Genomic DNA, 48,033 nt, shown 5'->3' on the forward strand with positions numbered 1-48,033 from the left:
TGACACGGTGTCGGCCAGCGGATCCACCAGCGGGTAGACCAGCACCTGCGCTCGCACGGCCGGCTCGCCCTCGTCGCGGGCGCGGATGACCGCCGACGCGGCCAGGTTGCCGCCCGCGCTGTCACCCATGACCGCGATCCGCCCGGGATCGCCGCCGTGCGCGGAGATCTCCTTGGCCGTCCACCGCAGCGCGGCGAACACGTCGTCGTGCGCGGCGGGGAACTTCGCCTCGGGGGCGAGCCGGTAGGTGACCGACACGACGATCGCTTCGGCGTCGAGCGCGAGGGCCCGCACGGGTTCGTCGAAAGGCTTCGCGCGCAAAACAGTACGGGAGGGCCATTCCCGAGGACGGCGGCAGTATGTGCGACGTTTCTTGATGAAAGCGCCCAGCCTCTCTTGCGAATCCGCACGCCCATGAACACCAGCTCGAGTGTGCCGATCTCGGTCCGCACGATCTCAACGACTCCCGCTTCGGGCGAGACCACGCATCAGCGCCGAGCAATGTCGGCGACGCGGGGCCGCCAATTTGGCGGCACGGTGCTCCCCCTAGGCTGAACCTTCGCGAACCATACATTCGCGGCACCACGGGTGCTGCGGCACCGCTTCTCACGACATCACGCTCGCGACCCCACACTGCCGGTAGAACTAGACTTCGCACGACGGTGAATAACCGCCCCAGTTCGATTGGGGAAGCCCAAGCTGCCGTTCATTTGGCGGCTACACTTGTACAATGGTTTACGACAGGCACGGTCCACAAATCCTAGTCGCCAATCAGCGCGCGAGGCAGCCCCTTTGTCTCGAGCCAAGCCTTTCTTGAAGTCGCACCCGACTGAAAAGCTCCGATAGCGGGCACAAGCTCCTGAACTTGGCGTTGTCTTCGATTGAGCATTTGCGAGTTCCTCGCTGTGTATCCGACGGGATCGCCGCTAGTCAAGATCTAGGTTGAGGCGATCGTTGGTACGTGCGGGCCCTCTTGCGAATCCCATCTGCATATCTGCCTGCCACGCCGATCGCTTGGCTCCCGATTGTCCATCTGGGCAGAGGGCTTGCCAGAGAGTGGCTTCACGGTCGCGGGACGCGCCGGTGCCGAAGCACCGCTCGCATGGTCGCGACGCAGTGGTCCCGAGCGCGGTCAACGCGCGCGCGGTCGTAGTGCTCCTCGAGATTCATCTCAGCATCTTCGACGCGCACTGGTTTCTGCCAGGCCGTCTTCATCTGTCCCCCGACCTGGATCTTCGCCTCGTGCGCGAGCAGTCTGTACGCAGCTGCGACCTTCGGTGCTTCGATGTCGAGCAACGCTTGGTGAAACGCGAGGCGGGAATAGATTCGGCTGACCTCTTCGGTGAGCTCATGGCGCCCCTCCAGTGTGCCTGGCCGCCGTCGGATGCGGTATGGCATTTCCGCATAGTCCTCGATGACGCTGAGCGCCTCACCGAAGGCGAGGGCGCGGCGCTCCCGGCGCGCAGCGCGCCGGTTCAACCCATAGGTCAATAGCGCGGTGATCGCACCGCCAAGGATCGCGAGCACTGCCGTCGTCTGTGCAGCTGTCCAAGTCATGGCGCGGCTACCGGTCCAGGATCTCGAACCTCTCGGAGGACCTCCACGATCGTCGCGGCCGTGCAGGCCTCCCACTGATCCGGACCTTTGCCAAAGAGCTGGTTGACACCGTTTTGGCATTGCAACTCGGCGAACGACGCCGGATCCTCGCGGTGGCACCAGCGCAGCCACTCAACGGCGCCGCGGTACTCCTCGCCTGGCGACGACATTTGGTAAACCTCGTCAGGGACGTTGTACAAGAGACACTCAAGCAGATAGGATGGTGCGCCGCCTTCGGCGATCATCCGTTCTCTCTCGGCAAGCCGCCGAGCCCGTTTAGCTGCTCGGACGGCTCCCTTGAAGCGACCGCCAGTGCGAAGGTCCTTCTGGTCACCGTTACGCCGGTGTTGCTTCGGGAAATTGACAATTGATTGGCCGTTGTGGTCGCGGAAAAAGACACCCTGCTCGTAAACCTCGACGCCCGGCTCCGGAAAGGCCGAGTACAATCGGTATTCCGTCGCGACAAGAATGTCGACCATTTCACCGAAGAGCGAGTCGGGCGCATGGACATTAACGCACCGACGCCCCATGCGCGCGACGTATGATTCACCCAGCGCGGCGAGGACATCATCCCGGAAATCGTCCCAATCGTAAGGATCGGCGTGGTAGCGTTTCCGGAAATTTCCCAAACCCCGTTGGTCCAAGGCTTCAACGTTCGATTTGAATGGCATCCTCACCATGAGGACAAGATCGATGTCACTGCCGTGGTCGACAGAGGTGTTGTTCACTCGAGAGCCCTGGCCGAAGATTTCATACAGGCGGCCGTCGAGCTGAGGAGACCGGCAAAGCGCCTCGCGCAAGGTACCCTCGGCCCACGCCAGCAGGAACGCGTCGAGCTGGCCGCTCCGGGCAGCCGCATCCTCCTTGCCGGCCAGAGGCGGCCGAGTCAACGCGCTAGGCACTAGCCGTCACACCAGAGCGGGGCAGAACTTCTGCCCCGCCGCACCCGTCCGCGAATGTCATGGTCATGACGCTGATTATGCATCAGCGTGCTAGTCGACCATGACGCCGCGTCCTCAGTGAAGCGACTGCCGACTCAGCCTTACCCGCGCTAGCTCGTATGCTCCCCCGACCGACGCGTGTAGTCGGTTGCACACGACTTGGCGACTCAGCCCGGAAGCCGTCCGGCAGCTGGACACGTGTGGTTAGTGTGCAACTCCCCCCTCGGACACAACCACTGCGCACACGGATGGTCGGGGCTGGGTTTCAGCCACCACCATCCGTGTTGTTTCGTTGTAGGTCAGTTTCAGGCCGAGCTGTCGGTAGACCTCCAGCTTGTCGCCCGGGTCCGCGTCGCGCAGCACCTGGAGCAGCCCACCCATCGCGTCGACCAGCCGACGGATCTCCGCTGCGGTCATTCTCCGGTCCGCCCCCGTCCAGGCGTCCGAGGCGGCCAGCTGCGCCTCCAGCACCGCCTTCTCCCGCTGCACCTGCCTCGTCCACTTCGCCACCAGCGCAGGATCCGTGCCGGCTTCCAGCGCGGCCTGGTGACGCGCGAGCTTCCGGTCGCACTCCCCCAGCGCCCGGCGCGTCTCCGCTCCAGCGGGAGCATGATCCGGCTGCGACTCCTCCATCGCGGTCAGCGACCGTTCGATTTTGCCGGGCGCGAACACCTGGGCCAGCCAGGTGTCGAGCGGCTCCAGCAGCACATCCTCCCGCAGGTGCACCGTCAGCGGGTGGTCGAGCCGGTTGGCCAGGGCGTACTCGTTCGGGTAGCGGCAGCGGTAATGAGCCCGCTCGCGGATCCAGTTGCCCTGCATGCGCCGTCCGCAGCTCTCGTGGAACAGCAGGCCCTTGAGCGCATAGGGGTGCTTCTTCCGCTCTGTCACCCGACCCGTCGACCGAGGCCCGCGCGAAGCCAGACGAGCCCGCACCTGCTCGAAGATCTCCCTGCTGATCAGCGCCGCATGGACCTTCTGGTCGGAGAAGACCCACTGGTCCCGCGGATTCCACGCCAGCCTGGTCCGATGCCCAAGCCCCACATCCTCGACATCGATCAGCGACTCCTGCTTGCGCTGCTTGTTCCACACCTCGTGACCGGTGTAGCGCGGATTCGTCAGGATGGTCCGGACGGCGCTCTTCGACCACGCCACCCCCGACCTGTGCTGATTTCGGCCACGGTCATAAGCGGACGGGCACGGAACCCCACCGGCCGTGAGCCGTTGGGCGATCGCGAAGACACCGATCCCCGACAGGTACTCGTGGAAGATCCGCTGCACGACCGGCGCCGTCTTCGGATCCGGCTCCAGCCGATGCAGCCGCTTGCCATTGCCCGCCTTGGCCTGGTTCGGATGCGGACCGGCATCAGCCAGCTGATAGCCGTAGGGAGGGCGGCCACCCAGGTAACGGCCCTCCACCTGGGCCTGTGCCGCCATCGCCGACCGCACCCGGACCTTGATCCTGGTCCGCTCCCCCGACCTCCGGCACCCACAACCCCACCCCGTAATGCGCGAACACCGGAAACGTCAACCCGTACTGATTGCCATAGAACGCCCGCTGCGGCTCCCCTACGACCACCGCCTCGAAACCGCGATCCCGCCTCTTGAGCACCTCAAGCAATCGAGCAGCCTCCGGCCGCCGCTTCCACGGAATCGATCGGGACTGCCCCACATCGAAGAACTCCACGACGATCTCACCGTGCCGCTCGACCAAGGCCCGCGCCCGAGCCAATTGCCAGTTCCGCCGATCTGCGTGGCCGGGTCCCGAGAATCGCCCACCCGCAGCGCACGGGCCTGCTCCACGAAGCGGTCGACGAACTCGTCGTGCACCGATGCGTCGACAATGACCCGGTTGGTGGCCATGCAGTTCTGACCCTGGTGGTAGTAGCTGCCGAACACCGCGCATTCCACGGCGCGCTCGAGGTCGGCGTCGTCGAGGATCACCAGCGGGCCGTTGCCGCCCAGCTCCAGAGACAGCCGCTTGATCCCGGCCTTCGCGATGATCCCCGCCCCGGCCGGCTACCCGGCCTCTTCGAAGATCTTGGCCAGGAACAGCCCTCCCGTCACCGGGGTGTCTTCGGCCGGCTTGATCACGACGGCGTTGCCCAGTGCCAGCGCGGGCGCCACCACGGGCTGATCACGGTGACTACCCCGGCGGGCCGGCGGTAGACGCGGTTCTCCTTGTCCGGCACGTCGGAATCGGTGGTGACGACCACCTCCTCGGTGTGCCGCACCGCGGCGGCCGTGACCGCCTGGACGATGCCGACCTCGACAGCCGCCCGGGCCGGGGGTCGCGCCGGCCTCCCGGACCAGCCAGTCGGCGATCTCCGCCTGCCGCTCACCGATGATCCGCATCGCCCGCTCGAAAACCGCCGCCCGCTCCCCCGGCGGCGTCGCGGACCACTCGCGCTGCGCCTCCCGCGCCGCGCGGTAGGCGAAGTCGACGTCGCCGTGGTCAGCCAGCTAGATCTCGGTGAGCACGTCGCCGATGTAGGGATCCGAGTCGATGAGCGGACCGCCGCTTCCGGCACGCCACTCCCCGCCGAGGAACATGCGGTCGAATCCCTGGTACACGGCGGGAGGGGTCGTCTCGGACATCGGGGCTTCTCATCGGCGGGCTTGACTCGTTACGAGGACAGGCAACACGAAGCGGCGAGGCGGCCGCATCGCACGAACACCTGAGATTGGCTGAGACGGTCAGTGCCGGGATTCGGCGGTGCGCAGCAGCGCCGTGCTCGCGGCGCTGATGACGCAACCCAGTGCCATGTAGATCGCGATCGCCGTGGAAGTCCCGAAGCCGGACAGCAAGGCCGTGGCGATGAAGGGGGCGAACGCGCCGCCGACCATCGATCCGAGCTGGATTCCCAGCGACAGCGAGGAATAGCGGACGCTCGTCGAGAAGGCCTCCGAGAACAGGGCACCCTGCGGGCCGTACATGAGGCTGTGCAGGATGCCGAGCCCGACGACCAGCGCGAGCGTGATGAGCACGAAGGACCCGGTGTCCACCAGGGGCCAGAACACGAACGACCACAGCCCGAGCAGCAGAGCCCCGGCCGCGAAGACGGCACGCCGGCCGAAGCGGTCCGACAGCAATCCGGCCGCCGGCAGCGCGAAGAGCTCGACAGCCGAGGCGATCAGCACCGCGGTGAGCACGGTGCTCGACGGTAGCCCCAGGATCGCCTTGTTGGTGGCGTAGGCGACCACGAAGGTGATGAACACGTAGTAGGTGAGGTTGATGGCGAGGTAGCACCCGGCCGCCACCAGAATCTGCCGGGGGTGACGGCGGATGGCCTCCAGCACCGGCGAACGCCCGGCGGGACGGTCCTCACTGGAAGAGAACTCGGCAGTCTCCCCGACGCGGAGCTGGATCACCACGGCGAAGGCGACGAGCACGACGCTCGCCAGGAACGGCAGCCGCCATCCCCAGGTCAGGAAGGCATCGCCGGCGAAGAGCGCGGTGACCAGGAGGAACGCGCCGTTGGCGAGCAGCACCCCACCCGGAGCGCCGGCCGAGGCGAAGCTGCCGTAGAAGCCGCGCCGGCGTTGCGGCACGTTCTCCGTGGCGAGCAGGATGACTCCGCCTTGCTGCCCGCCAACCGTGATGCCCTGGATGAAACGCAGCAGTACCAGCAGGACCGGAGCGATGAACCCGACAGAACCGTAGGTCGGCAGCACGCCGATCGCCGTTGTCGTCACTCCCATGGTCACCAGGGCCGTGACGAGGGCCTTCTTGCGGCCCACCTTGTCGCCGATGTGGCCGAAGAGAGCACCACCGAACGGGCGTGCGACGAAGGCGACTCCGAAAGTCGCGAAGGACAGCAGGGTGCTCGTCAGCGGGTCCTGAACGGGAAAGAACAGCTTGGGAAAGACCAGCGCCGCCGCCATGCCGTAGATGAAGAAGTCGTACCACTCGATGCTCGCGCCGATCCACGACGCGAAGGCGACGGTGGCGACGCGCCTGCGGTCCGGCCGTGGCCGGTTCTCCGTTCCGGGCGCGGTTCGGGGCTTGGCGGATGACAACTCTGACATCGCTGGAGACCTCCGGATTCAGGTGATCGGTGAGCGGGGCGGCAGGACCGCGGCGCAGTCAACGGTCGCCGGGCGGGTTCGCGCCAACTATGCACGCCTACCCGTTGTTTACGCAATAGGCGATGATTATACTTAATTACGTAACTCGGTAGCGCTGCGATACTGCGACCATCAACACGAGGAGGTCTTCGACGGTGGCCAGCGAAAGCTCGACCAGCAGCCGATCGGACAACGGGCGGAAGCGCCACCGCATGGTCGACCGCGTCGCCGCGATACTCGAACTCGCCGCACGCAACCCCGACGGCCTCACGTTGACGGAGCTGGCACGCAATCTCGAAGCACCCGTGAGCTCCATCCAAGGTCTGGTCAACGGCCTGGTCGCCACCGGGTACCTCGACGAGCGGGAGCGCCGCTACCACCTCGGCACTGCCCCGTACCTGCTGAACCTCATCGCGGGGCGGCACATGGTCACGCGGGTCGGCCACCACCAGCTCGAAGCGGTCCACGCGGAGACCGGCCTGACCACGCTGCTGTCCGTTGTGGTGGGACGGGACGTCTTCTACATCGACAGCTGCGCCTCCGAGCCGCGCTACGACTACCTCGCGAAGAACTACATCCGGCGGGCCCTGATCCGCACGTCCAGTGGCTGGGTCCTCCTCGCCGGGCTCAGCCGCCGGGACCTGTGGGCGTATCTGTCCGCGCTGCCGTCCGAGGACGAGCCCAAAGTCGAACGTTTCCTCGCCCGGCTCGACGAGATCCAGGAGACCGGCGTGTGCGCGGCGCCCGGCATCTCCGACGTGGCTGACGGCGTGGCAGTGGCGGTACGGGAAGGCGGGCGGACCGTTGCGGCGGTGAGCGTCGTCGGCCCTCCCGACGAGATCCGCGACCGGCGAGACGACCTGGTCAAGGTTCTGCTTGATCATCAGGCACGGTGGGACAGCCCGGCCGGCTGACGGCGCCGGACACGTCGAGCGTCGTGGCATCCCAGAAGGCGTGGTCCAGCCTGCGCGGGGCCAGGCAGTCGCCGATGCGGATCAACGGCCGTGGTTCGCCGGCCTGGACCAGTTCCTCGTACACCGTCGTCCGGGCGCGGTTGCCGGTCGCGAGGACCACCGAGCCGACACCCTCGAGCCGCCATCGCCTGTCGCCGTACACGGCGGCGAGGTCGACGAAGCCGTCCCCGATTCTCTCGGCCCAGGCCAGCGTCGTGATCTCCACTCCGGCGTCGGCCAGCCGGGTGTGCAACGGGTGCGCGTTGACCGGACCCGCCCAGGTTCCCGCCGCGAAGCGGCGCGTCACGAGATCGACCTGGTGACCTCGGGCACCCAGGTACTCGGCGGCGGTCGTCGCCTGGCCGTGCGGATCGTCGTCGAGCACGAGGACGCGAGACTCCACCGCGGCCGCACCCGACAAGACCTCGGGCACGGTCCAGACCTGCGGCAGGTCGTGACCGGGCAGCGCACGCCGAGCCGGAAACGCGCTCGTGTAGCCGGTGCGCACCGGCTCCGATCCGACCGCCAGCACGATCACCTCCGCCTCGTGCTCGCGGATCTCCCGCGCGGTGGCCTCGCGTCCGCGGTGCAGCCGGACCCCGAGCGCCGTCGCCCGCTCTTCGAGCCAGACCAGGATCGACCCCAGTTCCCGCCGGGACGGCACCGATGCGGCCAAGGCGAGTTGACCCCCGAACCGCGGCTCCCTCTCCCACAGGCTGACCGCGTGCCCCCGCTCGGCGAGCGTGACCGCCGCCTGGAGTCCCGCCGGACCGCCGCCGACGACGAGAACGTCGCGCCGGTGCCGCACAGCCGGGACCGGCAGGGTCTCCTTGCCGGCGCGCGGGTTGACGGTGCACGACAAGGCTCCCCCGGCAGCGATCCGGCCCAGACACCCCTGGTTGCAGCCGATACACGGCCGCACCTCGGCTTCCCGCCCGGTCCGCAGCTTGCGGGGCAGATCGGGATCGGCGATGAGAGCACGGGTCATGCCGACCAGATCCGCTTGTCCCGACGCCAGGACCCCTTCGGCGGCCGCGAAGGTCTTGATGCGGGTGGCGACCAGAACGGGCATCGAGATCCGTGCGCGCAGAGCGGCCGCGTACTCCGCGAACGGGGCCACCGGATGTCCCATGTCCGCGATCCAGGCCGGGTAGTTCTCGTTGCTGCCCGCGGACACACTGAGGTAGTCCACCGACCCGGTCCCGTCCAGAGCGGTCGCCACTTCCGCGGCCGCCGTGGGATCGAGCCCGCCCGCCACCAGGTCGGTCGCGTTGATCCGCACGCCGACGAGCGGCCCGGGCCCGATCGCGTCCCGCACGGCGTCGAGGACGTCGAGCACGACCCGCAGGCGGTCGCGAACCGGTCCGCCGTAGCGGTCGTCACGGAGGTTGTTCTGCGGCGACAGGAACTGCGACAACGCGTAGCCCTGCGCCGCGAAGATTTCGACGCCGTCCCAGCCGGCGCTGCACAGCGCCGCCGCGGAGTCGGCGTACGAGCGGACCATCTCCGCGATCTCGTACGTTTCGAGCTCCTTCGGCACTTCCCCGACCACCGGGTCCGCAATGGCGCTCGGCGCCAGCAGCGGGCCACGGTGCCAGGCCGAGTTTCCCTGCCTGCCGCTGTCGTGCAGCTGCCCGACCAGGACCGAACCGTGCCGGTGCACCGCAGCCGCGAGCGCGACGTGCCCGTCGTGCGCGTTGGGATGAGTGGCGAGGTTGACCAGTGGCGAAGTCCAGGTCCGCCGCCACACGGCCCAGTTCCCGGCCACGATCATCCCGGCGCCGCCAGCCGCACGCGCCTCGTAGTAGGCGATCTGCTCAGGTGTCGGGACGCCGTCGCGGGCGAGGTGGGTGCCGTGCGGTGTGTTGACGATGCGGTTCGGCAGCTCGTGCTCGCGCAGCCGCAACGGCGAGAACAGCCGGGACGCCGCTACAGGGCCCGGCCGCGCCATGCCATCCCGCCGTCGAGCGTGACGATGCAGCCACTGGTGTAGGACGACCGTGGGGACGCGAGGAACACCACGGTGTCCGCGACCTCCTCGGCCGTCGCGATGCGCCTGGCCGGGTAGCCCGCCACGAACTCCGGCCACCGTTCCGGGTCACCCAGCTCGGTGGCGGCGCGGGCCCGGAGGGCGTCCGCGAGGCGCTGGGTCTCCACGGGGCCCGGGTTCACGCCCAGGACGCGAACGCCGTGGTCCAGGGAGTAGGCACCGACGGTGCGGGTCATCGTCATCAGCGCCGAGTTCGCCATCGACCCGGCGAGGTACCCGGCGTCCGGCCGCTCACCGGAGACACCGACGACGTTGACGATCACCCCCGATCCGCGTTCGGTCATGGCGGCCAGCGCGAGCTGCGTGAGCTCGACGTAGCCCCACACCTTGAGGTCCCACGCCCGCTGCCAGTCCGGCAGGTGCGCGCCGGCGAGCGCTCCCTGGGGGATCGCTCCCGCGTTGTTGACGAGAACGTCCACCTCGCCGGCGACATCACGCAACCGGATGCGGTCCTCCGGGCGCGACAGGTCCAGGACGTGACCGACGATCTCCGCGGCAGGCACCTCCGCCGCGAGCCGGTCGATCGAACCGGCGTCGCGGGCGGCGACGTGCACGCGCTTGACGCCCTCGCGGGCGAAGGCGCGCACGGTCGCCGCGCCGATGCCGCGCGAACCGCCGGTGACGAGAACCGACTGTCCGGCTAGGTATCCGAGATCCATGAAGACGAGCCTCCTTGCACGTGGATGGATCCAGACGGCGGTCCCCGCCGCCCCGGGGAGGCGGGGAGGCGGGGACCGCCGAACTCACAGCGGCGAGTCGACCGCGACCGTCCGCGGCTTCGGCGGCATGAAGATCTCGATGAACTCGAGGTCATCGGAGGTGGCCGTCTCGTTGTGCCGGTAACCGCCGGGGATGAAGCACACGCCGTTCTCGCCGATGCGCCGGGTCTCGCCGTCCTCGAACTGCAGCTCGAGCCAGCCCTTGGTGACGTACAGCCACTGGAAATCGCAGTCGTGGTAGTGCCAGCCGGTCTCCTTGACCATGCCGCTGCGCATCTTGGTGACCTGCGTGCTGACGAGCCCCTGACTCGCCTCGGCGACACCGAGGTCGAAGTACCGGGCGAACGAGCGCCGGCCGGGGATCTCCGCGCCGTCCTCGAGGGCGATCGCGTGCGCGGTCATGCCCTCCGGGATCTGCCGGGTCCGGTTTTCGGTCATGATCTTTCCTCCACTTCTTCGGGGAACAGGTCCAGTGCACTGGACGAAACGCCGTCGAGGCTGTCCTGCAACACCGCCCGGTCCCAGGCGCGGGTGCCCCCGTCCGCGGAACGCCAGCCGAGGATGCGCCTGGTGAGGCCGGGCAACGGGTGTTCTTGTGTGGTACCGATGGCACCGACGACCTGATGGGCGTTGCGGACGACCGGTTCGGCCGCGTGCCCGGCGCAGGAGCGCGCCACGGCCACCGAGGCGAGCAGCTCCTCCAGCGGGGTGGCGGGGGCGGCGGCTACGAGTACGGCCGCGTCCACAGCGGAACGGGCGAGCGCGACCTCGGCGGCCAGCGTGGCCAGCAGCCCCTGTACCGCCTGGAACTTGCCGACCGGTCGCCCGAACTGCTCACGCGTGCGGGCGTGCTCGACGGCGAGGTCCAGGACGGCTTCCATCGCGCCGGTGATCTGCACGGCCCGCACGAGCGCCGCCAAAGCGTGAGCACGGTCGACGGTCTCCGCGCTCACCTCGTGCCATCTCGCCGCGCCCGGTGGCGCTGCGCTGGCCGGAACGTCGGCCAGGCGCCAGCCGCTGGTCGTCCGCCGCAGAACGACCATCCGTTCCACCAGCGGGTGCGAGGCAGTCGGCACCTCCTCGCCGTCTTCCACCGCCCACCCGCGCAACGCCGGAGTCGCGGCCGCAACGCCGGCCTCGTCGAGGAGCCGGCCGGCGACCAGGTCACTCTCCCCGACCGGCAGGTCGCAGCCGCGGCGGGCGAGCGCCCTGACCAGCTCCGCGGCTTCCCGCCAGGTCGCGCCACTGCCGCCCCGCTCCTCCCGTCCGGTCAGCTCCCCCAGACCGAGTTCGGCGAGCCTGCGCCACAGGCCTGCGTCGTCGCCGCAGTCGTGTGCCTGCAGAACGGCTTCGATCAACGAGCGCAGGTCTGCGTCGACCTGGTCCCGGAGCGTGCTCATCGCAACCCCAGACCGCGCGCGATCACGCCCCGCAGGATCTCGTTCGTGCCTCCGCGCAGGGTGAAGCCGGGACGCTGAACCACCGCGGCGGCGATGGCCGCGGCCAGTTCGCCGTCCCGCCGCGCGGCCAGCAGGTCCGCCAGTTCCACCAGATCTCCTTCCAGCGTCGTGCCCAGGACCTTCACCATCGCGGCCGGCACATCCGCGTCCTCTCCTCGTTCCAGGGCCGCGGCCACCGCCAGCGACATGTGGTGCAGCCCGTGCAGGCGGGCGATGATCCGCCCCAGTGCGGGGTCGGCGTCGGCGTCCCCGGCGCGCACCGCGCGCCGGAGCAGACCGGCCAGCGGCACCGTCGACAGGAACCGCTCCGGGCCGCTGCGTTCGAACCCCAGTTCCGAGGTCACCTGGAGCCAGCCGTCACCCTCCTGCCCCAGCAGGTTCTCCTCCGGGACTTCCACGTCGGTGAACACGACCTCGTTGAAGTGGTGCTCGCCGCTCATCGAGACGATCGGCCGCACCACGACCCCAGGCGCACGCAGATCGACGATCAGCTGGGACAGCCCCCGGTGCCGGTCTCCGTGGGATCCGCTGGTCCGCGCGAGGACCACGATCAGATCCGCCTGGTGGGCCCCCGAGGTCCACACCTTGGTGCCGTTGAGCAGCCACCCGCCGTCGATCGGCACCGCCCGGCTCCGCACCCCGGCCAGGTCGGACCCGGTGTCGGGTTCGCTCATGCCGATGACGAAGGAGCATTCGGCCGCGGCGATCGCGGGCAACAGCGACTTCTTCTGATCCTCGCTGCCGAAGCGCAACAGCGACGGCGCCGCTTGCCGGTCGGCGACCCAGTGCGCCGCGACCGGCGCACCTGCCACCAACAACTCCTCGGTGACCACGAAACGCTCCAGGAACCCGCGGCCGCGGCCGCCGTAGGTCCGCGGAATCGTCATCCCGACCCAGCCGCGCTCCGCGAGCGAGCGGCTGAAGTCCCGGGACCACCCGGTCAGCCACGCGTCGACCCTCGGCGTGAAGGCGCCGGAGTCGCGCCGCTCGGCGAGGAAGTTCCGGACCTCGGCACGCAGTCCGGCCAGTGCCGGATCCGGCTCGACGACCGAGGGCATCGACAGGCTCATGCCGCCACCACCGTGACGCCCTGCCGCACCAGATCGTCGATGTCGTCGCGGCTGTACCCGATGGCGGACAGCAGCTCCGCGGTGTCCTCCCCCAGCCGAGGGGCATGCCGGCGGAGAACGGCCGGCGATTCGCTCATGCGCACCGGGTGGGCGGGGCTGAAGTAGGCGCCTTCGGTCGGGTGCTGCTCGGGCGTGAGCAGCGCCTGCTCCCGGACATAGGGATCGTCGTTCACCCGGCTCAGGTCGAGCAGCGCCGCGGCCGGGATGTTGCGTTCCCGGCAGAGGTCGAGCCATTCCTGCGTGGTGCGCTTCGGTGTCACTTCATGGATCTCGGCGTGGAGTTCGCTCATGTTGCCGTGGCGCGAGTTCACGTCGGCGAAGCGCGGGTCGTCACGCAGGTGGCCGAGTTCGGCCACCTCGAAGAAGTCGGCCCAGTTGGCGTCCGAATAGGGCATCAGGCAGACGTACCCGTCGGCGGTGCGGTAGGGAGTCCGCTCCGGGACGAGGACCCGGCCCCACCCGAAGTCGCCCTCGGCGGGGTCGAACGCGTGCCCGCCGAGGTGTTCCACCAGATTGAAGTGGATCATCGTGTCCACCATGGGGACTTCCACGTGCTGCCCGCTCCCGGTGGCCGCGCGGTGGGCCAGGGCGGCGAGGATGCCGATCACCATGTGGAGTCCGCTGACCTTGTCGGCGATCACGTACGGTGCGTACCGCGGCTCTCCGTCGACTCGTTCGGCCAGCGACGCCGCACCGGACGCGGCCTGCACCATGTCGTCGTAGGCCGGGTGGTCCCGCCGCGGACTGTCCTCCGCGTAGGCCTGTGCCGTACACAGGATCACGTCCTGCCGCAAGGCCCGCAGCGCCTCGTAGGTCAGCCCGAGCGGTTTCCGGGACCGGGGCCGCAGGTTGGTCACCACCACGTCGGCCAGCGGCACGAGCTGCTCCAGGATCGCCCGGCCCTCCGGCTTCTTGAGGTCCAAGGCGATGCTTCGTTTGTTGCGTTGCAGCGTCAGCGTCATGGCGCTCATGCCCGGGTTGCGCCGGGCACCGATCCGCCGCGTCATGTCCCCGTCGAGCGACTCCACCTTGATGACGTCGGCACCCAGGTCACCGAGGATGGCGGTCGCGTAGGGCCCCATCACGACGGTGGTCAGGTCCAGGATGGTCACTCCGGCCAGCGCTCCGGCCGGCTCCGCTGTCGTCACGCGTTCCGCTCCCTTCGTGTGTTCTGTCGTCACGCCGTAACCGGGCCGCGCCGCTGCCTCCACCGCGCCACGCGCGCACGGTGCTCCGGGTCCTGGTGCGCGAGCGGCTGCATCGCGGCTGCCAGGTTGAGAACCGATTCGAGGGTTCCGGAGCGGGACTCGGTCAGCAGCCGCTTGGCCATCCGCAGCGCGTGGGGTGGGTTGCGGGCGATCCGGCGCGCCAGCTCCCGGGCCGCGGGGAGCAGCTCGGCGTCGTCCACGACGCGGCTCACCAAACCCCAGTCCAACGCGGTGGCGGCGTCGACCCGGTCACCGGTGAAGGTCATCTCGGCCGCTCGCCCGGCGCCGGCCACCCGGGGAAGGAACCAGGCTCCCCCGTCCCCGGGAATCAGTCCCAGTTGGACGAAGCTCTCCGCGAACGAGGCCGACCTGGCGGCGATCCGGACGTCGCACATCATCGCCAGATCGCAGCCGGCCCCGACGGCGGCGCCGTTCACTGCGGCGATCACTGGCACTTCGCAGCGCACCATGGCACGCGGGATCCGCTGGATCCCCGAGACGTACCCGTGGCGCTGCGCGAGGGGGTCGAGGCCGAACACGCCGGTGCCGTCGGCCATCTCGCGCACGTTCCCGCCTGCGGAGAAGATGTGCCCAGCGCCGGTGAGGATCACCGCGCACGCTTCGGTGTTCTGGTTGACGTCGTCGACCGCGCGCTCCAGCGCGGCGATGAAGTCCGGCCCGGAGACTGCGTTGCCGGCGCCGGGAACGTTGATGGTCCAGATCTGCACCGGCCCGTCGCGGCCGATCACCAACGCTTCGGTCACGGTTACCGCCTCTCAGAAGGGAATGCGGTGGGTGGGGTCGAGGCGGATGTCCACGACGAGCGGGCGCTCCAGCCCGGGCACGCGCTTGGCCAGGACATCGATGTCCTCCGGCGTTTCCACCACGTGGGTGTCCGCGCCTGCTCCCGCGGCGACCGCTGCCACGTCGGGCCAGTCGTTGTAGGAGTGGCGGGGATCGAACCCCTGGGTCTCGAGCTTGTGGTACTCCGCCCCGTAGGCGCCGTCGTCGAAGACCAGCACGAGCAGGGGCAGACGATGCCGCACCGCCGTCGCGAGTTCGGAGGCGTGCATCATGAAGCCGCCGTCACCCACGAGAGCCACCGTCAGCCCGGATACCCCGGACACCGCCGCACCGATCGCTCCGGCGAGCCCCAGACCGATCGAGCCGAACCCGGTCATGGCGGTGAACCGGCCAGGAGCGCAGCGATCCAGGTAGGGCCAGGCACCGGCGACAAATCGTCCGACATCGCTGACGATCGCGCAGTCCGCGGGCAGTGCGCGATTGAGGAGCAGGCTCGCCGTGCGGATGTCGATCGTTCCGTCCGCCGGTCGCCGGTCCTGCGGGGTCCACTCGGCCATAGCGCTCGCGGCGGCGGCGCCGCGGTCTCGCCACGAGCCGCTTCCGGAAACTCCCGCGGCGCGGAGTTCGGCGGTCATCGCGGCCACGACCGCGGCGGCGTCACCGGCGACACCTTCGTCGGGCTGCACGAGCCAGCCGAGTTTGGCCGGATCGAGATCGATCTGAACCAGGCGCTTGCCCTGGACCAGTTCCCCGCCCATGGTCGTGTACTTGTTCATGCTCGCGCCGACCGCGAGCACGCAGTCGCTGTCCATCAACACCTGGCTGGCGCATTCATGGGCCAACGTGCCCAGGATGCCCAAGTGCCGCGGATGCCCCCGGAACAGCCCACGTCCGAGCGCCGTGGTGAACAGCGGCGCCCCCAGCAGGTCGGCCAGTTCCGCGACCGCGGATTCGGCCGAAGCGGCCACGACGCCCCGGCCGGCCACGACGATCGGCCGGGTGGCGGACGCCACGAGACCGAGCGCACCGTCGAGCGCGCTCTCCGGCACCGTCGTGCCGGCGGGCAGCCACACCGGCTCCAGCGGCTGCCCCGCTGACACCGCCTCCGACACAGACACCGGCAGCGGGATGTTGAGCACCACCGGAGCCGCCGAGGTGCTCAGCCGGCGCATCACGCGCCCGAAATCACGGACGACAGTGTCCGGGCGGTGGATCCGCTCGTGGACGACCCCCAGCGCCGAGCAGACAGCGCCGATGTCGAGCCGCTGCAGGTGCGTGGCCTCCGCGGGAGGATCACCGGTGACCAGCAGTACCGGCGACGGGAACCGGGCCGCTTCGACGAGAGCGGTCAGCGTGTTGGTGAACCCGGGCCCGTGGGTGACTGTGGCGACCGCGGGACGGCCGCTCATGCGTGCGTGCACGTCGGCCATCGCGACCGCACCTGCTTCGTGCGCCACCCGGACGAACTGGCCGCCCTGGTTTTCGAAGGCGCTGCTGACGTACATGTTCGCGTCGCCCATGAGACCGAAGACGGTGTCCACTCCAGACGCGCGGAGCAACGAGGACACCTGCTCGTAGACCTTCATCGAGTCCCTTTCGCCGCACTGCTCCCCCACTCTGGCAAATTCCGAGCGAATACGCAATAGCATAGATCGTTACGTATATAGGTATCGACTAGGGCAGGGGTAGGCCCTGGCGTCCAGGCCTACCCCTGCCCAGGCGAATCAGGAATCGTGGATGATCACGCCGCGGATGTTCTTGCCCGCACGCAGGTCCTCATACCCCTGGTTGACCTCCTCCAGGCGGTACCGCTGCGTGACGAGCTCGTCCAGCTTGAGCTTGCCCTCGTCGTAGAGGCGCAGCAGGCGGACGATGTCGTACTGCGGGTTGGACGAGCCGAACAACGACCCCTTGATGGTCTTCTCCATCAGGGTCAGCTCCATGCCCGAGACGTGGACCGTGAGCTTCGCCGGATCGGCGAGGCTGGCCAGGCTGACCGTGCCGCCCTTGCCGATGATGGCAAACGCGTCGGCGATGATCTTCTCGTCCGGGGTGCCGACGAAGATCAGCGCGCCGTCGGCCATCTGGCCCCACGTCATCTCCCGGACCGCGTCGTGCGCCTCCTCCGCGGTGGCGAACGCGTGCGTGGCGCCGAACTTCAGTGCGGTGTCGCGTTTGAACGGCACCGGGTCGATGGCGACGATGTGCCGAGCCCCGGCCATGACCGCGCCCTGCACGGCGTTGATGCCCAGCCCGCCGATGCCGAAGATCACCGCCGTGTCACCGGCACGAAGGCCGTTGTTGTACACCGCGCTCCCCCATCCGGCGGGCACGCCACAGCCGACCAGCACGGCCGTCTCGAGCGGGAGCCAGTCGTCGATCTTCACCACCGAGTGCTGAGAGACCGTCGACCGTTCCGCGAAGCTGCCGAGCAGGCACAGGCTGCCGTAATCCACCCCGTCCTTGTGGAACTTGAACGATCCGTCGGGGAACCGGCCTTCGAGGATCGTGGCGCCGAGGTCGCAGAGGTTGGACCGGCCCGAGGCGCAGTACCGGCAGATCCCGCAGTTGGGGATGTAGCTGCACACCACGTGATCGCCGGGCTTGACCTTGGTGACGCCGGGGCCGACCTCCTCGACGATGCCGGAGCCCTCGTGGCCACCGACGATCGGGTACCGCGGCGGCATGTCGCCGTCGGTGAGGTGCAGATCCGAGTGGCACAACCCGGCAGCCACGTTCTTGATCAGGACCTCGCCCTCGCCGGGGCCGTCCAGGTCGAGTTCCATGATCTCGAACGGACGGTGCACCCCCAGGCTCACCGCTGCTTTCGTCTTCATCTCAAATGTCCTTTCGCGACGTTGCGGAAGTAGTGTGTGCCCGGTCAAAGGGCGATGTTGACGGCCTTGGTCTCGAGGTAGAGCTCGAGGACGCCGGCTCCGAGCTCGCGGCCCCAGCCGGACTGCTTGTAACCGCCGAACGGCAGTGTGGTGTCGAAGCCGTTGTACTGGTTGACCCACACCGACCCCGCGCGGATCTCGCGCGCGGTGCGGTGCGCCTTGGACAAATCGCGCGTCCAGATCCCGGCCGCGAGTCCGTAGACGGTGTCGTTGGCGGCCGCCGTGACGCCGTCGGCCGCGGTGAAGGGCTGAGCCGCGACGACCGGACCGAAGATCTCCTCCTGCACCACGCGGGACTCCGGCCCGACGCCGACCAGGACGGTGGGCGCCACGAAGAACCCGTCCCGGTCGAGCCGGGTGCCGCCGGAGAGGGCACGAGCCCCCTCGGCGAGCCCCTCGTCGACGTAGCCCATCACCTTGTCGCGCTGGTCGGCGGAGATCAGGGGGCCGATCTCAGTGGCCGGATCGAGCCCGGACCCCACGCGCAGACCCGCAGCGATGTCGGCGACCTTCGCGGTGAACTCCTCGAAGATCGTGTCCTCGACGTAGAGGCGTGAGCCCGCGGTGCAGGCTTGGCCGTGGTTGAAGAAGATCGCGTTCGCGGCGCCGGGCACCGCCAGGTCGAGGTCGGCGTCGGCGAAGACCACGTTGGGGCTCTTGCCACCGAGTTCGAGCGAGACACGCTTGAGGTTGCCCGCCGCCGCCCGGACGATCTCCTTGCCCACCTCGGTGGAGCCGGTGAACGCGATCTTGTCGACCCGCTCGTCGCGCACCAGCGCGGCGCCGGCGTCGCCGAACCCGGTCACGATGTTCACCACGCCGTCCGGAAGCCCGGCGTCGGCAAGCAGCTCACCGAGCAGCAGCGCCGACAGCGGGGTCTGCTCGGCGGGCTTGAGCACGACAGTGTTACCCGTGGCCAGCGCCGGCGCGATCTTGAAGACTGCCATCAGGAGGGGAAAGTTCCAGGGCACGATCTGCCCGACCACGCCGACCGGCTCACGCAGCGTGTAGGCGTGGAAAACCCCGCCCGGCGCGAACGGCATCGACACCTGCGGCGTGCTGCCCTCGATCTTGGTCGCCCACCCCGCGTAGTACTCGAGGATCTCGACCGCCCAGGCGATGTCGACGTGCTCGGCGACCGACACCGACTTTCCGTTGTCCAGCGCCTCGATCTGGGCGAACTCGTCGGCCCGCGCGGCCAGTGCCTGAGCAACGCGCCACAGGAGCCGCTGCCGTTCCAGGGGCGTGAAGCGCCGCCAGGGCCCGTCGTCGAACGCGCGCCGGGCCGCGGTCACCGCGCGCGTGACGTCGGCGTCCTCCCCGTGGGCCACCTCCGCGAGCACCCGCCCGGTCGCCGGATCGTGCGTCGTGAACGTCCTGCCCGACACCGCCGCGACCCACTCACCGCCGATCAGCAGCCTCTTCGGTTCCCGTAGAAAGCTGTCCACCCGTGGATGGAGAACCGGCTGGGAGACAACAGTCATCGTTCCACCTCCGCCGTTGGAGCCAGAGCACGGTGTTCCGTGCTCATCCGGACAGGCACGATGCTGTCCGAGGCGGCGCCGGTGGAACCGTTCAAACTTTGCACACCGGCGGGACGCTCACACGCGGATCCGCAGCACCCTGATCCGGTTGTACAGCGTTCCACGGCTGATGCCGAGGTCCTCGGCCGCGCGGGTCTTGTTCCCCTGGTTGCGTTCGAGAGCGGCCAGAATCGCGTCGTGCTCGGACCGTTCCCAGGGAGTAAGGCGAGCCTTGGCGGGGGCGCCGCGGTACTCCCGCGGCAGGTCACCGGCGACGATGTCGCCCGTGCTGCGTTTGGCGGCGACCCGGCGTACGACATGATCGAGCTCCCGCAGGTTGCCGGGCCAGTCCAGCTCCGCGAGGCACGCCAGGGCGGCGGGCGTGAACCGGGCGGACCCGCTCGTCGCCTCGGCGAGCATCGCCCGGGCCAGCGCCGGGATGTCCGCGCGCCGCTCGCGCAGGGGCGGCAGTTCCAGACGTCCGGGGCACCGGAAGGCGAGGTGCCGGTGCCGTGGACCGAGACGATCCACCGGCGGCCCCGTGATCGCCGTCCAGATCCCCTGCGCGACGCACTCCCCGAGCGCCTGCACCACGGTGTCGTCGAGCAGTTCGACACCCTCGACGACGACCAGCGCGCCGGAGGCGGCGGCGCTGCGGACCCGGTGGAGCCAGGTGGACGCGTCGACCGGTTCATGGCCGCCGACGGTCACCACCTCGGCGCCGGTACCGGATGCCAGGCTGTGCGCCGTCCGGGTGCGCCCGGTTCCGGCTTCTCCCGCGATGAAGGTCGCCACGCGCGCCGCGCGGTATCTCGCCAGTTCCCGGTCGAGGACGTCGCGGGCGGTGGCCTGCCTCCGGGGAACCACGGGATGCGACCGGTAGGCGGGGGTGAACCGGATCAGCACGTTTCCGTGCCCGCCCACGGGTTCGAGCGTCAGTCGCAACCGCATCCCGTGCGCCGTCTCGAAGACCACCTCGCGGGACTTCCCGTCCCACCGCGGCCCATGTGCCAGCTCCCGGAGTCGCTCGTGGTCGAGGGCGTCGAAGTGGTCCAGTGCCTGCTGGTTGGCGAGCACCACGCCGTCATCGCCGAGCGCCAGAACCGCCCGTTCGCCACGCCTGGCCACGGCCCGGTTGAACGCGTCGAGGAGACGTCGTTCGGAATCACGGGAGTCGGCCAGCAACGCGCTTTCGATCTGCCGGACGGCCTGCCGAAGAAACGGGCCGAACAGCGGGTTCTCGCCACCTGCCGGCCCGGCGAGGTCGAGGACGCCTTCGAGCCGCCGCGTCGCGGGGTGCACTATCGGGTAGCCATAGCAGCTGTAGCCGCGCAGCGACCGGGCGAAGTGCTCGCCGCCACGCACCGCCACGCCCCGGCGAAGCTCAAACGGTGTGGCGATGGCGTTGGTGCCGGTCGTGTCCTCGGTGAACCGCCTGCCCAGGACGACCCCGGTGTCGTCGAGGATGTCGGCCGTGCGCGAACTGATGCGTCCCCGGTGGACGATCCGGGCGGCGCTGTCGGCCAGGACGGTGAAGTAGGCCGTCTCGCCGAGTTCGGCGGCAACCTGGTCGAGCACGGGCAACGCGGCCCGCAACAGGCGGCTTCGCTGGTCGACGTCCACCGCGTCGAGCCGCTCGAGTGGCAGGTCGGGCCGTACCCCGGACCGCCAGGAGCGGCGCCACGAATCCCGGATCTCGGCTTCCGCCGCGCTCGGCAGCTCGCCGGCCACGGCGGTCGCCTCGAACCCGTCGACGCCCATGTCGACCCCCTTCCGCTGAAGCTGGCACACCTACGATATGAGTGTGGTCGCACCGGCGGTAGCCGATGCCGCCTCCGGGTGGCCTCCTCCGGCGGCCAGCCGGAGGTTCCGGTATCAGCCCGGGTGAACGCGAACGAGAGAGACGCGCATGTGGCCGGTGATCAGGTCGAGGTGGCTCTCCAGCGCGAAGTGTCCACTGTCGAGCAGGTGATCCCGGCGTCCGCAGGTCGCCGCACCAGCAGCGTTGTCCGTCGCGCTGACGTCACCTCCTCGGCCCCAGCAGGGCAGACCTCTCCCAGCTCACCCGAAATGACCAGCACGCACACGAAACTCCCTACAGATCGAGGATCAGGCGGGGCGAGCGGGCGCGGGACACGCAGATCATCATGCATGAGCCCGCCTGGCGTTCCTGATCGGTCAACACCGAGTCGCGGTGGTCGGGGGCGCCGTCGAGGACTGGTGTCTCGCAGACCCCGCAGGTGCCTTCTTCGCAGTTGTAGACGACCGGAATCCCGGCCTCCTCGGCGACCGCGATGATCGAGCGGCCCGGCGGGATCGTGAGCGTCACGCCGGACTGCGCGAATTCCACGTCGAACTCGGTCGTCGGGCCGTCGAGCGCTCCCTCCGCCGGGGAGAACCTCTCCACGTGCAGTGTCCCCTTCGGCCAGGAGGCGCAGTGCGCTTCCACGGCCTTCAGCAGTGGCTCAGGGCCGCAGCAGTAGACAGCCGTGTCCGGGGCGGGCTCGGCGAGCAGGCTCGCCAAATCGAGCAGTCCGTACTCGTCCTGCGGACGCAGGGACACCCGCTCTCCCCCGGTTGCCACGAGTTCTTCGGTGAACGCCATCGATGCGGCGGTGCGCCCGCCGTAGAGCAGCGTCCAGTCCGCACCCGCGCGCCGCGCTGCCTCGATCATCGGGAGCATCGGCGTGATGCCGATGCCGCCGGCCACGAAGACGTAGCGCTTCGCCTCGATCTGCGCGAAGTTGTTGCGCGGCAGGCTCACCAGGATGGTGTCCCCCAACGTCAGTCCGTCGTGGACATACGCTGATCCACCGCGGCTGTCCGGTTCACGAAGGACCGCGACCTGGTAGCGGTCGCGCTCGGTGGGTGAAGAGCACAGTGAGTACTGCCTGATCACCGGCGGTTCGCCCAGGTGCAGGTCGATGTGCGCCCCGGGCTGCCACGCCGGGAGCTCGCCACGGTCCGGCCGACCTAGCGTGAGCAGGACGACTCCGTCGGCCACGGTCTCCTTGCCGAGCACGACCGCTTCGAAGGTCTCGGGAATGGGCATGGCTTTCCTCATCTGGTGCGGCGGCGGTTCTCGCCGGTCTGCCGGTAGAACTCCAGGAGTTCGGGCCGGTCGACGGCGTCCTTCTGGACCGTTCGGGTGAAGCCCCGCAGGATGTTCTTGACCGGGACTTCCAGCTTCTTGCCTGTGCGGGTGTGCGGAATCCCCGGTGCCTCGATCACCTCGTCGGGGACGTGCCGCGGTGACACCCGGTCGCGCACCGCGGCCCGCACCGCGGCAGCGAGTTCCTCGTCGAGGTGCCGTCCGCCGGAGAGAGTGACGAACATCGGCATCCAGTAGCCCCCGTCGGGTTCCTCGATGCCGACCACCAGCGCCTCACCGACCTCGGGAAGGTCCTCGGCCGCCTGGCAGATGTCGGCGCTGCCCATGCGGATGCCGTGCCGGTTGAGCGTGGCGTCCGAGCGGCCGTGCACGATCACCGATCCGCGGCCGGTCACGGTCACCCAGTCGCCATGCCGCCACACCCCGGGGAATTCCTCGAAGTAGGCGCCGCGGTAGCGGCTGCCGTCCGGGTCGTTCCAGAAGCGGAGCGGCATCGACGGCATCGGTGAGGTGACGACCAGCTCCCCCACCGCGTCGGTCAGCGGCTTCCGGTCAGCAGACCAGGCCTGGAGATCGACCCCCAGACAGCGGACGGCGATCTCCCCGGCCCGGATGGGCACCGTGAGCGCGAAGCCGGCGAACCCGCTGACCACGTCCGTCCCGCCGGTGGTGGACCCGACCAGGACCTCCGGGCCGAGTTCCTCGGCCGCCCACTGGTGCAACGGGGCGGTGAGCACGGATCCAGTGCACCCGACCACCCGCAGGGCCGGGAGATCGAAGTCCGCGGCGGGGTGCAGCCCCGCGTCGCGAGAGGCGCTCAGATAGCCGGGGCTCAGCCCGAGGTGCGTGACCCCGCCACGCTCGGCGACCTGCCAGAGCGCGCGCACGGTCGGCGCGCCGTCGAAACAGTGGACGGTCGCTCCCCGGAGCAGCCCGCCCACCCGGAGGTTCCACATCATCCAGTTCAGCGTCGTGTACCAGAAGAACTGGTCCCCTGGCCGGACTTCCAGATGCAGGCTCAGGGTCTTGAGGTGCTCGACGACAACGCCGGCGTGGCTGTGCACGATGCCCTTCGGGGGGCCGGTCGTTCCCGAGGTGAACAGCACCCACAGCGGATGCTCCGCGGGTACCGGCACCGGCTCCACGCGTTGTGCGGGCGGAGAGACGGCCTGCGCCCACGTGAGGGTGGTCCCGTCCGTCGGGTGACCGTCGCCGACGAGCACGGTCGCACGCAGAGTCGGCAATCCCTCCCGCAGCTTCCGCACGTCGGTGGTGCGGTCGATCCACTGCCCCCGATGGTGGTGGCCCGAGGCGGCGATGAGGACAGCCGGGTCCAGCTGGGCGAGGCGGGCTCGGGCGGCGTCCCCGGCCAGGTCTGTGCCGCAGCCGGCCCAGACCGCCCCCACGCTCGCCGTGGCGAGGAAGGCCACGATCGCCTCGGGGCGGTCGGGCAAGTACCCGGCCACCCGGTCGCCCGCCCTGACCCCCAGCCCGGCGAGGGTGGCGGCGAGGCCGCTCACCTGCGCCTCCAGCTCCGCCCAGGTCAGGGTCTGGCTGATCCCGGTTTCGTCGTGACCCACGACCGCCGCGCCGGTGCGCGGGGTCCGGAACACCTGGGCGGCGTAGTTGAGGCGCCCGCCAGGGAACCAGCGAGTTTCCGGCATGGAGGCACCATCGGTGACCGCGTCAGGCGGGGTGTCCCAAGCCACTTCGCAGAACTCGGCCACGGCGCTCCAGAACTCGGCCGTGTCGTCGACCGACCACCGCCACAGCTCCTCGTAGGACGCGCCGGGTGGCGGGCCGCCCCGCCTCCCGGCGAAGCGGGCGAACGCGGTGATCGTCGCCTCGGCGGCCGCCTGGGCTGTCGGTGTCCAGACCTCGGCGCTCACGACGACCCCGCGGTGTTCCACGGGCGCGCACGTCGCCGCTGCCCCACCCGGGCCCTCGGCACGGCCACCGGTTCGGCCCCGGCGACGATCCGGTTCGACACCGAACCGATGCCCTCGGCGACCAGCGTCACGACGTCGCCCGGCCGCAGCGGCGGGGGCTCCTCGCTGTCCGTGTGGGCCCAGTATTCGAGCAGGCAGCCGGCTCCGCAGGTCCCCGAGGCGAGCACGTCACCGGGCACCAGCTCCGCGCCGCGCGAGGCGAACGCGACCATCTCCTCGAACGACCAGGACATGTTGGCCGAGTTGTCCCCGCCCGCGGGCAGCGCGGCGCCGTTGAGCTCCGCGTGCATCTCCAGCGCCAGCCGGCCGTCGCGGCGGTAGGGCGCGAGCTCGTCGGCGGTGACGATCCACGGCCCGAGGGTGTTGGCGAAGTCCTTTCCCTTCACCGGCCCCATGCCGACCGGGACCACCGGCGACATCAGGTCCCGCGCGGACCAGTCGTTGAACAGGGTGTACCCGGCTATGTGCTCGGCCGCCTGCTCCGGGCTCAAGTCCTTGCCGGGCTTACCGATGACGGCGGCCAGCTCCAGCTCGAAGTCCAGCAGCCGGCACCCCGGTGGCACCGCGACCGGGTCGTCGGGTCCCTTCACCGCGTTGGTGTTGGAGAAGTAGAACAGGGGCTGGTCGTACCAGGCGGGGTGGGGCGCCGGCGCGCCGAGCAGCTTCAGGCTGCCTTCCAGGTGCTCCTCGAAGGTGAGGAAGTCCCGCAGCGTCCTGGGCTGCACGGGCGCGAGCAGCCGCACCTCGGACAGTGGGCGGGGCTCGCCCTCCGTGGCGCGCTGGACGAGCTCCGTGCGCTGTGCCGGGGTCGCGGCGAGCAGCTCGCACATGTCGGTGTCCGCGGCGAGCGGCTGCACCTGGTCGCCGTCGACGATGCCCACCCTGGTCGTTCCCTCGATCTGGATTCGCGCGATCTTCATGCCTGCTCTCCGAGTTCGAATGCGGCGATCCGGCTGAACTGCTCCAGCCGGTCCGCGCGCGGCCTGTCCGGATCGAGCTCCTCGTAGACGTTGAGCACATTGGCCGCGATCCGTCCCTGCTCGGACATCGCCGCGAACCGGCCGAGGTCCATCGACGCGACGGCCTGCTCGACGCTGAGCCCTTCCTCGAACCGCTTGGTCGCTTCGACCTCCACGAACGCGAGGTAGTCCCGGACCAGCCGGACGCCGTCCTTGTCGGTGAGCGGGCCGTGCCCGGGCACGATCGCGGTGAGGTCGAGGTCGAGGATCCGGTCGCAGGCGGCGATGCACCGCGAAACCGGTCCCGCCCACACGAGCGGGGCACCACCGACGAAGACGATGTCCCCGGTGTAGACGACCTTCGCGTCCGGCACGTGCACCAGCACATCGCCGGGCGTGTGCGCCGGACCGACCTGAACGAGCCGCACCTGGCGCCCGCCGACGTCGAGGTCGAGCTCGCCGGCGAAGGTGCGGGTGGGCGGGGTCGCGGTGATCCCGGACAGGTCGAAGCGGCCGCCGACTGAGTGGATGAACTGGCCGACGCGGTCCCGGCGGTTGTGCAGGGAGGCCATTTCGGACACCGCGCGCGGAGTCATCAGCTCCGCCGCGGCCTCCGACGCGACGATCTCCACGTCGGGCCCGGCGACCAGCTGGTTGCCGAACCAGTGGTCGCCGTCGGAGTGGGTGTTGACGAGGGTCCGGATCGGATGGCCAACGGTCAGCGGGCGGTAAGCGTCGAGCATCTCCGCGGTGTGCGGGAGGTCGTAGAGCGTGTCCACCAGGAGTGACACCCCCGCGCCGCGCACCAGCCCGGTGTTGCTCTCCCCCCAGCCGCCGTCGGGCAGCAGCCAGGCGTGGCAGCCGCCGCCCAGGTCGTGGGATCCCTTCGAGTAGCCGCTCATCACGCCGCTCCCGGGGCCGGGACCAGCCGCACCGGCAACGAGTCGAACTTGCGCATGGTCTGGCTGGGGGAGCGCACCGGCTCGCCGGTGCGCTCGAACCGAAGCACCCGGCGAGTGAGCTCGGTCAGCATCGACGTGGCCTCGAGCCGCGCCAGCGGCGAACCGAGGCACAGGTGGATCGACGTCCCGAACGACAGGTGCGTGCGGGCGTTCTCCCGGGTCACGTCCAGCCGGTCGGGGTCGGGGAACTGCCGAGGATCGCGGTTCGCCGAGGCAAGTACGGCGCACACCGCGGCACCGGCCGGGATCATGGTTCCGCCGATCTCGGTCTCGGCGCGCGTGCGGCGGTAGAAGACGCGGAAGGGAGCCTCGAAGCGCAGCAGCTCCTCGACCGCGTTCGGGATCAGATCGGGCCGGGCGCGCAGCAGCTCCCACTGGTCGGGGTGCTCGATGAACGCGTCGATCGCGTTGCCCAGCATCGCGCCGGTCGAGTCGATGCCCGCCAGCCAGATGGAGGCGAGGGTCATCAGCCGTTCCGAGCCGTCGGCTTCGAGCCCCCCGTTCGCGCCTCCGGACTCGGTGATCAGCCGGCCGAAGCAGTGCGCCGGCAGGCCGGGAACGCCCACCTCGGTCAGCCAGTTCAGTGCTTCGATCAGCAGCTCGGAGTGGCGCGGGCTCGCCGCCGGTTCCTGCGCGCGGACGACCGCGTCGCTCCAGTCGGCCAGCGTCTGGGCGCTCGGCGGGGTGAGCCCGGTCAGCAGTTCCATGGCCTTGTCGGGCATCGGCTGGGCCACCGCCTGGACGGCGTCGATCTCGCCGAGCGCGACGGCTTTCTCGGCGATCGACTTCGCGGCGGCCTCGATCGCGGGCCGCAGCTGCTCGATCGGGCTCCTGGTGAACGCCGGCTGGACCGCCCGGCGGATGCGGGTGTGCACCGGCGGGTCGTTCTCGATCAGCGGATACCGTTCGAGCCGGTCGCCGACCCCCTCGTAGGTGACGCCGTCGCCGGAGACGAACTCCTTGTGGTTGCGCAGCACACCTGACGCCTCGGTGTAGCCGGGCACCAGCCAGATCTCGCGCTCCGGCTCGAAGAGCACCGGTCCCAGCTCGCGCAGTTTCGCGTAGTGCGCGTACGGATCGAGCAGCGCTTCCGGGTGGTAGAGGTCGAGGTCGCTGGGCCGCATCGAGGACGTTATGTTGGACATGGTCACTCCCTTGTGACGAGTCGTTGCACTCGGGTGCAGTCGTTGTGCGAGGGATGTTTGCACTCGGGTGCAGGCGATGTCAAGCATCAGGAAGGGGCGAGGGCGGCGGTGACCGCAACCGAACAGGGCGCAGCGGGCCGGCGCGCTCCGGCCACCCGTGATCTGCTCTACGAGGCCGCGGCGGCCTTGTTCGTGGAACGTGGCTACGAGGACACCACGATGGCGGACATCGCCCAGCGGGCAGGCACCTCGCGCCGCACGGCGTTCAACCACTTCCCCAGCAAGGGCGACATCCCGATGTTGTGGACGCGGCGGATGGCGGACCGCGCCGTGGAGGTGATCACCGAGGCCACGGAGGAAGCGGTGCCGGAACGGGTCCGCGCCTACTTCCGGCTGATCAGCCGGATGGTGGAGGCGGAGCCCGAGCTGAGCAGGCAGATGATGCTCGGCTGGACCGCGGCGGGCGGCCCCATCCGCTACGAGTCACAGTTGCTGGCCGACCTGACACCTCTGCTCAGAAATGGCCAGGAACGCGGAGAAGTCGATCCGGGGGTGGACGTCGCCGAGGCGGCACGCACCCTCAGCGACGTCTACACGGGAGTGATCTTCCGCTGGGTACGGGACCCGGACACGTCCCGGACGCTGCAGACGGCGGCGGACAGCGCCATCGACCTCGTCCTGTCGGCCATCCGGGCGGGCGGCGGGACGCCGAGCGCGTCGCGGTGAAGGCCGTGGAACAGATCCAGCCCGCCCTGCTCCGCAGTCCGGGCGCATAGCGACAGCGCGAGTGAGGCGGCGATCTTCAGGCTCCGCGTCGCCGCGCTCCAGCTCGTCGACAGCACGGCACGAGCAGGAGACCCGGAGAAGGCGCTCCAGCTGGCGCAGGTTGTGCCCGAGGCACGCGGAGAAGTGCCAGGCCTTCTGGGAAGCCGGGCACCGGCTGCGCCTGGCCGCCACCTCGCTCCAGCTCCACCAGGATCGGGCAGGCGCTGCGCTACCTCGCCGAGGCTCGCGACCTCGCGCCGGACTGGGTGCGGACGCAGCGGTTCGGCGGGGCCGTCATGGCGCGGCTCGTGAAGCGTGCGCCCCGACGCCTCGGCCCGAGCTCACCAGACTCGCAGCGCACTTCGGAGTGGTCGCGGCCGAGCCCCTGACAGGAACGCACCGGCCCGACCGCTGGTGGACTTCGTGTCCGCTGGCAGGTCGGTCTACTCGTCGCGTGTCCCGTCGTAGGCGACACGTAACCGCACCCGGCCGTCGTCGCTGACCGTGAGGTGGATCCCGTCGCGGACCGCTGCCCCCTGGGCCAACACAGTGCCGGACGCGCCCGTCCGCCTACGCCGGCAGGCAGAAGAACAGCGTCGCGACCGTGCTAGTGGTGAGCGCTCGTACCACTACTACCGGCCGGTGGCCCGTCCTCGCCCACGGTGCCTGGTCGCGCGGGTAGGCCACCATGACGTCCGGCTCGATGATCACGCGCCCCGCAGGCGGCTACGCCCGCAGCTCGTCGGCGACGGCCGCGGTCACCACGACTCCCCCGCCTTCGCCGGTGTGCGAAACCGTTGCAGCGCTTCGGTGAGCGCGTCACGGTAGGCGGCGACGTTGCCGGGCTTGATGTCCTCGTGGCCGCGGACGGCGTCCGGCAGGTTCGCGATTTCCACGGCCACGTCGTGGTTTCCGGACACAGCGAGTGTCCCAGCTCGGCCGGCACCTCCCGGTACCCAGCGACCAACGCCCGCTCGGCGCGCCCACCGAGGCGGGCCCGGCTCATGCGCGAGACCGGCATACAGGGTCTCTACCGACGTCGGCGCCGTGGCTGCACCGTCCGCAACCCAGGTGACGCCCCATGCACCCGTCATGCCGGTCGGCGGGGCCGGCGGTCGGCGTTGCGGTGGCCGGTCAGCCGTTCCCAGTTGCCGGATCCTATGGCGGCCTTCTCCTCCTCGGTGAAGGGTGCGTTCTCGAGGAACGACCTGGCGATGCCGCCGCTGGTGTCCAGGTAGGGGAAGCCGCCGGGCCGGGTGCCGAAGGTGTACGGGTAGTCGGTCGAGTAGAGCATGCGGTCGGTTCCGACGACCTCGGCGGTCCAGCGCAGGTAGCGCTCGCTGACCGTACCGCTGCCGGCCACCCAGAAGTTCTGACGGAAGTAGTCGGCCAACGGCCGCTGCAACCTGGCCATCTCCCCCAGGAAGCCGACGTGGTCGAGGTAGAACAGGACGACCTCGCCCCAGTGCCCGGCGATCACTTGCAGCCCGGGGTGACGGTCGAACACCCCGGAGAAAATCATCCGCAGGTACTGCACACCCAGGTCGTAGTACCAGCCGAGCCCGGCGGTCGCCAATGCCGCCCCCACCCCGTTGGGCAGTCCCGAGTAATACGCCTCTTGGACCGCACGCACCGGCGCCTGGGGGTGGAAGTGCAAGGGGACGTGAAGTCGTTCGGCGGCTCCGTAGAGGTCGTCGAACTGCGGCGCGTCGGCCAGTGCGTCGCCGGTGCGGCCATACAGCATCGCACCGCGGAAGCCGAGTCCGGTGACCGCGCGCTCCAACTCTTCGACGGCGGCTTCGGGCGAGGACGTCGGGATGGCGGCGAATGCCTGGAACCGCGAGGGATTGGCGTCGACGATCTCGGCGAGCGCGTCGTTGGCCTCGCGCGCGACGCACACGGCATCGGCCGGCGGGAGGTTCTGCACCCCCGGAGTGGCCAGGGACAGCACCGCGACGTCGATGCCCTGCTCGTCCATGTCGGCCAAGCGTTCATCGCCGACATCGCACAGCCTTCGCGTGACCGGGTGGTCGTCGGGGTAGACGTTCGGCCGGACTCCCGCCGCCGCCCACGCGTCGAGCAGAACGGGCAGGACCACGTGTTCCTCAAGGCCGACGATACGCAGCTTGTCGCTCATGTCAGCAGCTCCTCAACTGGTGTTTCCAACGATACTCGAATCATGGTATCATCGGAAACATCAGTGGAAGCAAGTACTCGATATCATTGACACATGGTTGATGGATCGGAGGACGCACAGGTCGCGGCACGCGAGGTGTCCCGACAGCGGCTTGTCGAGGTGGCGGCGGACCTGCTCGCGCGCGAGGGACGCGAGGCGGTCACCACCAGGGCGGTCGCGGCCGCCGCCGGGGTACAGGCCCCAGCGATCTACCGCCTGTTCGGCGACAAGGACGGGCTGCTCGACGCGGTGGCCGAACACGGCTACGCCACCTTCCTCGCGGCCAAACACGCCGACGCCCGTCCGGAGGATCCCGTCGAGGACCTGCGCACGGGCTGGGACCTCGCCGTCGAGTTCGGGCTCGCCAATCCCGAGCTGTACACGCTGATGTACGGCGAACCCAGGCGCGGCACGGACTCGGCCGCCTTCCGAGCCGGCATGGAGATCCTGCTCGATCGCATCCACCGCCTCGCCAGCAGCGGCCTGCTGCGCGTCGGCGAGGAACTCGCTGCCTCTCTCATCCACGCGACCGCCCGCGGAGCAGTGCTCACCTGGCTATCGCTCCCCGGCGATCAACGCGACCCCGCCCTCCTGACCGCCCTCCGGGAAGCGATGATCACCGCCGTCACCCTCGAGGAACCCGCCGTACGCGACGCAAGCCCCGCCTCTGCCGCCCGGGCGCTGCGTGCCCTTCTGCCCGAACAGACAACGCTCAGCAGTGCGGAGCAACACCTGCTGAGTGAGTGGCTCGACCGCCTGACCGCCGACCACCACAAGGACCGCTGACCCGGCCTCCACGGCCCGCGCGTTTCCGGCGGGGAAGTCCGGCGTAGGACCACAGGGCCAAGAGACACGCTTCACAGCATTCATCGCCCGCCTGCCGCGCCATGTCGCTTGTCGCCGCGCCCAGGTGCCCGATCGGTTAGTGCACCTGAACCGCCAGCTGCGTCAGGTCGAACAGCCGGTCAAGCGGCGCGGGCGGCGCGATGAAAGTCGACTGCCAGATGCGGTAGCGCACCGAGGAGATCGGCCCGGCTGACCCGGGGTGGCCACAAGCTCGCCGATCTCACTCGCGAACAGGACGACGTTCCCGGGCAGGCAAGGGCGGGTGATCCCAGCGACCCGTTCGTGCAGGAGCTCCGGCACCGTCACAACCGCAGCCATTGGCGCTGCTCTACGCGGTCATGGCTGGCGACGTCATCCGCGGTGTCGAGCGCAGTCAGGAAGGACTCCCGCCGGTTCGGGCGGAGCCGCCCCAGGGGCTTGAACGAACACACCGTCAAGGAAGGTGTGAGTCAGCCGCGTACACCAGGCTGGGGACTCGGGTCAGCTCCCTCCTCGGCCACCGGTACTAAACGGGCGGGACGGATGGAGACATCCACCGCTCGTTCTTCATGCAGCGACCGCACATACCTCCCGCGCCGGACCGGCAGACCGACACAACCTGACGGCAGTTCCTGCGCAGGCCTCGACGAGGCTGGCCTTCGACTTCTTCCCCGTCGACCGCGCGCTCACCCTGAAGCGGATCTACGTGTTGTTCGTGTTGGAGGTCGGCAGCCGTTACATCCACATCCTCGGTACAGCCGCCCATCCGGATGGGCGTGTGGACCACACAACAGGTCCGCAACCCGGTGATGGATCTGGGGGGAGCGGGTCGGCGAGTTCCGGTTTCTTGTCCGTGACCGGGCTCGCCAATTCGCGGCCTCGTTCGATGCCGTCCTGGCTGACGTGGAAATCAAGGCGGTCAAGTTCCCCCGCCGTGTCCACGAGCGACTGCTACGCCGACGGTTCGTGCTCACCTTCAAATCCGAACCTCAGCCTCCAGCTGATCAGGCGACATCGGCTCCTTGGAGGCCTGATGATCGAGTACGAGCGAGCCGCGTAAAGCTGCTGGTCAGCGCTGGTAGCTGGCGTATTCCGGCCGTAACCTGTCAGACCTGTTCCAGCTCGGTCTTGACGGAGGTCGCGGCGCGGATGAAGGCGGCGACCTGGCGGGAGGTGGACTCCCGGTGCCAAGCGATCACGAGGGTGGCCTGCTCGGCGTCGAAGACAGGACGACTGACCGTACCGGGTGGCAGACGATCACGGATCGATTCCGGGAGCACCGCGACCATCCGCCCGAGCCGGACAAGCTGCAGCAGTTGGTCGGTGTCGGTGACGAGGTGGCCGGTCACCTCGGGGCGAGACTCCGGCCATCGGGGCTGGGTTCCGCCGCGCAGGTCGGCCATCGACACCTCGGTGCGGGCGGTCAGGGGGTGGCCGTCCGGAAGCACCACGACCTGGCCTTCGACGTGGAGGTCGTCGCTGTCCAGGCCGCTCAGATCGTTCTGCGGCCGGTGCAGCAGTGCGAGGTCGGCGCGGCCGTCGCGGACCATCGCGGCGCGTTCGCCGACACTGAAGGCGAGATCGACCGGAACGGCGTCGGGGGTGGCAGCGTAGCGGTCCAGGATCGGCTGCAACAGGTCGGCGTCGCTGCCGGGTTTGAGCGCCAGGACCAGCCGCGGAGTGGTTGCCGCCGCCCTTCGCGCACGGCGCACCGCGGCGGCCACAGCATCCAGTGCGACGCGTCCCTCGGCCAAGAACACCTCCCCGGCCGCCGTGAGCTGCACCCCGCGACTGGTGCGGTCCAGCAGGGTGAGCCCCATCCGTTGTTCGAGCAGGCGGATCGCCCGGGACAGGGGTGGCTGGGCGATGCCCAGCCGCTGGGCAGCCCGCCCGAAGTGCAGTTCCTCGGCGACCGCGATGAAGTAGCGCAGTTCCCGGGTCTGGACGTCCATACAAGGAGGGTATCGAGCGAGATCAGTCCGGTCCTGGCCTAGGGGAACGACAGGTGATTCGCTGATCGTATGAGTGATGACGCGACGATTGCCCTGGTGACGGGGGCGAACAAGGGGATCGGGCGGGCCGTCGCGGGCCAGCTCGCGAGGCTCGGGATGACGGTGGTAGTTGGTGCCCGAGACCTGGAGAAGGGCGCCGAGGCGGTGGCCGAGATCAGCGCGGCGGGTGGTATCGCGCACCCGATCGGCCTCGACGTGACGGACCAACGCGGGGTGAGCGCGGCGGCCGAGCAGATCGCCGAGCGGTTCGGCCGTCTGGACGTCCTGGTCAACAACGCCGGCATCGCCGGCGACCTCGGGGCGCAGGCGCCGGGCTCCGCGCACCTCGACGGGGTGCGGGCGGTGTTCGAGACGAACCTGTTCGGTGTCGTCACCGTGATCGAGGCGATGCTCCCGCTGCTGCGCCGTTCGTCCGCGGCACGGATCGTGAACGTCTCCAGCGGCACCTCGTCGATGACGTGGACGACCGATGCCACCCACTACCTGAGTCGGATGCCGGGTTCGCTGGGCTATCCGGTGTCGAAGGCGGCACTGAACATGCTCACGGTGCAGTACGCAAAAGCGCTGTCACGCGAAGGGATCCTGGTGAACGCGGTCGCGCCTGGTGCGTGTGACACGGACTTCGCCAAGGGCCTGCCGTTCCAGTTGACTCGGACCGCAGCCGAGGGCGCTGCGATCGTGGTGCGGCTGGCCACGCTCGGGCGAGAGTGTCCCACGGGCGGCTTCTTCGACGACAACGGCAGGGTGCCTTGGTGAGGGGGCCGGAAGGCAGGACGACGGGTGCGCTGAGGGACAGGGCAGCGCTGGTCACCGGTGGCTCACGCGGAATCGGCGCGGCGGTCGTGCGACGGCTCGCATCGACGGGGCAGCGGTGGCCATCGACTACCGGCCCCAGGCCGACGCGGCGAACGGCTCACTGCCGAGATCAACACCGCTGGTGACAACGCGATCACCTGTCGTCTCGACCTTGAAGGTGCGTGGGCTGATGCCCTCGGCCCGACCCCGGCCATGATGTTGGCGACGGTCTTCGCCGTGACCACCTCGCCCTGGTCACGCGGTTCGGCGGTGATGCGCGGCGACCCGTAGGTGCCGTGCGAGTCCCGGTGCGCCTGGGTGATCTTCACCTCCAGGTCGGCGCGGCGTTGCAGCAGCCGCGCCATGCGCAGCACCGAGAAGCGTGTGCGCTTCGGTGAGGTGGCGCCGGCGCTCCCGGCGAACTCGCCGGGACCGGCGTATTGCCCATCAAAGCGAACCGGCGTGACGCTGTGCAGGTGCTCCCCGCAGGCTCGTCCGAAGCTCTGTTCGTATTCCAGGGTGGGAGACCAGGTGCAGGCCGAGCCGGCGGTAGACCTCCGCTTTGTCCGCCGGGTCGGCGTTGATCAGTGTCTGGCGGACGTCGCCCAGACCATCCGCGAGCCGGCGGATTTCGTCCCTGGTCAGCAGCAACCCGAGCGTCATGGTCCGGCCACTGCGGAGGCGCCGGGCGGCGGCATTCGCCCGGTAGCCGACTTTTTCGGCGGAGCGCGGGTCGTTGCGCAGCACCCGCGATTCCCGGCTGGCGTCCACCCTCGCTATCCGCGCGACGTCGGCTGGCGCAGCACCTCCTCGGTCGTGTCGCCTCCCGTCGAGCGGCTACCTCACCGACAGCACCTTCGAGAGCGTATCCGCGGCCGGGACACGTTCAGCCCGCAGCGACAAGAGCGCGGAGCCGAACAGCAGCGCGGCGATGAGGATCGACACCGCGGTGATGGCGGCGGTCGATCCATACGTGCCGGCAGCGGTGTAGAAGAGACCGCCGACGATCGCGACCGACAAGGCGGCGCTGATCTGCAGGGTCGCGTTGACCAGGCCGCTGGCCAGCCCGGCGAACGCGCGAGGGATGTGGGTGACCGTGAGGCGGATCAGCGCGGGCAGAGCGAGCCCTTGGCCGAAGCCGATGAGCGCCAAGGGTGCGGCGGTCCACGCCGTGTGCTCGAATGCGGCGGCGAGCCCGGCGAAGGCGAGGAAGCCTATGGTCTCCAGGCACAGGCCGAGCGCGGCGATCCGGCGCCCCATCACCCGCACGAGGTACGGCACGGTCAGCGGGCCGATGAGGAAACCGATGCCCAGCGGGAGGATGTCCAGGCTCGCCTGCAACGGCGTGCGACCGACCGTCTGCTCGTGTTCGGAAAAGATGAGGAAGAACGCGGCGATCGAGTAGAACAGGGCGACCGCCACGAGCGCGATCCGCACTCCGGGCGCGGTGGCCGCTCCGGGTGGCACCAGGGGCATCACGCGACCACCGCGCCGGTCGCCGCCGAGCGAGGACTCGTAACGCCAAAACCTACGCAGCAGGACGACGGCGGCGACGACCAGGACGAAGCACCACCAAGGCCAGTCCAGCGCGCGCCCCTCGACCAAGGGGATGACGATCCCGGCAAGACCTCCGAAGAGCAGGACGGCGCCGACCCAGTCGAGCCTTTCCACGCCCCGGGTGTGCGGGTCGCGCAGGAACAGGCTGCCCAGCAGAGCCAGCGCCGCGACGGGCAGGTTGATGAGGAAGATCGCTCGCCAGCCCAGCCCCCAGACATCGGCGGTGACGAGGAGGCCGCCAAGGGACTGGCCGATGACCGCGGCGAGGCCAAGGGTCGCACCGTGGAAGCCGAGGGCGATCGTCTGGTCACGGCCGTCGAGGCTCGCGCGAATGAGGGCCAGCGACTGCGGCGCCATCAGCGCGGCCGTCAGACCTTGCAGGATGCGCCCGGCGAGGAGCAGCCAGGGCGCGCCGGCCGAACCGCAGATCAGCGAGGCCAGGGCGAACCCGACGATTCCGATGAGGAAAGCGCGCCGCCGCCCGTACAGATCGCCGAACCGGCCGCCGAGGGTGAGCGTCACGGCATAGGTGGCGGCGTAACCGGCCACGATCTGCTGGCCCAGGATGTCACCGCCACCGAGGTCGTCTTGAATCGACGGGATGGCGAGGTTGACGATGAAGAAGTCCAGTGGCGGCAGCAGCGTGCCGGCCAGCAGTGTGACCACGCCTACCCAAGTCCGGGCCGGCGTTTTCGGTGTTGAACTCATTGCTTGGTCCCGCCTTCGGCAACGTTGGAAGAGACACCGCGGAGCCGGGTTGCTCGGTAGGTCACGAAGACGGTTTCCATGAATTCCCTTTCCGGTTCTTATCCCCGCGGCCAGGCAGGCGGCCCACGAAATCGAGCAGCGAAAGACAGGAGATTGGGGTTGCTCCGGCGGAGCGAGGTGTCCGCGACCTTGGCCGTGCCGGGAACAGGCAGGCCGACGTCGGAGTGGTGCAGCATCCAGGCCAGCGCCACATTGGACGGTGGCGCGTCGTGCACCGCGGCGATGGGGCGCGCCGGCTGCCCGGCGGTGACGGAAGTCCACGGGATGAACCCGATGTCGTGCCGAGTGCAGTAGACCAGGACGTCGGCGGAGCTTCGGTCAGCGGTTGTACCGGTTCAGGACCGTGGCGAGGTCGGTGATCAGCCGCGCCTGCCGGCGGAGGTACTCGGGGCGACCGGCCGGTCTTCGGGCTCGCCCCGGAATCCGAGCCCGGTCAGCCGCATGGCGCCGAAGCCCAGGCGACCGACCTTCTTCCCGGTGATCCCGTAGGTGCCCACGCTGTCCGCGGCACAGGCGGTCATGATCGGGTGTCACCGTTCTCCAGGACCTCGTCCTGGTCGGCGTTGTCGGCGGTGGCTGCCTGCTCGGCCAGACGGCGCAGGAGGACCAGCCCGTCGTGGCTCGCGCTACCGGGTTCGGCGCTGTAAACGGACAGGTGCTGCCCGGGCGCGCTGGCGACGGCCAGCGTCTCGAAGTGCAGCCTCAGCTCCCCCACCTGTGGATGCAGGAAATGCTTCACCTCGCGGGTCCGCGGACGCACTTCGTAGCGGGCCCACAGGTTCGCGAACGCCGGGCTGCGCAAGGTCAGTTCGCCGACGACCCGCTCGATGTGCTCGTCCGCGGGGAACTGCGACGACGATGCCCGCAGGTTGCTCACCGCCAACCGCGACGCCGCGTCCCAGTCGCCGTAAAAGGACCTCGCGTACGGGTCGAGGAAGATCATGCGCAGCAAGTTGTCGTACCGGGCGAACCCGCGGTAGAGCTCCCTGGCCATGGCGTTGGCGGCGAGGATGTCCTGCGCCGCGCCGACCAGGAAAGCGGGCACGTCCGGCATGCCGTCCATCAGCCGGACGAGTTCCGGAGCGACCGTCAGCGAGGTGACTGAACTCGCCCCGAACACCGGAAGGGCGAGCCGGAACAGGTGCGCCGCGGCGGCGTCATCCAGTCGCAGCGCGCTGGCGATCGACCGCAGCACCTGGTCGGACGGATGCCGTTCCCGGCCCTGCTCGAGCCGGATGTAGTAGTCCGTGCTCACGCCGGCGAGCAACGCCACTTCGTCGCGCCGGAGCCCCGGGACCCGCCGCGGGCCGTCGTCGGGCAGACCGACCTCCTGCGCCCGGAGGAGCGCCCGTCGAGCACGCAGGTAGTCACCGAGCTTGTTCTCACTGTCCACGCCGCCGACAGTAATGTCGGCCGGCTCCCGGAGCGTGGGTGCAGCACACCCATGCAGGCCTGGCCGGCGCTCCGGCATCGCGGCGGTCAATCCTGCTGCTCCGTCGGCCGGACCAGGACCTCGTTGACGGCGACGCGGCGGGGCCTGGTCAGGATGAAGGCGATCACGTCCGCCACATCCGCCGGACGTAGCCGCTCCATCGTCGAGTGGCGCTCGTACATGCGCTCCTGAACGTCGCCGCGGTTCTGGAGGGGCAGCAGGTGCGGGGCAGCCGCGTGCGCGGTGTACGTGAGCCCGAGGGTGTTGAGCTCGATCATCCGGCGCCAGTTGGTCGTGTCCGCGCCGGTGATCGGTCCGAGGATCATGACGCCCGCGTTGGCCACCACGGTGTCGAGACGGCCGTACGCCTCAACGGCGCGGGCGACGGCTGAGTGAGCTTGTTCCTAGTCCGTGATGTCGGCGCGCACGGCGAGAGCCTGGCCACCAGTGGTGGCGATCTTGTCGACCAGCGCGTCGAGGCGGTCCATTCGACGAGCCACCACGGTCACCCGTGCGCCGAGAGCGGCCAGCGCCAGCGCGGTTCCCCACCCGATCAGAGATCAAACAGCTGCTTGAGCACGTGAAGATCAACGTCGTTCCGCGGCGCAAGGCTCGCGGCGGACGGCGAGGCAGCGTGGGCCGAGCGCTGACGCCGCCAGCAAATCGGGTCCGCCTGTCCGTGGCGTTCCGGCACACGGAACATCGCCCGGCACGCGTCGCCGTGGGCGACGAGGGTCAGCCGGCATGATCAGCGATCGCCTGGACACGGAACTCCGGCGCCTGCCGTGCCGGGACTCCACGCGCGCTTTGCCGGCTCCGGTAGGCCGTGACGCTGGCCCGGTGTGCGCAGGTTCGTGTGCAGGATTGCTTCGACCCATTGCGCGAGAGGTCCGCGAAAGTGGCCCGGCAGGCCGGCCCGGCACAGACGCCGAGGCGAGCCGGACCGAGTGTGGCGATCACGGAGGCGAGTGCGCTGAGTGTGGTCGCGGCCAGGTGCGCCGAGCAGCGGTCGGTGTCGGAGGTGATCTCGGTCCGCCAACGGTCGTGATCGTGGCGCAGCGCCGGGGTGGCTCGGCTGCGGCGCAGACCGTCGTTGATCAGGGCCGCGGCTTCGACCGCGTCCGTGTTCGCTCGTTCGAGCACGGCTCGCACCGTCTCACGCAACGCACGGACCTCCGCCAGATCGGCGCGGGTGAGACGCCACCGCCGGCCGGCTCCGTGACCCGCGGGCTCGGCCAGTGCGGCCGGGGGATGCTCGTCGAGGAAGTCCCGCAGCTGCTCCACGGTCTCGAGCTCGTCCTCTCCCTTGATCGGCTTCAAGGTGTTGGCAAGATCGACGGCCGTCTGGACAGCCGATGGGTTGTAACACGCGTCAAGCATTTGACGTGTCTCCTCGCCGCCACCGGGGTGGCGATCAACCGCGGTGAAACGCTCGTTGATCGACGCTTCAGGCGGCGGCACCATGCGGTGGCGGTGGGCCCGTCGCGCGCCTCGTACTCCCGGCTCCGAGACCGTCAGAAGAAGCCTTCGTGTCCTTTTCGGACCATCGGCCCGGACGTGACGCCCTGGCGGTGACCGAAGTCGGCGCTGATGCGGTCCGCCGTTTTGACCAGGAGCGGCACCACGTCGGCCCGCAGTTGCTCCACACTGGAGCGTCCGCTGGACGTCGAGGAGGCCAGGGCGGCCACCACGGCCCCTGAGGAGTCCCGCACCGGCGCGGCGGCCGAGAGCAGGCCCTTCTCCAGTTCCTCCGAGACCACCGAATAGCCGAGCGACCGGACGTCGCGCAGCCGGCGCCGGAACTCGTCCGGGTCGGTGACCGTGTGCTCGGTGTGGGCCTCCAGTCCGGCGGCGATGACGTGGTCGACCACCTCGTCCGGCGCCCACGCCAGCAGCACGCGGCCCATCGACGTCGAGTGCGCCGGCACGCGCGTCCCGATCGACACGTTGATGCTCATGATCCGCCGCACCGGCACGCGGGCCACGTAGACGGCCTCGGTGCCGTCGAGCGCGGCCAGCGACGCCGACTCGCCGGTCTGCTCGGCGAGCCGGAGCAGGTGCGGCTGCGCGATCTCGATCATCCCGTGCGAGGCGGAGTAGTGCTGCCCGATGCTGAGCACCCGCGGCGTCAGCGTCCAGCGCCCGCCCTCGCCGTGCACGAAGCCGAGGTGCTGCAGGGTCAGCAGGATCCGCCGCACCGCCGGGCGCGACAGCTCCGTCGCGGACGCCAGCTCGGCGAGCGTGGGATTGGGCCGCTCGGCGTCGAAGGCCTGCAGCACCGCGAAGCCCCGCTCGAGGCTCTGGATGAGATCGCGCGGATTCCCCTCGGTGGTCATGGCCGCCATCTTCCCGCATGCGAGGTATTGACTCGCTCACCCACCGGCGGGCACCCTTCTCGTGAACGCAAAGCGGACAGCTAGTACGCATAGCGTACAGGAGGTGTCGACGATGACGCTCGATCAGCGGCAGCTGCGCACCGGCTTCGGCCGGTTCGCCACCGGTGTCACGGTGGTGACCTGCCAGAACAGCGCCGGGGAACCCCACGGCGCGACCGTGAACGCGTTCACCGCGGTCTCGCTCGAGCCCGCGCTCTGCCAGGTCACGCTGACGCGCACCGCCAAGGCGTGCGGCTACCTGGCCGAGTCCCCCTTCGCGGTGAACATCCTCGCCGCGGACCAGCTGGACACGGCGATGCACTTCGCAGGCCGCCCGCAGGACCCGGGGCCCCGCTGGGGCGCCGGCCCGACGGCGCCGGTGCTGCTGGGCAACGCCGCGACGATCTCGTGCCTGCCGTGGCGCACCTACGACGGCGGCGACCACCTGATCGTGCTCGGCGAGGTCGTCGACCTCGAGATCACCGACGCCGAGCCGCTGCTGTTCTACTCGGGCCGCTTCCGCGAACTCGGCCCCGCCGACGACGGCTCGCACTGGGCCGTCTCACTCGACTGCCCCGAGATCGGCTGGTTCCCGGCCGCTCCCGCGGCCGTCTGATCCCGCCAACCACAACGATCCCGTTCAACGACGAAGGGACCACACCCGTGGCGATCCACCAGCCCGACGAAGCCGTGACCCCCACCCGGACCACCCGCCCGATGACCGGCGAGGAGTACCTCGAGAGCATCCGGGACGGCCGGGAGATCTTCATCTACGGCGAGAAGGTCGACGACGTCACCACGCACCCGGCGTTCCGCAACTCGGCACGCATGACCGCGCGCCTCTACGACGCCCTGCACGACCCGGACAAGCAGGGCGTGCTGACCGCGCCGACGGACACCGACAGCAGCGGCTTCACGCACCCGTTCTTCCGCACGCCGCGCAGCCGCGAGGACCTCTTCGCCGACCGGGACGCGATTGCCGAGTGGGCGCGCATGACGTACGGCTGGATGGGCCGCAGCCCCGACTACAAGGCCGCCTTCCTCGGCACGCTGGGCGCGAACTCGGACTTCTACGAGCCCTTCGCCGACAACGCCCGCCGCTGGTACACCGAATCGCAGGAGAAGGTCCTCTACTGGAACCACGCGATCATCAACCCGCCGGTCGACCGGGACCGCAACCCCGACGAGGTGAAGGACATCTTCATCCACGTCGAGGAGGAGAAGGACGACGGCCTGATCGTCTCCGGCGCCAAGGTGGTCGCGACCGGGTCGGCGATCACGAACTACAACTTCATCGCCCACTACGGCCTGCCCATCAAAAAGCGCGAGTTCGCCCTGGTGTGCACGGTGCCGATGGGCGCGCCGGGCATGAAGCTGATCTGCCGCCAGTCCTACGCGCAGAGCGCGACCAGCGCGTTCGACTACCCGCTGTCGTCCCGGTTCGACGAGAACGACACGATCTTCATCCTGGACAAGGTGAAGATCCCGTGGGAGAACGTCTTCATCTACGGCGACGCCGAGAAGGCCAGCACGTTCTTCCCCGGTTCCGGCTTCCTGCACCGCTTCACCTTCCACGGCGTGACGCGGCTGGCGGTCAAGCTCGACTTCATCGCCGGCCTGCTGATGAAGGGCGTGGAAGTCACCGGCACCAAGGACTTCCGCGGCATCCAGACCCGCGTCGGCGAGGTCATCGGGTGGCGCAACCTGTTCTGGGCGCTGTCCGACGCGATGGCCGCACGGCCGGACGAGTGGATCGACGGCGCGGTCCTGCCGCACCTGGACTACGGCCTGGCCTACCGCTGGTTCATGACCGTCGGCTACCCCCGCGTGCGCGAGATCATCATGCAGGACCTCGGATCCGGCCTGATCTACCTGCCCTCGCACGCCGACGATTTCGCCTCGCCGGAGATCCGCCCCTACCTCGACCAGTACGTGCGCGGCTCGAACGGCATCGACGCGATCGAGCGCGTCAAGCTGATGAAGCTGATCTGGGACTCGATCGGCAGCGAGTTCGGCGGCAGGCACGAGCTGTACGAGCGCAACTACTCGGGCAACCACGAGGGCGTGCGCGCCGAGCTGCTGTTCGCCGCGCAGCAGTCGGGTCAGGCCGACGGCATGAAGGGCTTCGCCGAGCAGTGCATGGCCGAGTACGACCTCGACGGCTGGACCGTGCCGGACCTGTTCAACCCGGAAGGCCGCCGCTGACGGCGGATCCCACGGCGGGGCCCGGGTGGACAACGACGTCGCCGGGCCACCACCGCCGGGTGCGGCGCCTCGTCCCCCGGGGCGCCGCACCCGGTGCGACCAGCGAGGAGCTGCGATGACCGCGATGCTGTGCCCGGTGTGGCGCGACACCGTGCCCGCCGGTCTCGGGCCGTGCGTGGTGACCCTCGGCGTGTTCGACGGGGTGCACCGAGGGCACGCGCGGCTCATCGGCGAGGCCGTCGGCATCGGCCGTGCCCGCGGCCTGCCGACGGTGCTCGTCACCTTCGACCCGCACCCGGCGCGCGTCGTCGGGCCGCCGCGGTGCACGGACGCGCTCAGCACCGTCGAGCGGCGCGCGGAACTGGCCGGGGAACTCGGTGTCGACGCCGTGTGCGTCCTGTCCTTCACACGGGAGCTGGCGGGGATGTCGCCCCTGGACTTCGTCGCCCGGATCCTGGCCGGGCGCCTGCGCGCCGCGGCCGTGGTGGTGGGCGGCAACTTCACGTTCGGCCACCGCGGCGAGGGCACGCCGGAGACGCTGCGGCGGTTCGGGCGCAACTACGGCTTCACCACCCACCCGGTGGACCTGCTGCCGCTGGTGTCGTCCACGCACGTCCGCTCGTGCCTGCGGGCCGGCGACGTGGCCGGTGCGGCGCGGGCGCTGGGCCGGCCGCACCGCGTCGAAGGTGTGCTCGCGGACGGCCGGCTGCGCGTGGAGCCGGGGACCGCGCTGCCCGCGCCGGGCGTCTACCGGGGACGGCTGACGTGCGGCGAGGAGGTCGTGGTCGAGGTGGACGCCGAGGGCGTGGCGGTGCGCACGTCGCGCAGCGGGCCGGTCGGTGTGGACTTCCTCGGCGGCTGATACGGCCGTGAACGGATGCCGGTGTCTTCCGGATCGGCGTCAGCGGGCCGCGCTGCTCGCGGCCACCCACGACGCGATCTGCGTGCGGGAGGTGAAGTCCAGCTTGCGCAGCATCCGTTCCACGTGACCGTCCACAGTGCGCGGTGAGATCGTCAGCCGGTCCGCGATCGCCTTGTTGCTCAGGCCCCGCGCGATGAGCACGGCGATTTCCCGTTCCCGGCCGGTCAGCGGCGACTCCGGCACGCGGGGTTCGCGCGGCGGCGCCGGGCGGCCGCGTCCGCTCTGGCGCACCACGAGATCGAGCCCGAGCCGCACGGCGTCCGGCAGCGTGACACCGGCGTGGTCCTTGCGGATGGCGCCGGCGGTGGCCGCTCCGAGTTGCTCGTCCACCGCCGCGGAGTGCCGTCGTCCCTCCCTGGCGGCATGCGGCCCGAAGGCCTGCAGCGACGTGCCGATCCGGTGCCACACCGAGGCCGCCATGCCCTCCAGCGCCGCGGCGTCGGCCGCGTGCCCCGACGAGGCCGCCACCCACGAGCACACCTCGGTGCACAGCGCCGTGCACACGCCGTCGCGGAAGTCCTGCTCGATCCGCATCGCCGCGGCGATCGCCGTCCGCGCCGCGGCCACCTCGCCCAGGTGCAGGTGGCTGATGGCCGCCGCCCAGTGCGCGTAGGCCCGGTTCCACCGTTCCCCGACGGCCGACGCCTCCTCGATCACCGCCGAGCACGTCTCCAGCGCCTCCCGCGGGCGGCCCGCGTAGGCCTGCGCCATCGCCAGCTGGAACGACGCGGTCAGCGCCAGCCCGGTGTCGCCGCCGGCCCGGTGGATCGCGATCGCCTGCCGGTACAGCCCGATCGCGGCCTGGAGATCGCCCTCGAACAGGTTCAGCAGCGCCCGCCACAACCGCACGTGCCCGCGCAGCCCCGGATCCCCGAGCGCGTCGGCGATCACCGCGCACTCCTTCAGGTACCCCCTCGCCACCAGGCGGTCGCCCTGGATGAGCGCGACCCACGCCGCCGCCCACAGCGCTTCGCCGCGCTCCGGGGTTCCGGCGCCGAGCTGGGGAAGCAGGCGTTCCAGCCACCGGCGGCCGTTGCTGAGGAAACCGCCCGCGATCCAGTGGTAGCGCAGCAGCGACGCCAGCCGCGCCCCGGCCGGGGCCTCGCCCGGGGTTTCGGCCGACCAGGCCAGCGCCGCCAGCAGGTTCGGGTGGTCCTCCCGCAACCGCGCCAGGTCGCCCGCCTGGTCGGGGCCGCACCACCGGCGGACGCACTCCGCGGCGCGGCCGGCGAAGTGGTCGCGGTGCCGTCGCCGCAGTGAATCCGCTTCACCGGAGGCTGCCAGCAGTTCCGCGCCGTACTCGCGCAGCGTCACGAACTGGCGGTAGCGCACCTGCTCGCCGTTGCGGTCGGCGACCACGACGGACTTGCCGACCAGCCCGTCGAGTGCGTCGAACAGCCGGTCCCCGGCCAGGTCGCCGAACCCGCACACCCGCTCCAGCGTCTCCAGGTCGACCGAGGCGGGAAAGACCGCCATCCGCGCCCACAGCAGGCGTTCGTCCGGGGCGCACAGGTCGTGGCTCCAGTCGATCAGCGCACGCAGCGACCGCTGCCGCGGGCCGGCCGCCGGGTCCGTCCCGGCGAGCAGGTGGAACCGCCGGTCCAGGCGCCGCACCACCTCCGACACCGACAACGACCGCAGCCGCACCGCGGCCAGCTCGATCGCCAGCGGCAGCCCGTCGAGGCGGCGGCACAGCGCCACCACCGCCGCCCGGTTCTCCGGGGTCACCGCGAAGTCCGGCAGCACCGCGCGTGCCCGGTCGACCAGCAGCTGGACCGCCGGGACGTGGTCGAGGGCGCCCGTGCCCGCCGCGTCGCTCTCCTCCGGCACGGCCAGCGGCGCGAGCAGGTGCACGCGTTCCCCGCCGATGCCCAGCGGCTCCCGGCTGGTCGCCAGGACGCGCAGGCCGGGCAGCGCCTCCAGCAGCCGCAGCACCAGCCGCGCGGTGGCGTCCAGGACGTGCTCGCAGTTGTCCAGGACCAGCAGCGTGCTGGTGCCGGAGAGGTGGTCGACGACCCGGTCGACGGCGTCGCGGTTGGACTGGTCGGGGACGCCGATCGCGGTCGCGACGGTGGGCGCGACCTGGGTGTCGTGCGTGACGCTGGCCAGCTCCACCACCCGCACCCCGCCGGGCAGGCTGGTCCGGTCGGCGGCGGTGATCGCGGTGCGGGTCTTGCCCACCCCGCCCGGGCCGGTGACGGTCACCAGCCGGTGGGCGCGCAGCTCGGCGTCCAGCTGCGCCAAGGTCTGACGGCGGCCGACGAAGCTGGTCAGCGCCACGGCGGGATGCCGCAGTCCCCCTCCGGCACCGTCACCCATGACGCCTCCCATCACGCGCCCGCCGCTGGACACCGCGGCTCCCACCGTAGGACACGCGGGTGTGCCCGGGACCGCGATGGGGTGGGCAATGGGGTGATCTCACCCTGTCCGGCCCGCCGCGCACGACCGCAGGCTGTAGCGGCGATCACACCCGAACCATCGAGGAGGCTGGATCAGTGGTGTCACCTGAACCGTCCACCCACGACGCCATCGTCATCGGCGCCGGTTTCGCCGGCCTGTACGCCGTGCACGTCCTGCGCGACCAGCGGGACCTGCGCGTCATCGGCTTCGACGCCGCCGGCGACGTCGGCGGGACCTGGTACTGGAACCGCTACCCGGGCGCCCGCGTCGACATCGAGAGCGTGCACTACTCCTACTCGTTCGACGACGAGCTGCAGCAGGAGTGGCACTGGACCGAACGGTTCCCCGCGCAGGCGGAGATCCTGTCCTACCTCGAACACGTCGCCGACCGCTACGACCTGCGCCGCAGCTTCCGCTTCAACACCCGGATCACGTCCCTGGCCTGGGACGACGCCGACGCGCTGTGGACGGCCACCACGAGCGCCGGGCAGACGCACCGCGCGCGGTTCGTCGTCTCCGGCGCCGGCACCCTCTCCGTGCCGAAGAAGCCGGAGTTCCCCGGCGTCGAGGACTTCGCCGGCGAGGTCCTGATGACCGGCAACTGGCCGCACCACGAAGTGTCGTTCGCGGGCAAGCGGGTCGGCATCATCGGCGTCGGCTCGTCGGGCATCCAGGCGATCAGCGAGATCGCCAAGACGGCCGGGCATCTGACCGTCCTGCAGCGCACCCCCAACTACGCCACCCCGATCGGCAACTACCCGACCCGGCCCGAGGAGGAGGCGGCCGAGAAGGCGAACTACCGCGCCATCCGGGACGCCTCGCGCAACCACTTCCTCGGCGTGCCCTACTCGGAGGTGCAGCCCTCGGCGCTGGCCGTGTCGCCGGAGGAGCGGCGGCGGGTGTTCGACGACCGCTGGAACCGCGGCGGTTTCCGGCTGTTCATCGACTCCTTCGGCGACATCCTGTTCGACAAGGCCGCCAACGACACGATCGCCTCCTACATCCGCGAGCGGATCCGGGAACGCGTGCAGGACCCGGCCAAGGCCGAGCTTCTCGCACCGGAGGGCTACCCGTACGGCACCAAGCGGCCGCCGCTGGAGACCGACTACTACGAGGCCTACAACCGGCCCAACGTCGACCTCGTCGACGTCAAGGGCAACCCGATCGCGGCGGTGACCCCGACCGGGGTGCGGCTGGCCGACGGCACCGAGCACGACTTCGACATGCTGATCCTCGCCACCGGCTTCGACGCGTGCACCGGACCGCTGCTGGCGATGAACATCACCGGCCGCGGCGGGCTGCGCCTGGCCGACCACTGGGCCGACGGGCCGCAGACCTACCTCGGCCTGATGGCCGCCGGGTTCCCGAACCTGTTCATGATCACCGGCCCGCAGAGCCCGTCGGTGCTGTACAACATGCCGCTGGCCATCGAGGACCACGTCGACTTCACCGTCGCCGCGCTGGACCACCTGCGCGAGAACGGTCTGGACGTCATCGAGCCGGATCCCGAAGCGGAGCGGGCGTGGGTCGCGCACACCAACGAGCTGGCCGAGGCGACGCTGCTGCCCGACTCCCCCACGTCCTGGTACATGGGCAACAACATCCCCGGCAAACCGCGCCGCGTCCTGGTCTACCTCGGCGGCGCCCCGGCCTACCGCGCCAAGTGCGACGAGGTCGTCGCCGCCGGCTACGCGGGCTTCACCCTGTCGTCCGCCTCCCGCGTCTTCGCCTGAACGAGGAGCCGTCATGCCACTCGATCCCGCCGTCTCCGCCCTGCTCGAAGGCTTGGCGCAGCAGGGTTTCCAGTCGTTCGAGAAGATCGGCCTCGAAGCCACCCGCGAGGCGATCGCGTCGTTCGCCGGGCTGCAGAAGTCCAAGCGCGGTTTCTCCCGGACCAGCGAGGTGTCCTACGGGCCGGACCCGGCCCACCGCGCGCGGATCTACGTGCCGCCGGGCGACGGGCCGTTCCCGGTCGTGCTTTATGTCCACGGTGGAGGGTTCGTCGCGGGCGGTCTCGACGTCGTCGACGAACCCGTGCGTGCCCTCGCGCTCGACGCCGAAGCGATCGTCGTGTCGGTGACCTACCGGCTCGCCCCCGAGGCGAAGTTCCCCGCCGCGCACGACGACGTGTTCGCCGCGCTGCGGTGGACGGCCAAGGAGATCTCTGCGCACGGCGGCGATCCCGGGCGGATCGCGGTCATGGGTGACAGCGCGGGCGGCAACCTCGCCGCGTCGGCGGTCATCCGGGCCCGCGACGAGGGCGAGCCGGCCGTGCGAGCCCAGGTGCTGGTCTACCCGCTGGTGGATCCGCTGGCCGACACCGTGTCG

General features: G+C 70.0%; 42 protein-coding genes and 2 pseudogenes. 9 read left to right on the plus strand and 35 right to left on the minus strand.

Going from position 1 to position 48,033, the window contains the following annotated elements:
• The 7 genes and pseudogenes from ABZ215_RS26550 to ABZ215_RS26580 all read right to left on the minus strand — a co-directional run.
• Positions 1-321 (minus strand): alpha/beta hydrolase fold domain-containing protein (locus tag ABZ215_RS26550; RefSeq protein ID WP_354952448.1); only part of this gene is annotated, 321 nt, incomplete at its 3' end.
• A 741-nt stretch (positions 322-1,062) separates the two neighbouring features.
• On the minus strand, positions 1,063-1,527 hold the full coding sequence (locus ABZ215_RS26555) for a hypothetical protein (protein WP_354952450.1): 465 nt from the start codon (positions 1,525-1,527) through the stop codon (positions 1,063-1,065).
• A 26-nt stretch (positions 1,528-1,553) separates the two neighbouring features.
• The gene (locus tag ABZ215_RS26560; protein WP_354952452.1) at positions 1,554-2,498 is read right to left on the minus strand and encodes a hypothetical protein; all 945 of its coding nucleotides are present in this window, start codon (positions 2,496-2,498) and stop codon (positions 1,554-1,556) included.
• Between the two features lie 243 nt (positions 2,499-2,741).
• The gene (locus ABZ215_RS26565) at positions 2,742-3,971 is read right to left on the minus strand and encodes a recombinase family protein (protein WP_354952454.1); all 1,230 of its coding nucleotides are present in this window, start codon (positions 3,969-3,971) and stop codon (positions 2,742-2,744) included.
• Between the two features lie 132 nt (positions 3,972-4,103).
• Positions 4,104-4,997 (minus strand): annotated as a pseudogene (locus tag ABZ215_RS26570) (aldehyde dehydrogenase family protein).
• Positions 4,998-5,132, minus strand: a complete 135-nt coding sequence (locus ABZ215_RS26575; RefSeq protein WP_354709916.1) for a hypothetical protein — start codon at positions 5,130-5,132, stop codon at positions 4,998-5,000.
• 99 nt (positions 5,133-5,231) lie between these two features.
• Positions 5,232-6,563 carry an MFS transporter gene (locus ABZ215_RS26580; protein WP_354952456.1) on the minus strand — a complete coding sequence of 444 codons (1,332 nt, stop codon included), beginning with the start codon at positions 6,561-6,563 and terminating at the stop codon, positions 5,232-5,234.
• Between the two features lie 194 nt (positions 6,564-6,757).
• On the opposite strand from ABZ215_RS26580, the gene ABZ215_RS26585 reads away from it, so the two are divergent.
• Positions 6,758-7,516 carry a helix-turn-helix domain-containing protein gene (locus tag ABZ215_RS26585; RefSeq protein ID WP_027936030.1) on the plus strand — a complete coding sequence of 253 codons (759 nt, stop codon included), beginning with the start codon at positions 6,758-6,760 and terminating at the stop codon, positions 7,514-7,516.
• On the opposite strand, the gene ABZ215_RS26590 is transcribed toward ABZ215_RS26585, so the two are convergent.
• The 16 genes from ABZ215_RS26590 to ABZ215_RS26665 all read right to left on the minus strand — a co-directional run bounded on the left by ABZ215_RS26590 (position 7,467) and on the right by ABZ215_RS26665 (position 27,473).
• Positions 7,467-9,506: an FAD-dependent oxidoreductase gene (locus ABZ215_RS26590; protein ID WP_354952458.1), complete on the minus strand. Its 2,040-nt coding sequence runs from the start codon at positions 9,504-9,506 to the stop codon at positions 7,467-7,469. The genes ABZ215_RS26585 and ABZ215_RS26590 overlap by 50 nt on opposite strands.
• Entirely contained in the window at positions 9,485-10,264 is a 780-nt protein-coding gene (locus ABZ215_RS26595; protein ID WP_354952460.1) for a short-chain dehydrogenase/reductase, read from the minus strand. Before ABZ215_RS26595 ends, ABZ215_RS26590 begins: the two co-directional genes overlap by 22 nt.
• A gap of 84 nt (positions 10,265-10,348) precedes the next feature.
• Positions 10,349-10,762, minus strand: a complete 414-nt coding sequence (locus ABZ215_RS26600) for a cupin domain-containing protein (protein ID WP_020419042.1) — start codon at positions 10,760-10,762, stop codon at positions 10,349-10,351.
• Entirely contained in the window at positions 10,759-11,724 is a 966-nt protein-coding gene (locus tag ABZ215_RS26605) for an acyl-CoA dehydrogenase family protein (protein ID WP_354952462.1), read from the minus strand. The genes ABZ215_RS26600 and ABZ215_RS26605 overlap by 4 nt, the downstream gene beginning before the upstream one ends.
• Positions 11,721-12,854 (minus strand): acyl-CoA dehydrogenase family protein, encoded by a 1,134-nt coding sequence (locus tag ABZ215_RS26610; protein WP_354952464.1) that lies wholly within the window; start codon positions 12,852-12,854, stop codon positions 11,721-11,723. The genes ABZ215_RS26605 and ABZ215_RS26610 overlap by 4 nt, the downstream gene beginning before the upstream one ends.
• On the minus strand, positions 12,851-14,062 hold the full coding sequence (locus tag ABZ215_RS26615) for a CoA transferase (RefSeq protein ID WP_354952466.1): 1,212 nt from the start codon (positions 14,060-14,062) through the stop codon (positions 12,851-12,853). The genes ABZ215_RS26610 and ABZ215_RS26615 overlap by 4 nt, the downstream gene beginning before the upstream one ends.
• Positions 14,063-14,091: 29 nt before the next feature.
• Positions 14,092-14,886, minus strand: a complete 795-nt coding sequence (locus ABZ215_RS26620) for a crotonase/enoyl-CoA hydratase family protein (RefSeq protein WP_354952468.1) — start codon at positions 14,884-14,886, stop codon at positions 14,092-14,094.
• A gap of 12 nt (positions 14,887-14,898) precedes the next feature.
• Positions 14,899-16,512 carry a thiamine pyrophosphate-binding protein gene (locus ABZ215_RS26625; protein WP_354952470.1) on the minus strand — a complete coding sequence of 538 codons (1,614 nt, stop codon included), beginning with the start codon at positions 16,510-16,512 and terminating at the stop codon, positions 14,899-14,901.
• Between the two features lie 138 nt (positions 16,513-16,650).
• Positions 16,651-17,763, minus strand: coding sequence for an NDMA-dependent alcohol dehydrogenase (locus ABZ215_RS26630; protein ID WP_237339046.1), 1,113 nt, complete (start codon positions 17,761-17,763; stop codon positions 16,651-16,653).
• A gap of 44 nt (positions 17,764-17,807) precedes the next feature.
• Complete coding sequence (locus ABZ215_RS26635) at positions 17,808-19,307, minus strand: aldehyde dehydrogenase family protein (RefSeq protein WP_354952472.1); 1,500 nt, start codon at positions 19,305-19,307, stop codon at positions 17,808-17,810.
• 117 nt (positions 19,308-19,424) lie between these two features.
• Positions 19,425-21,107: a helix-turn-helix domain-containing protein gene (locus tag ABZ215_RS26640; RefSeq protein ID WP_354952474.1), complete on the minus strand. Its 1,683-nt coding sequence runs from the start codon at positions 21,105-21,107 to the stop codon at positions 19,425-19,427.
• Between the two features lie 334 nt (positions 21,108-21,441).
• A complete protein-coding gene (locus ABZ215_RS26645; protein WP_354952475.1) occupies positions 21,442-22,398 on the minus strand; it encodes a PDR/VanB family oxidoreductase in 957 nt (318 codons plus the stop codon).
• 8 nt (positions 22,399-22,406) lie between these two features.
• Positions 22,407-24,368, minus strand: coding sequence for an acetoacetate--CoA ligase (locus tag ABZ215_RS26650; RefSeq protein ID WP_354952477.1), 1,962 nt, complete (start codon positions 24,366-24,368; stop codon positions 22,407-22,409).
• Positions 24,344-25,327 carry a fumarylacetoacetate hydrolase family protein gene (locus ABZ215_RS26655; protein ID WP_354709898.1) on the minus strand — a complete coding sequence of 328 codons (984 nt, stop codon included), beginning with the start codon at positions 25,325-25,327 and terminating at the stop codon, positions 24,344-24,346. The genes ABZ215_RS26650 and ABZ215_RS26655 overlap by 25 nt, the downstream gene beginning before the upstream one ends.
• On the minus strand, positions 25,324-26,268 hold the full coding sequence (locus ABZ215_RS26660) for an MBL fold metallo-hydrolase (protein ID WP_354952479.1): 945 nt from the start codon (positions 26,266-26,268) through the stop codon (positions 25,324-25,326). Before ABZ215_RS26660 ends, ABZ215_RS26655 begins: the two co-directional genes overlap by 4 nt.
• Complete coding sequence (locus ABZ215_RS26665; protein WP_354952481.1) at positions 26,268-27,473, minus strand: cytochrome P450; 1,206 nt, start codon at positions 27,471-27,473, stop codon at positions 26,268-26,270. The genes ABZ215_RS26660 and ABZ215_RS26665 overlap by 1 nt, the downstream gene beginning before the upstream one ends.
• Positions 27,474-27,581: 108 nt before the next feature.
• Here ABZ215_RS26665 and ABZ215_RS26670 point away from each other — a divergent pair, with 108 nt between their 5' ends.
• The gene (locus tag ABZ215_RS26670; protein ID WP_354952483.1) at positions 27,582-28,199 is read left to right on the plus strand and encodes a TetR/AcrR family transcriptional regulator; all 618 of its coding nucleotides are present in this window, start codon (positions 27,582-27,584) and stop codon (positions 28,197-28,199) included.
• Between the two features lie 797 nt (positions 28,200-28,996).
• Here ABZ215_RS26670 and ABZ215_RS26675 read toward each other — a convergent pair.
• Positions 28,997-29,158: a hypothetical protein gene (locus ABZ215_RS26675; protein ID WP_354952485.1), complete on the minus strand. Its 162-nt coding sequence runs from the start codon at positions 29,156-29,158 to the stop codon at positions 28,997-28,999.
• A gap of 170 nt (positions 29,159-29,328) precedes the next feature.
• Entirely contained in the window at positions 29,329-30,375 is a 1,047-nt protein-coding gene (locus ABZ215_RS26680) for an amidohydrolase family protein (protein ID WP_354952487.1), read from the minus strand.
• Positions 30,376-30,468: 93 nt separating this feature from the next.
• On the opposite strand from ABZ215_RS26680, the gene ABZ215_RS26685 reads away from it, so the two are divergent.
• Complete coding sequence (locus tag ABZ215_RS26685; protein ID WP_237339056.1) at positions 30,469-31,200, plus strand: TetR/AcrR family transcriptional regulator; 732 nt, start codon at positions 30,469-30,471, stop codon at positions 31,198-31,200.
• 1,145 nt (positions 31,201-32,345) lie between these two features.
• Here the strand turns inward: ABZ215_RS26685 and ABZ215_RS26690 are convergent.
• A complete protein-coding gene (locus tag ABZ215_RS26690) occupies positions 32,346-33,191 on the minus strand; it encodes a LysR family transcriptional regulator (RefSeq protein ID WP_354952489.1) in 846 nt (281 codons plus the stop codon).
• 69 nt (positions 33,192-33,260) lie between these two features.
• Here ABZ215_RS26690 and ABZ215_RS26695 point away from each other — a divergent pair, with 69 nt between their 5' ends.
• Complete coding sequence (locus tag ABZ215_RS26695) at positions 33,261-34,007, plus strand: SDR family oxidoreductase (RefSeq protein WP_354952491.1); 747 nt, start codon at positions 33,261-33,263, stop codon at positions 34,005-34,007.
• A 62-nt stretch (positions 34,008-34,069) separates the two neighbouring features.
• Here ABZ215_RS26695 and ABZ215_RS26700 read toward each other — a convergent pair whose 3' ends face one another.
• The 8 genes and pseudogenes from ABZ215_RS26700 to ABZ215_RS26735 all read right to left on the minus strand — a co-directional run bounded on the left by ABZ215_RS26700 (position 34,070) and on the right by ABZ215_RS26735 (position 40,139).
• Positions 34,070-34,411: an IS3 family transposase gene (locus ABZ215_RS26700; RefSeq protein WP_308191203.1), complete on the minus strand. Its 342-nt coding sequence runs from the start codon at positions 34,409-34,411 to the stop codon at positions 34,070-34,072.
• An 82-nt stretch (positions 34,412-34,493) separates the two neighbouring features.
• Positions 34,494-34,793, minus strand: coding sequence for a hypothetical protein (locus tag ABZ215_RS26705; protein WP_354952493.1), 300 nt, complete (start codon positions 34,791-34,793; stop codon positions 34,494-34,496).
• A 90-nt stretch (positions 34,794-34,883) separates the two neighbouring features.
• Positions 34,884-36,269, minus strand: a complete 1,386-nt coding sequence (locus ABZ215_RS26710; protein ID WP_354952495.1) for an MFS transporter — start codon at positions 36,267-36,269, stop codon at positions 34,884-34,886.
• Between the two features lie 461 nt (positions 36,270-36,730).
• A complete protein-coding gene (locus ABZ215_RS26715; protein WP_354952497.1) occupies positions 36,731-36,892 on the minus strand; it encodes a hypothetical protein in 162 nt (53 codons plus the stop codon).
• Entirely contained in the window at positions 36,889-37,764 is an 876-nt protein-coding gene (locus ABZ215_RS26720; protein WP_237339061.1) for a helix-turn-helix transcriptional regulator, read from the minus strand. The genes ABZ215_RS26715 and ABZ215_RS26720 overlap by 4 nt, the downstream gene beginning before the upstream one ends.
• 86 nt (positions 37,765-37,850) lie before the next feature.
• Positions 37,851-38,312: pseudogene (locus ABZ215_RS26725) on the minus strand (SDR family NAD(P)-dependent oxidoreductase).
• Positions 38,313-38,538: 226 nt separating this feature from the next.
• Complete coding sequence (locus ABZ215_RS26730) at positions 38,539-39,267, minus strand: CGNR zinc finger domain-containing protein (RefSeq protein ID WP_354952499.1); 729 nt, start codon at positions 39,265-39,267, stop codon at positions 38,539-38,541.
• Positions 39,268-39,317: 50 nt separating this feature from the next.
• Positions 39,318-40,139, minus strand: coding sequence for an IclR family transcriptional regulator C-terminal domain-containing protein (locus ABZ215_RS26735; protein ID WP_020418996.1), 822 nt, complete (start codon positions 40,137-40,139; stop codon positions 39,318-39,320).
• A gap of 112 nt (positions 40,140-40,251) precedes the next feature.
• Between ABZ215_RS26735 and ABZ215_RS26740 the strand changes: the two genes are divergently transcribed.
• The 3 genes from ABZ215_RS26740 to ABZ215_RS26750 all read left to right on the plus strand — a co-directional run bounded on the left by ABZ215_RS26740 (position 40,252) and on the right by ABZ215_RS26750 (position 43,245).
• On the plus strand, positions 40,252-40,794 hold the full coding sequence (locus ABZ215_RS26740) for a flavin reductase family protein (RefSeq protein ID WP_237339072.1): 543 nt from the start codon (positions 40,252-40,254) through the stop codon (positions 40,792-40,794).
• Positions 40,795-40,895: 101 nt separating this feature from the next.
• Entirely contained in the window at positions 40,896-42,383 is a 1,488-nt protein-coding gene (locus tag ABZ215_RS26745; RefSeq protein WP_235716167.1) for a 4-hydroxyphenylacetate 3-hydroxylase N-terminal domain-containing protein, read from the plus strand.
• Positions 42,384-42,498: 115 nt separating this feature from the next.
• Entirely contained in the window at positions 42,499-43,245 is a 747-nt protein-coding gene (locus ABZ215_RS26750) for a cytidyltransferase (protein WP_354952501.1), read from the plus strand.
• Between the two features lie 39 nt (positions 43,246-43,284).
• Here the strand turns inward: ABZ215_RS26750 and ABZ215_RS26755 are convergent, their stop codons facing one another.
• A complete protein-coding gene (locus ABZ215_RS26755) occupies positions 43,285-45,624 on the minus strand; it encodes a LuxR C-terminal-related transcriptional regulator (protein WP_193354365.1) in 2,340 nt (779 codons plus the stop codon).
• Between the two features lie 176 nt (positions 45,625-45,800).
• On the opposite strand from ABZ215_RS26755, the gene ABZ215_RS26760 reads away from it, so the two are divergent.
• Both ABZ215_RS26760 and ABZ215_RS26765 read left to right on the plus strand, forming a co-directional pair.
• On the plus strand, positions 45,801-47,438 hold the full coding sequence (locus tag ABZ215_RS26760) for an NAD(P)/FAD-dependent oxidoreductase (protein ID WP_354952504.1): 1,638 nt from the start codon (positions 45,801-45,803) through the stop codon (positions 47,436-47,438).
• Between the two features lie 13 nt (positions 47,439-47,451).
• Positions 47,452-48,033: alpha/beta hydrolase (locus ABZ215_RS26765; RefSeq protein ID WP_354952506.1), on the plus strand; the 582-nt coding region annotated here is incomplete at its 3' end.

The organism is Amycolatopsis sp. NPDC006131, from assembly GCF_040614175.1.
Taxonomy (GTDB): Bacteria; Actinomycetota; Actinomycetes; order Mycobacteriales; family Pseudonocardiaceae; genus Amycolatopsis_E; species Amycolatopsis_E tucumanensis.

Excerpts from the sequence above, each read along its gene's own strand:
- ABZ215_RS26565 (WP_354952454.1), bottom strand. The coding sequence starts at position 3,971 with ATGGCGGCACAGGCCCAGGTGGAGGGCCGTTACCTGGGTGGCCGCCCT.
- ABZ215_RS26575 (WP_354709916.1), bottom strand. The coding sequence starts at position 5,132 with ATGTCCGAGACGACCCCTCCCGCCGTGTACCAGGGATTCGACCGCATG.
- ABZ215_RS26580 (WP_354952456.1), bottom strand. The coding sequence starts at position 6,563 with ATGTCAGAGTTGTCATCCGCCAAGCCCCGAACCGCGCCCGGAACGGAG.
- ABZ215_RS26590 (WP_354952458.1), bottom strand. The coding sequence starts at position 9,506 with ATGGCGCGGCCGGGCCCTGTAGCGGCGTCCCGGCTGTTCTCGCCGTTG.
- ABZ215_RS26595 (WP_354952460.1), bottom strand. The coding sequence starts at position 10,264 with ATGGATCTCGGATACCTAGCCGGACAGTCGGTTCTCGTCACCGGCGGT.
- ABZ215_RS26600 (WP_020419042.1), bottom strand. The coding sequence starts at position 10,762 with ATGACCGAAAACCGGACCCGGCAGATCCCGGAGGGCATGACCGCGCAC.
- ABZ215_RS26605 (WP_354952462.1), bottom strand. The coding sequence starts at position 11,724 with ATGAGCACGCTCCGGGACCAGGTCGACGCAGACCTGCGCTCGTTGATC.
- ABZ215_RS26610 (WP_354952464.1), bottom strand. The coding sequence starts at position 12,854 with ATGAGCCTGTCGATGCCCTCGGTCGTCGAGCCGGATCCGGCACTGGCC.
- ABZ215_RS26625 (WP_354952470.1), bottom strand. The coding sequence starts at position 16,512 with ATGAAGGTCTACGAGCAGGTGTCCTCGTTGCTCCGCGCGTCTGGAGTG.
- ABZ215_RS26630 (WP_237339046.1), bottom strand. The coding sequence starts at position 17,763 with ATGAAGACGAAAGCAGCGGTGAGCCTGGGGGTGCACCGTCCGTTCGAG.
- ABZ215_RS26635 (WP_354952472.1), bottom strand. The coding sequence starts at position 19,307 with ATGACTGTTGTCTCCCAGCCGGTTCTCCATCCACGGGTGGACAGCTTT.
- ABZ215_RS26640 (WP_354952474.1), bottom strand. The coding sequence starts at position 21,107 with ATGGGCGTCGACGGGTTCGAGGCGACCGCCGTGGCCGGCGAGCTGCCG.
- ABZ215_RS26645 (WP_354952475.1), bottom strand. The coding sequence starts at position 22,398 with ATGCCCATTCCCGAGACCTTCGAAGCGGTCGTGCTCGGCAAGGAGACC.
- ABZ215_RS26655 (WP_354709898.1), bottom strand. The coding sequence starts at position 25,327 with ATGAAGATCGCGCGAATCCAGATCGAGGGAACGACCAGGGTGGGCATC.
- ABZ215_RS26660 (WP_354952479.1), bottom strand. The coding sequence starts at position 26,268 with ATGAGCGGCTACTCGAAGGGATCCCACGACCTGGGCGGCGGCTGCCAC.
- ABZ215_RS26665 (WP_354952481.1), bottom strand. The coding sequence starts at position 27,473 with ATGTCCAACATAACGTCCTCGATGCGGCCCAGCGACCTCGACCTCTAC.
- ABZ215_RS26680 (WP_354952487.1), bottom strand. The coding sequence starts at position 30,375 with ATGAGCGACAAGCTGCGTATCGTCGGCCTTGAGGAACACGTGGTCCTG.
- ABZ215_RS26685 (WP_237339056.1), top strand. The coding sequence starts at position 30,469 with ATGGTTGATGGATCGGAGGACGCACAGGTCGCGGCACGCGAGGTGTCC.
- ABZ215_RS26690 (WP_354952489.1), bottom strand. The coding sequence starts at position 33,191 with ATGGACGTCCAGACCCGGGAACTGCGCTACTTCATCGCGGTCGCCGAG.
- ABZ215_RS26695 (WP_354952491.1), top strand. The coding sequence starts at position 33,261 with ATGAGTGATGACGCGACGATTGCCCTGGTGACGGGGGCGAACAAGGGG.
- ABZ215_RS26700 (WP_308191203.1), bottom strand. The coding sequence starts at position 34,411 with ATGGCGCGGCTGCTGCAACGCCGCGCCGACCTGGAGGTGAAGATCACC.
- ABZ215_RS26715 (WP_354952497.1), bottom strand. The coding sequence starts at position 36,892 with ATGACCGCCTGTGCCGCGGACAGCGTGGGCACCTACGGGATCACCGGG.
- ABZ215_RS26730 (WP_354952499.1), bottom strand. The coding sequence starts at position 39,267 with ATGGTGCCGCCGCCTGAAGCGTCGATCAACGAGCGTTTCACCGCGGTT.
- ABZ215_RS26735 (WP_020418996.1), bottom strand. The coding sequence starts at position 40,139 with ATGACCACCGAGGGGAATCCGCGCGATCTCATCCAGAGCCTCGAGCGG.
- ABZ215_RS26740 (WP_237339072.1), top strand. The coding sequence starts at position 40,252 with ATGACGCTCGATCAGCGGCAGCTGCGCACCGGCTTCGGCCGGTTCGCC.
- ABZ215_RS26745 (WP_235716167.1), top strand. The coding sequence starts at position 40,896 with ATGACCGGCGAGGAGTACCTCGAGAGCATCCGGGACGGCCGGGAGATC.
- ABZ215_RS26750 (WP_354952501.1), top strand. The coding sequence starts at position 42,499 with ATGACCGCGATGCTGTGCCCGGTGTGGCGCGACACCGTGCCCGCCGGT.
- ABZ215_RS26755 (WP_193354365.1), bottom strand. The coding sequence starts at position 45,624 with ATGGGTGACGGTGCCGGAGGGGGACTGCGGCATCCCGCCGTGGCGCTG.